The sequence below is a fragment of the Nocardia sp. NPDC050710 genome (assembly GCF_040654375.1).
Classification (GTDB): domain Bacteria; phylum Actinomycetota; class Actinomycetes; order Mycobacteriales; family Mycobacteriaceae; genus Nocardia.
Genome location: NZ_JBFAHV010000001.1, coordinates 857321 through 914712, shown reverse-complemented (window position 1 = coordinate 914712; position 57392 = coordinate 857321). Strand labels below are relative to the sequence as shown.

The window sequence follows — 57392 nt, the reverse complement described above, 5'->3', positions numbered from 1 at the left end:
ATCTTGCCCAGGAAGTCCTTCGCGCGCTCGGATTTCGGCGCGGTGAAGAAGGCTTCCGGCTCGGTGTCCTCGACGACTTGACCATCGGCCATGAACAGCACCCGGTTGCCCGCCCGCCGCGCGAATCCCATCTCGTGGGTGACCACCAGCATGGTCATCCCCTCCTTCGCCAGCGAGACCATCACCTCGAGTACCTCGTTGACCATCTCGGGGTCGAGCGCCGAGGTCGGCTCGTCGAACAGCATCACCTTCGGATTCATCGCCAGCGCGCGGGCGATCGCCACGCGCTGCTGCTGGCCGCCCGACAGTTGTGCCGGGTACTTGTCGGCCTGGTTGGCGATGCCGACCCGCTCCAACAGCTCCATGGCGCGCGTGCGGGCCGCTTCCTTCTTGGACTTGCGAACCTTCATCGGCGCCAACATCACGTTCTCGACGATGGTCTTGTGCGCGAACAGGTTGAACGACTGGAACACCATGCCGACATCGGCGCGCAGCGCGGCCAGCGCCTTGCCCTCGGCGGGCAGGGGCACGCCATCGATGGCGATATCGCCGGAGTCGATGGGCTCGAGCCGGTTGATGGTGCGGCACAGCGTCGACTTGCCCGAGCCGGACGGGCCGAGCACGATGACGACCTGGCCCTTGGGGACCTCGAGGTTGATATCGCGGAGCACATGGAGCTCACCGAAGTGCTTGTCCACCTTGCGCATCGAGATCATCGGCGGTCCGCTGGGGTCGGCGCTCGCGGTCTCGGTTGCGGCACCCTTGGTCAGCGTCGGCGGCGCGCTGGTGGTAGCGCCCTCATCCCCGGTCGTGGCGTCCCCGGTCGTGTCGGGCGCGGCATCGGCGTCGGTCATGGTCCTTGACCTTAAGCGGAAATCTCCGTTTTGCCCTGGTTTCCGTGACACGCCGTAACGCCACGCCGAAACGTCACGCACCCGTAACTTCGCGACCGGCGCGGCGCATTCTCGCGCCGAGGCCCGGGGCCTGCGTCGATGCGCTGGGAAGTTCGATTGCGGGCCCCCGTACCCTGGACGGGTGGATTCGATCGGACAGACCGCGCTGCATCCCACCCCGCTCGAGGCCGACGGTGATGCCCGCAGTTACGAGGTCCGCACCTTCGGTTGCCAGATGAACGTGCATGATTCCGAACGCTTGTCCGGGCTGCTCGAGGATGCGGGTTATGTGAAGGCCGCGCCGGGGGCGACGGCCGATCTCGTCGTCTTCAATACCTGCGCGGTACGCGAGAACGCCGATAACAAGCTCTACGGCACCCTCGGCCACCTCGCGCCCATCAAGGCGGGTCGTCCGGGCATGCAGATCGCCGTCGGCGGCTGCCTGGCGCAGAAGGACCGCGACGTCGTGGTGCGCAAGGCGCCCTGGGTGGATGTGGTGTTCGGCACCCACAACATCGGCTCGCTGCCGGTACTGCTCGAGCGTGCCCGTCACAATGCCGAAGCCCAGGTCGAGATCCTGGAATCGCTGGAGGCGTTTCCGTCCACGCTGCCCGCCAAGCGCGAGTCCGCCTATGCGGGCTGGGTCTCGATCTCGGTCGGCTGCAACAACACCTGCACCTTCTGCATCGTGCCCGCGCTGCGCGGCAAGGAGGTCGACCGCCGCCCCGGTGATGTGCTCGCCGAGGTGCAGGCGCTGGTCGAGCAGGGTGTACTGGAAGTGACGCTGCTCGGGCAGAACGTGAACTCCTACGGCGTCAACTTCGTCGACCCGACCGAGCCGCGCGATCGCAGCGCATTCGCGAAACTGCTGCGCGCCTGCGGCGACATCGACGGACTAGAACGGGTGCGCTTCACCTCCCCGCACCCGGCCGAGTTCACCGACGATGTGATCGAGGCGATGGCCGAGACCCCCAATATCTGCCCCCAGCTGCATATGCCGCTGCAATCCGGTTCGGACCGCGTGCTCAAGGCCATGCGTCGCTCCTATCGCAAGGCGCGCTACCTCGGCATCATCGACAAGGTCCGCGCGGCCATGCCGCACGCGGCGATCACCACCGACATCATCGTCGGCTTCCCCGGCGAGACCGAAGAGGATTTCCAGGAGACCCTGGATGTCGTCCGCCAGGCTCGTTTCACCAGCGCCTACACCTTCCAGTACTCCAAGCGCCCCGGTACCCCGGCCGCCGAGATGCCCGACCAACTGCCGAAGGCGGTGGTGCAGGAGCGCTATGACCGGCTCATCGCGCTCCAGGAAGAGATCTCGCTGGACGCGAACCGCGCGCTGATCGGCGCCGAGGTGGAACTGCTGGTCGCCGAGGGCGCGGGTAAGAAGAACGCCGCGACCGCGCGCATGAGCGGCCGGGCCCGCGACGGCAGGCTGGTGCATTTCCGTCCGGCCGACACCGCCGAACCGATCCGCCCCGGTGACATCATCACCGTCGACATCACCGAGGCGGCCCCACATCATCTGATCGCCGACGCCCCGATCAAATCGCACCGCCGCACCAAGGCGGGCGACGCGCACGAGCGCGGCATCACCCCGAAGACCGAACCGATCGGCGTCGGGCTCGGCCTGCCCCGCATCGGCGCCCCCGCCCCCGAACCGGCGGCGGCTTCGGGTTGTTCCACCGGCTGCGGCGCCTGACGCCACCCGAGCAGGTACACAGAGCGTCCGCACGCCCCACAGACATTGCCACCTCTGTGAACCGTAGAGAGCCTCTGTGGGACCTCGCCTCCTTGGCGTATACCGTCGAGTTGTCAGCGGGATGTGGGAGCACCAGCACAATGCGGGAGGTCGCGTGAACGGCGATGTCGGGGGCGTGGACCGGGGCTCGGATCGTGAGGAGTACGAGCCGCGCGAGGGCGCGGCCGATCATGCTGGGCCGGAGCCGGAGTCTGCTACTACCGGACGTAGTGGGTCGAGTGCGGCGGAGGGAGGCGGTGATGGCACAGTGGACATGTCCGGTGCGGTCGACGACGCAGGCGAAGGAGACGAGGGCGCAGTGAGCTCGGTCGAGAAGAGCAATGACTTCGAGCAGTTCCGCGACGAACTCGACGCCGTCGAGCGCCGCATCGCCGGTGAGATCGACCCGGGCATGCGGGCCATGGTGGTGGCGGGCACGGTCTTCGTACTGATGCTGTCGCTGGTGCTGTCGCACGCGGGTGGCGCGCGCGGCTTCGACGTGCTGCTCGGCACCCAGGTGAGCCAGACCGAGCACATCGGCCTGCCCTCGCGCATCTTCGTATGGTTCGTGGTGGTCTTCGGGATCGGCTTCTCGTTGCTCGCTCTGATGACCCGGCGCTGGGTGCTGGCTTGGATCGCGGTCGCCGGATCGGCCATTGCCAGCGTCTTCGGGGTTCTGTCCATCTGGCATCGCCAAACCCCGGGCCTCGGCAACTACTACGGCGCGGGCCCCGGCATCGGCCTCATCATCGGCACCCTCGCCGTCATGGTGCTGACCTTCCACTGGATCCGCGTCGTCTGGACCCGCACGGCCCTGCACCTCGAGGCCGAGGAACAGCGCCGCATCGCCGCCGCCGAGGCCGAAGAGCGCGACCGCAAACGGCTCACCGGCGAATAGAGTCACCCGCACCCGGCGTGTGTTGTCCAGCCTGAAGCAGCGGATTTCGCCGCGGTGTCAGCTGCTCCAGCCCAGGCGTAGCAGTACCCGGGAGCTATAGGAGCGCTCCGCCTCGCGCCGGGCGACGTGCACCCGGGCGAGGTAGGCCCCTATGCCCGCGCCCGCGGCGTTCATCAGCACATCGTCGATCGAGGAGTAGCGGCCCAGATCGAGCACGTACTGCGCGATTTCCAGTGCCGCCGACAGCGCGGCACCCACCGACATCATGCGGAGCACCCCCGCGAACCGTGGAAAGCGTAGCGGCAGAAAGAAACCCAGCGGCACGAACAGCACCAGGTTGGCGCCGACCTGCACGACCGTATTCGTCGACGCGTCGGCGAGCGTCTCGATCAGATCCTTCAGCGGCAGCAGGATCACGTGCCGCTCACCGTGCACGGGCGTGAGGATCATCCACACCCACGGCAGCGTGCCGAGCAGAATCCCGAGCTCTGCGATCGTCGACCGCAGCGCCTCGCCCCGCGGCTGTCCCCGGCCGATCCGCAGCCGCACCAGCCATCCCGCGGCGATCACCACCAACGGCACGGCCAGCGTCCATGCGACCAGCACGTCACCCCACGAATCCCACACCTGCCGCACCAGCACCACAGTAGCGCGGGCCCGCGGAACCCGGCCGCCCCCAAAGGGTTTCCGGGCACCCGTCACCGAACTCCGTCGGCATCGCCCCCCGATCAGAGGTTGCTGACGGCGCCTTCCGCGGCCTCGGCCCACTCACGCCACTGCTTGGCCTGTTCCAGCGCCTTCTCCGCATCGCGCTTATTGCCCGCGGCCTGCGCCTTCGCGGCCTGCTCCTCGAACTGTGCGACGCGTTCGCGGAACTGGGCCGCGCGCGCCATCGCCTCGGGGTCGGTGCGCCGCCACTGCGCGTCCGCCGCGTCCCGGACCCGCTTTTCGATGGCGCGCAGCTTGCCTTCCAGCTCCTGGATGCGTTCGCGCGGCACCTTGCCGATGGCGTCCCAGCGGTCCTGCAATTCGCGCAGCGAGTTGCGGGCGGCGTCCAGTCCGTTGGCCGGGTCGATGTGCTCGTAGGCGCGCAGCAACTCCTCCTTGGCGGTGGCGTTGTGCTCGAACTCGGCGTCGCGTTCGGAGACCGCGGCATTGCGGGCCGCGAAGAACACGTCCTGCGCGCTCTTGAACCGGCGCCACAGCGCCTCATCGGCCTCGCGCGGCGCACGACCCGCGGCCTTCCACTCGGTCAGCAGATCGCGGAAGACAGCGGCCGTACCCACCCAGTCGGTGGAGCCGGACAGTTCCTCGGCGCGCACGCACAGCTCTTCCTTGCGCGATTTCGCAGCCGCCCGTTCCCGGTCGAGCTCGGCGAAGTGCGCACCGCGCCGGCGGTTGAACGCCTCGCGGGCCTTGGAGTACCGCTTCCACAGCGCGTCGTCGACCTTGCGGTCCACCCCGCGGATGGACTTCCATTCGTCGAGGATCTCGCGCAGCCGGTCGCCGGCGGCCTTCCACTGGGTGGATTCGGAGGCGATCTTCTCGGCCTCTGCGCAGAGTGCTTCCTTGCGCTCGGTGTGCTCGTGCCGGGCGCGTTCCTTCTCCTCCTTGGCGTGCGCGGCCGCCTCTTCGGAATGTTCGGTGATGGCTTGCAGCCGGCGCGCGAGTCCGTCGATATCGCCGATCACGGCGGCGGTCGGCAACGATTCGGCCAGCGACAGGGCCGCGGCCTTGGTCTTGCGGGCGTCCGCGCCCGCGGCCAGCCGGGCCTCGAGCAGCGCCACCTCGGTGGCCAGATCGTCGAATCGGCGGCCGAAATGCGCCAGGCCCTCGGCCGCGTCACCGGCCTGCCACGAGCCGATGACGCGTTCGCCGTCGGAAGTCTTCACCCAGGCGGTACCGTCTTCATCGACGCGGCCCCAGGCGCTGGGATCGGTGACCGTCGGCACCACCACCGGATGCGGATGCTGCTGGGCCGGTCCGGGGGCCGGTTTGACCGCGTGCGGTTTCGGGTGGGGTGTCGGGCCGCCGGGCTTCGGGGCGCCGGACGGTCGCGGTGCATTGCCGCCGGGATTGGCAGCCGGCGGCGCCGGCGGGGTGGGTGAGCCCTGCGTGGTCTTCGCGGTTCCATTGCTGTCGGTCATTGCTCTCCGTCCCTGCCGCGCGTCACGGCTGCCTGGTTACGCTCTAGCTCATCCCATTCAACCCGGTTTGAGCCCTCGAGACCATCGATCCACGCCCTCCCACGGGTTTTTCCCAGGGATATCAACCCGTGATGACCTGGGTTGTAGCACCTCGACACTATCAATCTCGGCCCGAAATGACGCAGAGACACTCGAAGCCGGGTACCACGGCGGCCGGTACCGGCGGTGCGCACCGCACCGACGGGCAACGGCTACCGTTACGTGGTGTTCTCCATTGCGGCCCTGGTCCCGTCGCCGCCGATCCTGGTTCCCGAGCTCGGTGGCGGTGTCGCGCACTCGAGCGGAGCGGATCCGGCCGATCCGCCCGCTGTGCTGCGTGCGGCCGTCTTGTCGGCGGCAGGTGCGCTCGCCGGGGTGGCGCAACGTTGGACGGTGCTCGGTTCCGGTGCCGCTGACCAGGTCATCGAGCCGGAGACGGTCGGGACATTCCGTGGTTTCGGGGTGGACGTGCGGGTCGCGCTCGACGATGTGACGGTGGCGCCGCCGGATCCGCAGCTTCCCCTGCCGGTATTGATCGCTGGATGGTTGCGGGGACAGGTCGCGCCGCGCGCCCACGTCGAGGCGTGGCTCGTCGCCGCCGACAGCCCCGCCGACCATTGCGCCGAACTGGGCGCCAAGCTGCGCGCGGAACTGGACAGTGACGACGTGCCGCGCGGTGTACTGGTCGTCGCGGACGGCGCTGCCACCCTGTCGCTCAAGGCGCCGGGCTATCTCGACGAGCGTGCCGCGGAGGTTCAGGAGAACCTCGATCGCGCGCTGAGCGCGGGTGACCGTGCGGGTCTGCTCGCTCTGGACCCCTCGCTCTGCGCGGAGCTGTCCGTCTCGGGCCGCGCCGCCTACCAGGCCCTGGCCGGTCTGTTCGGGGCCGATCCGACCGACCCGACGGTGGTAACGCACTACCGGGACGCTCCCTTCGGCGTCGGCTATCACGTCAGCGTATGGCGCCCGGGCGGTGCGAAATGAGCCCGCACGTCCGGACCGCAGGGGTGGCGGCGTGACGGATTCGGGGATTACACCGATCGCGGTGGTCGGCCCGACGGCTACCGGGAAGTCCGATCTCGGGCTGGATCTGGCCGAACGGCTGGGCGGCGAGATCGTGAACATCGACGCCATGCAGCTGTACCGGGGGATGGATATCGGTACCGCGAAACTGCCGCCCGCCCAACGCCGCGGCATCGCGCACCATCAGCTCGATGTGCTCGACGTGACCGAATACGCCACCGTCGCCGCCTATCAGAGCGCGGCGTCCCGCGACGTCGAAGCGATTATGGCGCGCGGCCACACGCCGATCATCGTCGGCGGCTCGATGATGTATGTGCAAGCGCTACTGGACCAATGGGATTTCCCGGCCACCGATCCCGCCGTGCGTGCCCGCTGGGAGGAGTTGCTGGCCGAACGCGGTGTGGTCGCGGTGCACGAGGCACTGAAGCAGGCCGATCCCGCGGCCGCGGCGACGATCCTGCCCACCGACGGCCGTCGCATGGTGCGCGCGCTGGAGGTGGTCGAACTCACCGGACGCCCGTTCGCGGCGTCGGCCCCTACCATCGGCGAACCACGGTGGGGGACAATCATTATCGGTGTGGATCGGGATACCGCGGAACTGGACGCCCGCATCGAGCAGCGGACCGCGCTCATGTTCGACAGCGGACTCGTCGACGAGGTCCGCGGACTGATAGAGCTGGGCCTGCGTGAGGGCGTCACCGCGCGTCGCGCCATCGGCTATGCGCAAGTCCTCGCCTACTTCGACAACGAATACGACCTGAACCACGCGCGGGAACGCACCCTGATCGGCACCCGGCGCTATGTGCGACGACAGCGCTCGTGGTTCCGCCGTGACCCCCGCGTGCACTGGGTGAACGGCGCCGACCCCGACCTTGCCGCAACGGCGTTATCTCTGCTCGACTCGACGGAACGGACCAGCAGGTGATCGGACAGTACGGCCGGGGGCCGAATCCCCGGCAGGGAGGCGTGCGGCGATGAATCAGGAATCTCCCCGCTCCCGACCGGGCCGGGGTGGGACCGGCCGTCCCCCAGGCGATCACGCGGCCCGTCGGGTCAGCACCCGCAATGCGTCCGTCCAGGTCTGGCAGGCGTATCTGAACAACCGGGCCACTCGCAATCGGGATGGTCGCTTCCTGGTGCAGGGCGTGCGCCCTATCACCCAGGCCATGGATAACGACTGGCCGCTGGAGACCCTGCTCTACCGGCTCGGTACCCCCGATCTGTCCGGTTGGGCGCGCGAACTGCTCGATACCGCCGATGTGCCGTGCGTCGGGCTGGTGCCCGAGCTGATGGCCGAGCTCGGCGAAAAATCCACGGGCATACCGGAAGTCGTGGCGGTCGCGATCTCCCGATCGAATGAACTCGACACCTTCGAACCGGGGGAACCCGGGGAGGACGCGCCCGTCGTCGTGGTCTTCGACCGCCCCAATTCGCCCGGCAACCTCGGCACGCTGATTCGCTCGGCGGACGCGTTCGGCGCCTGCGCCGTGATCGTCACCGGCCACGGCGCCGACCAGTACGATCCGCAAGCGGTACGCGCCTCCACCGGATCGTTGTTCGCGGTGCCGGTCTTCCGTGCCGCGGGCGCCGCCCAGGTGCTGGCCTTCCGCGATCGCCAGATTCAGCGCGGCATCCCCACCCGCATCGTCGGCACCGACGAGAACGGGACCCATCCGATCTTCGACCACGACTTCACCGAGGCAACCATCCTCATCGTCGGCAATGAAACCAGCGGCATGAGTTCGGCCTGGCAGCAAGCCTGCGACGACCTGGTCTCCATTCCGATGGGCGGCACCGCGAGCTCACTGGGGGCGCCGTCGGCGGGGGCCGTGGCGTTGTACGAAATTTCCCGGCAGCGCCGGACGTTTGCCCGGTAAGCGATACTACCCGCACCGTGGACGCCCGAGGATCCGACAACCTGCTCCGGATCCGTGAGCTGCCGAGCGGACAACCGGCTACCGGAGGCCCCGCGCACCGGGCAGCCGAATACACCGATAATCGAGGATCCGGATAATCAAGACCGGACAGTCGACAAACCAGGGAGAACACAGACGTGGCGGACATCGAGTTCACCAAGGGGCACGGCACCCAGAACGATTTTGTGGTGCTGCCAGACCTCGACGTGCGCCTGGACCTGACCGCGGACCGCATCGCTGCCCTCTGTGACCGCCAGCGCGGCCTCGGCGCCGATGGCGTGCTGCGCGTGGCGCGCGCGGGCGCGCTGCGCGACGCGGGCGTCCTGGAGACGATCCCCGAGAATGTCGCCGTCGAGGACTGGTTCATGGACTACCGCAATGCCGATGGCTCCATCGCCGAGATGTGCGGCAATGGTGTGCGGGTCTTCGCCCATTACCTCGCGGCCGCGGGGCTGGAATCACGGGACAGCTATGTCGTCGGCAGCCGCGCGGGCGCCCGCCCCGTCACCGTGCACGCGGGCGGCCCGGTGCACGGCGAGGTCACCGTCGCGATGGGCCCGGTCCGCCAACTCGGCCCCTCGACCGCGACCATCACCGGCTGGGCTTACCCCGGCATCGGCATCGACGTCGGCAACCCGCACCTGGCCTGCGTCGACCCCAATCTGTCGGCCGAGGCCCTGGCCAAACTCGACCTCACCGTCCCGCCCGGTTTCGACCCCGACCTCTTCCCGCACGGCGTCAATATCGAAATCCTCACCCCGCTCGGCCCCGATCGCGCCGCCGACATGCGCGTCTACGAACGCGGCGTCGGCGAAACCCGTTCCTGCGGAACGGGAACCGTCGCCGCGGCAGCCGCGGCTCTGGCCACCGAGGGCTTCGACATCGCCGTCGGCACGGACGAGGTGACAATCCGCGTCCCCGGCGGCGCCGTTACCGTCGGCATCGACAGGGGCGAGGCCTGGCTGCGTGGTCCGTCGGAACTGGTCGCCACCGGCAGTATCGCCGAGCAGTGGTGGCAGCCCTCGTAATCGGGTCAGGCGGGCGTGCCCACTGGGTCGTCACCTTCGTCCAGCAGTTTGTCCCGGTTGGCTCGGATCTCGTCCTCGATACCGGATAGCGCTGCGGCGACGACTTCTCGGTAGTCGGGCCGGTTGATCTCCAGCCATTTGGTCGCGACGTATTCCCTGATGAGCGTCAGGTCGGACGGTGCACGGCCGGTGCGTGCGCACATGGTTTGAAAGAGTTTGTCGTTCTCGAATTGCGGCGTGTACGCCTCGAGCCAGCCGACGATCGTCGGCTCATCGCCATCGATGATCTTGGTGAATTCCTCGAGCTGCCGGTCGGACATTCCGCTCGAAAGGCTCGTGCCGACCCGTAGCTCGAGCTCCTCATAGATATGTGTGAGAAATGCCTTCTTATCTTCGTCGGCCATCTTATCGAGGCCGACTCTGCGGAGGAACTCATCATCGAGGTGGAACATCGACCCTTCCCTTTCTCGGTTCAATCGTGTCGAAGCCACGTCTCGGGCACGACCACATCTGGGCAAACATGATCCAATTCCATTACCTTGCAATCGATCCGATCGATCGCCTTTCGCGACCAGGGATGCAGGCCCCTGGTGCACCAGAGGAGCGGCACATCGGTCTGTTTGGCCACAAGGAGGCTCTCGGCCTCAGCTGCCGAGATCGAGTATCGGTGCTGGAAGTCGGGTAGCCAGCCGACGCGGTCGGGGTCGATCCGGGCCACCGTCAGGTCGATACCGTGCAGATAGGAGATCTGACTCGGTGCCAACAGGGTTGCGTACAACATCCCGGCCGGAATCGCATTGCCTGATTGCTTGCTCAGCGTGTCGAGCAGCCTGATCAAGAAGGGCGGATCCGGATCATTGGGAGCGTTTCCGACGGCGCGGACGAATCGCAGGAATTCGCGTTCGCAGACGACGAACCGTGCGAACTCCGACCCGTCCGTCGCCTTCGGGATGCGGCCTGTCAGCAGCATCGAGTAGCCCCACCGATCGATCAATGCGGTATCAGCCATAGTCGCGACGCCTGTTGATCTCACGTTGTAGGTCCTGCGCGAGAAGTACGTCGATCTGCCATGACAAGAGAATCTCGGACCAGGCGCCGCCCCGCACGGTGATGACATAGTCCTGGATATGTGCGCTGTGGACGGTGCCGCCGTCCTTCAACCCCCATTCATTGCGCGCAGTTGCCGGAAACGATGCCTGGCCGGATCCGGTCACCTGGCAGTTTCTGAAGGGCTGTGAATCGGTATACCGTGGCTTCGGCTGCTTGGCGGTCCTGGCACGGCGATCGATCGCACGCGCCTGGCGATTGAAGCGTTCTACGTCTTCGGACACGGGTCACTCCTGCGGTGCCAGGACCTGGTCGTAGATCTCCTGGTACTGCTGCGTAGGTGCTTCGGCGAACAGTGCCTGCAGCGGATCCTCGTACGCGGTGGCCGGGCGCGCGCAGACGACCACCATTTTTCCGCTATCCCTCATCTCCAACTGGGTCGCGAAGAAAAGTACGCTGAGTGCGAGAACCTGCTCGCGTGGCAGATGTACTCGTTCGGCGATCTCTTCGAGTCGGGTCTCGATTTCGTAATCAAGTAGCTCGAGTGCTTCGCGCAGGGCCGGATTGATACGCTCTCCGCCACTTTCGATATCGGGCATACTCATGCTGGGTCTCCTTTGGAATCGCTCTTGCTCGGGTCGAGGTCGGGCGGTCCGCTCGCCGCATTGGTCGCACGCTTCGCCTGCTCGCGTTTCTGTAGCCATTCATCCAACATCGACGATCCACCGGCTGGCGCGGATTTCGCCGGTCCCGGTCCCGCTACGGTGGCCGGTTTGGTGGTCGGTGGGGCAGGGGGTTTCTTCTTCACCGCTGCCTTCTTCCTGAGTTCCTCCAACCTGTCGTCCGCCCGGGCGAGCACCTCGTTACTCGACCAGAATCCGGCGTCGATCATGCGTTGCCGCACGCACGCTCGTGAGGTTTCGTCCGGACGCGATACGGCGGGCGGGATCCGCAATGTGAATACCGGTTGCTCGGTGCCGCCCAGTGAGCAACGGGCAATGGCCTCGTATTGTCCGACATTGCGGACGGCGCGCTCGGAAATGCTGAACTCCTGCGCGATCTTGCCGACGTCCGCGCCCGAAGTGCGCAATGCGATAATCGAGCCGACATTGGAGAAGATCGCTTCGGCGAGCCGGGCACTCGCCGAGCCCTCGTATTTCGAGAACGATTCGAGCTGCTTGAGATTCTGATGTGCGAAGGTCAGGCAGATTTTGAACTTGCGTGCTTCGGCGACGAGTTCCTCCAGTTCATCTCCGACGAAACGCTGGAACTCGTCGACGTGGATGTAGAACGGTCGCCGGCTATCCGGATCCCCCCTGCGCGCCGCACGGTAGAGCCGGGTGAAGATGATCGACCCCAGGAATTTCGTAGCCGATAGTCCGACCGTCGTCTCGGGCAGCTTGACCAGTAGAATTTTGCCCTGCTCGTACACCTCGTCGATGGACAGCTTCGATCCGGGCGTCGCGGTCAGCCGCTGCAATGCCGAGCCATTCGCGAAGTCGGCGAACTTCGCGTTCACCCACCGGGCATTCTCCGCGACCGACGTCGACAGCATGTTGTCGAATGTTTCCCACTGCTCGCACAGTTCGACGTCGACTTCGCGAAGCTGATCCTTGACCCAGCCGCGCAGGCGTCCCGTCCGCATCAACTCCACGGCGAGCGGGATCGTCGGATCGGCGTCGCCACGGATGTGCTGGTTGAACACGCTGTAGAACATCATCCGCGTGGTGTCTTCGAATACCGGCCCGGTGAACTCGTTGAACGACCTACGAACAATGACCTGCAACAGCTCCTCGACCGCGAGCTTGTAATCGTTCTCGCCCCGGACATCCATCGTGAGTGGATTGATGGTCGGCAAGTATTCACGCTCGCCGAAGTCCAACAGCACGATATCGTCGAGCCGGTCGCCCGCGTGCTCGATGATGTGATCGCAGAGCTCACCGTGCGGATCGATGATCGCTACCCCGTGTCCGGACTGAACATCCTGAAGCGCGATGTTCTTCAACAGGTTCGTCTTCCCGGACCCGGTCTTGCCGATGATGTACAGGTGCTTGGCCCGATCCGCCGCACCGATACGGATGTCGACCGTCGAGTCGAATCGCGGCCCGAGGCTGATGGCGGTGCCCACGGCGGAGCCCTCGCCGATGATCGATTTGCGGAATCGGATGGAGAGGCTGGTCGCCTTCTGCGCGCCGAGACCGCGCCCCTGGATATTGCCGTAGGGCGCGTGCCACGCGCGGAAGATCTCCTCCGGATAGCCGAACAGTCCGCCGCCCTTGATCGATGGAAAGTAGCTGAAGCGCTGTATCGGCCGCAGTTCGACCGGTGTCCCGAGGATGGTGCGCCCCAGCGCCCTGCCGAAGACCTGGTCGATTTCGTCCGGGGAATGGATCGTCGTCGTCATCATGATGCGCGAATCGATCTCGTGGACCACCCGCGCGGACGCCGAGAACATGTCGGTACCCGCATCCCGGCTGATGGCGTACGGTTCGCGGGTATCCGCGGGCAGTTTCTGCAGGTCGGTGACCACTGTGCACACCATTTCGATCGACAGCTCCTGGCCGCGCGAGCGCACCAGGTCGACGACTCCTGCCCAGTCCGACTTGATCGGCAAGCCGGTGCCGCCGGAACTCCGCGGCACGATTCGGAGATGCCGTAGTCCCGGCTTGTTCCCCGGTTGCACGGATCGGTGCAGGTTGTAGGCCTGCAAGAGCGCGACCTGCCCCAGCGTCCGCAGCGACTGGGACTGTGCCTCGTCCAGGTGGGCGTGTGACGCGGATACGCAGGACAGATCGAAAAGAACGACCAGTTCGTCGTCCTCATCCATTTCTGCGCGTAGCCGGTAGACAAGTGCGACGCCTGGATCACCGAGATCGTGGAGTGCGCGCAATAGATCGAGTTGGCCGGGCAGTGTGTGGACGGCGTCGTCGTCGTAGGCTCCGACACCTATTGTCCACCGTCGCGTTGTTGGCATTCGAACCTCCCGTGCGACCGAAGCTAGCGCCGCTCGGGCAACAACGTCAATGAAACTCATTGAGCCGTAACGGAGATTCAATGATCGCGCAACAGCGAATCAAATGCACTGTAGTACAGCATATTCAGAGACCGGTGTGATGACAGCGAGCTGTCGACCGCAGCGGGTTGCGGCGTATGGGGGGCATGACGGAAACATCGGGTACCACTCATTGAGTCGCGGTATGCGCGTCCATGAGAGTTTTTGACCGAGATCGGGTGGTGGACGGAATCTTGTTTTACCGCAAGAACCTCATCTGCACCCGAGGATGGTGAAGTCGAAGTGTCCATCACGCTCTTGATCGTCTGCGCAACCGCTGTCATATTGTCGGCCTTGGCGTTTCTGGCATACCGCGCCCATATTCGTTGGGGAGAAAAGGTTCTCGAGAAGCACGGTCCGACCGGGCTGACCAAGGCGACGGCGTATACGAAAGCGTATCCGAACCCGCTCGAGTTCGTCATCGATCTGGTGCGCGTCGTTCTCGCCCGCGGAACCGATACGACGCTGTCGGGATCCGGTGCGTCATCCGAGGGCGGGACGACCGACCCGGGTGCGGAGTCGTCGGACGACCAGGCGCAGCTGGACCAATCCGGTGGCCACGAGGCGCTCGATCCCGACCTCTCCGCATGAGGAATCGGGCGGCGGGCCGCCCGCAAGGGGTACGCCGGGGGATATCCGAATGCGCTCGACCCGGTAAACGTGGCAGCATAGATGGTGTATGAGGAATTCAGAGACTTTCGATATCAATCCGGCCGCCGACGACACCTTCGTCGACGCGGCCGATGACGCTGTGGACTCCGGCGACGTGGTGGCCGAACATGCCGCCCGTATGCGAGCCCGCGACGAGCAGTTGAAGGGCACCCGCCATTCCGGGTGGGCCGCTGAGCCGACCGCCGGTGAACTACAGCTCGAGGACCGTAGTTCGCTGCGTCGTGTCGCGGGCCTGTCCACCGAGCTCACCGACATCACCGAGGTCGAGTACCGGCAGCTGCGACTGGAGCGCGTCGTGCTGGTCGGGGTGTGGACCTCCGGCACCGCGGCCCAGGCCGAGGCGAGCATGGCCGAACTGGCGCTGCTGTCCGAGACCGCGGGTTCCGAGGTGCTCGAGGCGTTGATCCAGCGTCGCGACAAGCCGGACCCCGCCACCTACATCGGTTCGGGCAAGGCCGACGAACTGCGGGCGGTGGTCCTGGAGACCGGCGCCGACACGGTGATCTGCGACGGTGAACTGACCCCCGCGCAGCTGACCGCGCTGGAGAAGGTCGTCAAGGTCAAGGTGATCGACCGGACCGCGCTGATTCTGGACATCTTCGCCCAGCATGCCACCTCCAGCGAGGGCAAGGCGCAGGTCGCGCTCGCGCAGATGGAATATATGCTGCCGCGGCTGCGCGGCTGGGGTGAGTCCATGTCCCGGCAGGCCGGTGGTCGCGCGGGCAGCAATGGCGGCGTGGGCCTGCGTGGTCCCGGTGAGACCAAGATCGAGACCGACCGTCGGCGCATTCGTGAGCGAATGGCCAAGCTGCGTCGCGAGATTCGTGAGATGAAGACCGCGCGTGACACCAAGCGAGCGCGCCGCAATTCCAGCGGCGTTCCGTCGGTCGCCATCGTCGGTTACACCAATGCGGGCAAGTCGAGCCTGATGAACTCCCTGACCGGCGCCGGGTTGCTGGTGCAGGACGCGCTGTTCGCCACCCTCGACCCGACTACCCGTCGCGCCGCACTGGACGACGGCCGCGAGGTCGTCTTCACCGACACCGTCGGCTTCGTGCGGCATCTGCCGACCCAGCTGGTCGAGGCATTCCGCTCCACCCTGGAGGAGGTCACCGGCGCCGACCTGCTGCTGCATATCGTCGACGGCTCCGACCCGTTGCCGTTCGATCAGATCAAGGCGGTCCGCGAGGTGATCACCGATGTGATCAAGGAGCAGGGCGCCGCCGCGCCGCCGGAGCTGCTGGTGGTCAACAAGGTCGACGCCATCGACCCGAACGAGTTGACCCGCCTGCGCGGCATGCTCCCCGATTCGGAGTTCGTCTCCGCCCGCACCGGTGTCGGCATCGATGATCTCCGCGCCCGGCTGGCCGATGTACTCGGCGGCCTCGATGTCGAGATCAGCGTCCTGCTGCCCTACACCCGCGGGGATCTGCTGGCGCGCATCCACGCCGACGGCCGCATCGCCGACTCCACTCACGAGGAAGGCGGCACCCGGGTGCACGCCCGCGTCCCGCACTCCCTGGCCGCGGCGCTGTCGGAATACGCGCACGCCGGCGGCACCGATGGGGTAGCTCAGGCCTGATCGTTCGGCGAAGACCCGAATGGCGGTTCCCCTGCGGGAGCCGCCATTCGCCGACCGAGACGAACTGGTCCTCGCCGTGTTGAATCGCTGCCACGACGAATTGATGCGGGCGATGGCCGACGCGGAAGCGTCCGGCAGCGATCCGGTGGACCGGTTGCGTGCTCGCACACTGGTTCTCGGTGCATGGGCCCATCGGCATCCGGGCCTGTACAAGGTCCTGCACGAGAGCACGCTCAACCAGCGCACGGATATGGCGTTCAAACAGCAGTTGGCCGATGGAACTGTCGCGGCAGTGCAACGATGTATGGATGCCGGTTCGGTCCCGGTGGATGACGCCGCCGCCGTGGCGCTCGACCTGCGTGCCGCCGTTCACGGGGCGGTGTCGATGCGGCTGAATCAACCCGACCAGCCGTGGCCGCCGCTGCCTGATCAGGTCGAGCGATTCCTCGTCGAACTCGTGGGTGTCCGGCAGCCGACCTGACCTCGCGAACCGGGGTGCACCGACCCTTCGGCGCCGGATGTCGGATTCCCCACATTTCGACGGATCCCACGGTCGCGGGCGGTGGAGAGTTCGGTTTCGAGCCCGGCCGACATCGGGTGAATCGCTGGTTCGATGATCTCGGTCGGCGCTGTCGGCGATCGCAACCGTGCAGCGGATTCGGTTCGGTACCAACGAACTTCGGTGCGCCAGCGCCACGCTCCGTGGTTGCGTCGGCGACCGGGTCCTCCGTTCTGTCGCATTGCGCCTCCCGTCACCCGGTTCCCATTCGGTGCAACCTGTTTCAATCCGATGCGGTAACGTGTCCCTCGAGGCCGTATCTTTCTGCGGCGCAGGGGTTATTTCATTCCACTACGACGATGTGCTGGGATCCGACATTCGATGGGGACACCGATGCTTGAATCCTCGCCTGCCAAGGCAATTCTGTCCGACGGTGCACCGCTCGACATCTCGCTGGGCGATGCCGATATCCGACTGATCGAGACGCTGCTGTCGCCGTTGCGCGCATGGACGAGTCCGCGTTTCTACGGTCTGGAGAACATTCCGGCCGAGGGTCCGGTGCTATTGGTGGGCAACCACAATCTGATGGGCGGCATCGACGCACCGCTGCTATTTCCCGAGGTACTGCGCAAACGCGGCCGGGTGATCCGCGGACTCGCCGAGAATGTATTGATCGCCGTGCCCGGACTGCGGCATTTCCTGCACCGCTACGGTGCAGTCCGCGGCAATCGCCACAACTGCGCGGCGCTGCTGGCCCGTGGCGACGCGGTCATGGTCTTCCCCGGTGGCGGCCGCGAGGCAGTACGCCGCAAGGGCGAGAAGTACGTGCTGAAGTGGGAGGGCCGGACCGGGTTCGCGCGGATGGCGATCGAGGCGGGCGCTCCTATCGTGCCGGTCGGCATGATCGGCGTGGACGATGCCTATGACATCGTCGTCGATGGCGATCACCCGGCGCTGCGCCCACTGCGCTGGACCGTCGAGGCGCTCGGCCTCAAGCCGGATCTGACCCCGCCGCTGATCCGCGGCGTCGGCCCGACGCCCATTCCGCGCCCGGAACGCTTCTACTTCTCCGCGGGCGCCCCCATCGACCCGGCCCCGTGGCGCGACGCGGAAGACCTCGACGCGGCCGCCTCCGAACTGCGCGATGTGGTCCGTAAGGCACTCGAAGAGGAACTGACATTCCTCTTCACCGAACGCGAACGAGACTCCGGCCGTACCCTCGCCGGACGGCTGCGTGCCCTGCTGCCGGTCTGAACCACCGGACCTGCCGATCCGGTCGATTCGGACACATTCGTCTTCGGTCGTTATCGCCCGCCGAGTCCGATATCTCTGCGGCAGCGGGCTTTCGGATCCGATCCGATGAAGCACTCGCCTCGGGTTCGCCGCTCGCCACGCCGCGCTCATCCGACGGCTCCCGTGTCGACGATGATCGCACGCTGGGGCGCAACAGGTGGAAACCTTCCTCACCGGAGAACTCCCGCCGCTGATCGACGCGGGCCTCGGCACCAGCGCCACCAACGCGATCGCGGGCATCTCCACGATTTCACGCCCACCGGCACCCACTCCTGGGCTACTGGCAGGACGCGTGGAAACGGTCCTGGCCGGTGCTCGCGCGGGGGCTCGGCCTGCCCGTCCAACTGGTCGTCGTGTTTGTGATCAATTGCGGCGACAACGCGGGTCAGCACCAGGTGAGGCAATAATTTCGAGACCAGAAGTGAACTGCCGTTCTCGTTCCGGGTACCGTATGTGACAACGACGGGTCGGTGTGGACCGGCCGGTGTGGTCACTAGGAGGTTGGTGTGGAGCGCACACTGTTCGAACCCGAACACGATCTGTTTCGGGAGTCGTTCCGCAAGTTTCTCGATCAGCACGTCGCGCCGAACCACGCGCAGTGGGAAGAGGCGGGCATTGTCGACCGCGGTGTGTGGCTCGAGGCGGGCAAGCAGGGCTTCCTCGGCATGGCCGTGCCGGAGGAGTTCGGCGGCGGCGGGGTCGAGGACTTCCGCTATAACGCGGTGGTCACCGAGGAAGTCACCAAGGGCCAGTACTCGGGGCTCGGCTTCTCGCTGCACAACGACGTCATCGCGCCGTACCTGCTCGAGCTGTCCAATGACGAGCAGAAACAGCGCTGGCTGCCCGGCTTCTGCTCCGGCGAAATCATCACCGCCATCGCCATGACCGAACCCGGCACCGGCTCCGACCTCCAGGGCATCAAAACCCGCGCGGTCCGCGACGGCGACGACTGGATCCTCAACGGCGCCAAGACCTTCATCACCAATGGCATCAACGCCGACATCGTGATCGTGGTCGCCCAAACCGACCCCGACAAGGGCGCCATGGGCTTCAGCCTCTTCGTCGTCGAACGCGGCATGCCCGGCTTCGAGCGCGGCCGCAACCTCGACAAAATCGGCCTCAAGGCGCAGGACACCGCCGAACTCAGCTTCACCGACGTCCGCGTCCCCGGTAAGAATCTGCTCGGCACCGAAGGCATGGGCTTCATCCACCTCATGCAGAACCTGCCCCAGGAGCGCATGTCCATCGCCGTCATGGCCGCCGCCGCCATGGAAGCCTGCCTGGACATGACCATCCAGTACGTCCGCGACCGCAAGGCCTTCGGTAAGCCCATCGGCGCCCTCCAGAACACCCGCTTCGTCCTCGCCGAACTGGCCACCAAGACCACCGCCGTCCGTGTCCTCGTCGACCGCTTCATCGAAGACCTCAACGCGGGGAAGCTCTCCGTCGAAGACGCCGCCAAGGCGAAGTGGTGGAGCACCGAGGAACAGCTCGACCTCATCAACCGCTGCCTGCAGTTGCACGGCGGGTACGGATACATGAAGGAATACCCGATCGCCAAGGCGTACATGGATGCTCGCATCCAGACGATCTACGGCGGAACCACCGAGATCATGAAGGAGATCATCGGGCGGTCACTGAAACTGTCCTGATTGCTCGGGGTTTCGGACTCCGGTAGGCGGTGGGTGTACCACGGTCGACCGGAGTTCGCTTGTTTCCGGGTGCTTCCCGCGTATGCGGGGGACCTTCCGCCGCATACGACTCTGCCCTGGCTCGGACATCTCGATGTCCTGGGCGGGGCCAAAATGGGTTCGGCCGCTCGGCGCCGACCGCCGTCGGGCATTCCCATCGCTCCGGTACGCCGATACGATTCGTCGAGGACTCTTGTTACCGCGTTGAGCAGATCGGCAGCACGACAATGATTCTCGCCACCGCCTGTGATGTTCTGGCGCAAGTCGGTAACCCCACTCCCGAGCCGCCGCCGGCGTCGGACAGAGTCCTGCAACTCAGCCGGTATCTGGTCTGGCTCGCCGTCCTCGGGCTGATCGCGTTGGTGGCGATCGGTATTCCGCTGATCGTCGTGCTGCTGACCCGCCGGTCCAAGGGTCGCGTACCGGGCGGGCCGGGCGTAGCCCCGGGCTACGGCGGCCCGCACCAACCGGGGCCGGGTGGTCCTGGTCCCGGCGGCGGTGGTTCGGCGGGCGGCGAGCACGACGGCTACGGTGGCGGTGGCCCGGGCGTGTGAGCGCCGGTCCGGCGGGGTCGCCCTGCCATTCGTGTGTACCTCGCGCCTGCGGGGATGATCCCAGGTAACCGCCGATGTTCTCGCTGCGGCCAGGGTGCTCCCCGCGCATGCGGGGACGGTCCGGATCGCATCATCCACGAGACCGTCGTCGGGTCGTAGCTCCCCATGCGCGTGGATAATCCGGGTCGGGCTTCAGGTCGCCTCCGCGCCGGTCACCGCGCGGACGAGGAGTTCGAGCTTATCGACGGTCTGGTCGAGTGGGCGGGTGCTGCGTTCGACCCGGCACATCGCGACTGTGCCCTCGATCGCGGCGACGATCACCGTGGCCGTCTGCTCGGCGTCGATATCGCTTGCCCCGTGGGCGCGCAGCGAGTCGGCCAGCAGCGTCGTCCAGTTCCGGAACGCCGTGGCGGCGGCCCGCTGGGGTGCGTCGCCGTCGTCGGCGGGATCTTCGACGGCGACCGCGAGAACTGGGCATCCAGCCTGGAAATCGCTGTCCAGCACTACTTTTCGCCACATGTCAACGAAGGCTCGCAGGCCGTTGACCGGTCCCGCGGGTAGTTCCTTGGCGAGCTTACGGGCGGCCAACGCGTCGGCGAATTGCACGGCTTCGACCGCTAGTTGCGACTTTCCGCCGGGGAAGTAGTGATAGGTCGACCCCAGCGGTGTGTTGGAGTGCTTGGCCAACTCCCGCACGCTGGTCGCGTTCAGGCCGCGGCGACGGATCATATCGGCCGCACCGGCCACCATCCGCTCCCGTGCCTGCGGCGATTCCGCCACCGCCCACCTCCTTGCTCATAACGACTGTCATAGCGTACCGTCTCCACTGTTATAACAGTCGTTATAACGCTCGAAGGGAGTCCGAAATGCCGATGATCCAACTGACCCTGCCCACCGGGGTGCTCACCACCGAAAAGCGCCGCGACCTGCAACAGACGCTTGCCGCCACGCTGTTGAAATGGGAAGGCGCCCCGGATACCGCGTTCTTCCGCGCGCTGGCCTGGAGCCGGATCGACGAGGTACCTGAGGGCGCCTTCGTCAGCGCCGAGGATGATCTGCCGCGGTTCCGGGTCGATATCACCGTGCCCGAGGGCGCACTGTCGGACCGGCGCAAAGAAGGCATGATCAGCCAGGTCACCGCCGAAGTCCTCGCCGCGGCCGGGCTCGGTGACAGCGACGCATTGCGGGTGTGGGTTCTCATTCACGAGCAGCCCGAAGGCACCTGGGGTGCGGCAGGCAATGTCGTCCGATTCGCCGAACTCGCGGCCTTGGCGGCGGGCCAGCGCGGCTGATGCGAGAGCTGCAATTCATCCGCACCGGCCGACTCGAATGGCGCGAACGCCCCGACCCGGCACTACAGCACGCCGGGGATGCGATCGTGCGCCCCTTCGTGGCAGGCCGCTGCGACGGCGACACCATGCCCATCCATCGTCACGTCTCCCGTCCCATGCAGATCGGCATCCGCGCCGGGCTCATCGATCCGGTGGTCGCGACCATTTGCGGTCCGGTGCCGTTCCAGGGCCCGTTCGGTATCGGACACGAATGCATCGCCGAGGTCATCGACACCGGCGCGGACGTCACAAATGTGCGCAGGGGCGACTATGTGGTCGTGCCGTGGGCGGTGTCGTGCGGCAGCTGCCGCGAATGCGCCCGTGGGCTGACGGCCAAATGCGCCACCACCCGCACCAGCACCTTGGCCGCGTTCGGATTCGGACCCGCCAGCGGCCCCTGGGGCGGGATGGTCGCCGATCGGCTCCGCATCCCCTATGCCGACCACATGCTCGTCCGACTACCGGACGGGCTCGATCCGCTGCGCGTCGCCGCCGCCAGTGACAACCTCGCCGACGCCTGGCGCTGCATCGTTCCATCGCTGGCGCAACGTCCGGGTGGATCCGTGCTCATCCTCGGTGGCGCCGCCCAGAGCATCGGTCTCTACGCCGCCGGACTGGCGGTCGCGCACGGTGCCGAAACCGTCGACTATGTCGACCACCGCGTGGAACGCCTCGAAATCGCCGAAAAGCTGGGTGCCCGAGCGCATCCCGCGCGGAAGGGCAAGTTACGGCGGACCGACATACCGGATCGCCGCTACGACATCGTCGTCGAAGGAACCTCCACCGCCGCCGGTGTCGACGCAGGACTACGCGCCCTGGAACCGGGCGGGATCTGCACACCGGTCGGCTACTACCTGCCGCCTGGCACGAAAGTGCCGCTCATGCACATGTACGCGAGCGACGCGACCCTGAAAATCGGTGTCTCCCATACCCGCCCGGTCATACCCGACCTCCTCGACTTCGTCGCCCGCACGGGCTTCCCCGCCGAACAAGTCACCACCCTGCTCGCCGACTGGGACGAAGCCCCTACCGCCTACGTCGCCCACACCACCAAACTGGTTCTGCATCGACCGCCGCTCGCAACCCGGTAACACCCCGGAACCAGGACGTGAATCCGGCACGGGCGCTGAACAGTCACTCTGCCATCCGGCTAGCCGAGCGCTCGGTCCTGGCCTCGCCCGGTGAATTTCACCCCGCCGAACGGGCGGCTTTCACCGCCGGAGTTCAGGACGGCGGTTCGACCGCCCGTAGTCGCGAAAGTCCGACGGAAGGCGAACCAGGTCAGGGACCGAGACTTCGGCCGTCGTCCCCACACCGGTGCGCTCTTGCGCTTCCGACCGGTTACCAGTCGAGGACGGCGGCAACGGAATCGGGTGTCCACTTCAGGTCGGCACCGGGGCGGGTGGCCAGGTAGGTGGCGATTCGGTCGACGGGCCAGGCGTGGGATTCGGTGATACCGGCGGCCAGGTGGCGGAGGTAGATGGGGGCGGGGGGATTGCCGGGGAGGTCGGTGTGGTGCCAGGGGGCGGTGCAGGTCAGAATGGGGTGGCCGTCGAGAGTGCCTGCGCGGATGAGGGTTTCGTAGCGGCCGGGGCCGAGGGTGGTGCGGCCGTTGGTGACGGTCTCGGTGAGGTCGAGGTCGGTGCCGGGGGGCCGGTACATCTCTTGGGCGATGATGTCGGAGAACTGGGCGGTGGTCAGTAGGTAGGCGCGGGCGGCGGTTTCGCCGGGGGTGTCGGGGGCGTAGAAGGCGCGGCCGCCGGTCCAGGTCAGGGATTCGGTGGCGAAGTAGAGGAGGCCGGGGAGAAGGAGCGGGACGGATCGGAGCGGGTCCGAGTGGTCGCGGCAGCCGGGAAGGGTGATGGCGCCGCCTTCGGGGGTACCGCCTGCCAGATAGCACTGCATGCGGCTGCGGTGCATGTTGGAGCCGTATGAGGCGTACCAGACCAAGTCCGTCACGGCTCCATTGTCCTGCGAAGGGCAGTCGGGTGAGCTGCGGAAGTCGACGGGACTCCGCCACGGTGGGATTTCGGCGTGATCGCGATGGAGGATACCCAGGCGACCGGCGCGCCTTGCCGGGAAAACTCGACCCGAGCGATGCTCCGGCGGAGCGGCTCGTCGGTTGACCTGGTGTCCGGCCCCGAGGAGCATGGTCGGAATGGTGCTTCAGCTGGGGCAACTGTTTATGCGCTCGCTGGGGGAACTGCGGTACGAGCCGACCGCGAAGCGGGTGCGTGCGGTGGTGGACGGCACGGCTGTGGTGGATTCGCGGCGGGCGATCCTGGTGTGGGAACCGAGCCGGTTGGTGCCGTCGTACGCCGTTCCGGTCGACGATGTGCTGGTCGAAATGCTGCCTGCGCCCGAGTCGGCCGATGGCCCGACGAATCCGGTTCGAGTGGAGGCCGGTGGGCCGCCCGTCCTCGATCCGCGGACACCTTTCGCGGTCCATACATGTGCGGGTGAACCGCGGACATTGCGGACCCCGGGTGGTGATCGGGTCGGTGTCGGCTTCCAGCTCGCGGATCCCGGGGTGGCCGGGTACGTCGTACTGGATTTCGCCGGTTTCGACGGGTGGCTCGAGGAGGAAGAGCCGATCGTCGGGCATCCACGTGACCCGTTCAAGCGGATCGACGTGCGGCGGAGTTCGCAGCTCGTCCGGGTCGAATGCGGGGGATGGGTGCTCGGGGAGAGCGAACGACCACGCATGTTGTTCGAGACCTACCTGCCGGTGCGCTACTACTTGCCCAGGGACGATATTCGCACCGACCTGCTGATCGAATCCGAAACGACCTCGCTCTGCGCGTACAAGGGCGAGGCGACGTACTGGTCGGCTCGGATCGGTGACGAGACCGTCGCGGACGTCGCCTGGACCTACCGCTACCCCCTCACCGACGCGATCGAGGTCCGCGACATGGTGGCGTTCTTCACCGAGCGCCTGGACCTGTTCCTGGACGACGAGTTGCAGCCCCGGCCGACAACCCCTTGGTCTTGACCAGACGCTCGGGCTCCCGTCTGGTATCGGTGGTCGAAACCGGTTGGTACGGACCGAAAGGGCGAGCGCAACCTGTGCGCTCGCCCTCGATCAGCTACGTGTCCCAGTCGGTTGCCTGCTGAAAGTTGCAGGCCCTGTCAACAGCGCACGGGGACCGGGTCGTTGTGGAAGCGGGACTCGACGTAATTCCAGGCGTCGGCGAAGCCGGCGACCGCGGTGGTCATATGTTCAGCGATGTCGTACGGGACGAAGGTCAGTGGGGTTCCGGCGTGGCAGTAGCGGTCCGCGACTTCCTTGACGGAGTCGAAGGGGGTGAGGCTGTCGTAGATGCCCTGCCAGATATACATCGGAGCGGTAGGAGTACCGGAGAAACGGCGGAGGCTGTTCTCATACAGAACCTCTCGGGCTTCCCTGCTGTCCATCAGGCTCTTCGACGCGGCGAGCTGATCGGCGTTGCGCAGCGCGCCGTGGAACAGCAGGAAGCGGCGGCACTCGTCATGAGTGAAGTCGCGGAACCACAGGCCGGTGTTGTTGAGCTGCGCGGAGATCGGCAGCCGCTGCGGATACTCGCGCTCTAGCCCCATGGCGGCGGCGAAGGCAAGGCCGAAACCCGGATGCGGTTCGAAGCCGAGGCCCAGGGCCATCTGTTCGAGGTCGGCGGGGATGCCACCGGCCACCACCGCGGCCAGCTTCAATTCGGGCGCGTAGGTCGGCTGGAGTGCGGCGGCCCAGGCGGAAGCCATGCCGCCGCCGGAGTAGCCGGCAATGGCGACGGGGGAGTTGGTGAGACCGATCTCCTTGGCGCGCTGCACGGCTCGCACGCTGTCCAGGGTGACCATACCGCTGAGCTTCGCCGCACCGTAGGCGACATTCGGGCCGAGGTAGTCGGGCAGCGAGATCGCCCAGCCGCGGCCGATCGGGAGCATGGCGCCGACCCCGTCCTGCAGTTCGCCATTGAACAGCGACCGCGACGGATTGCATTTGGTACCCAGCGAATTGATCAGCGCCTGGTAGGAGACCAGCGGAGGGTTCTGCACGCCCACCGGCAGCAGCACGGTGGTGACGGCCAGGATGGGACGTCCGCCGGAGTTGGTGGAGCGGAACGCCACCTGCCAGCCTTCGGTGCCGACGTATGGGCCGGTGTCGATGCGACGAGTGCGCACCACATCGCCGGGCGCCTTCGTGGCCAGGTCGCTGGGCGGGGCGAAGAACGGGTCGGGGTCGGGGGACGGGTATAGCGGGTCGGCGGCTGCGGTCGTCATCAGCGAACCCGCTGAGAGCAGAGTGATCAGGACCGCCAAGATCCTGGTCAGCGTCCGAGGCAAGGGTATATTTCCTTTGCTGTCAAGAGGAACGCGGCAGCTGCGCACCACAGCGATGATGCCCCCGGCCCCGACGCCGGATGCCGCAGATTCGGCACCACGGGTCCAGAGATTAGCTGAATCACATTGGTACTGAGCATTTCCTGGGTGCGGTATAGATCACATGACCAGGATTGCTACTGGGGGTAACAAGATAGTGTTGCGCGGCGACATAGTATGAATCTGGGTGTCCGCCAGGGAGCTTCGACGTTCCTACCTCGGACGGTGTGCGACGAGGCTCGGGCTTCGGACATGCTCGACCGATGGTAGCTGAGACAGTGGGCCGCAGCGCCCCGTGACGGCCGCGGTGGCAGACGCGGGTGTGCCGGAGATTTTCCGATTCTGACATGTGTTCCCATCCTCGCTGTTCGTCGCGACGAATAGGCGATGAGAACCTGTCGAAGTTCTTGCCGGATCAAGATTTTCGGGCAGGGCCGTGTACCCATTCTGAGTCGGAAAGGAATGTCATGATCCCGCAGTTCGTGATCGAGCTCGTTGCCGCGCTCAACGGCTTCCTCGGAATGCTCCTCATTCCGTGACGTGGTTGCCCGGGTCGGCGACCACGGAACTCCGGCCCGAACGCTCGGACTCGGGTCGGAAGCGATGGTCGCGCTTCGGAATAGGGCGAGCGCACCATGTGCACTCGCCCTGTTCCGTGTCCATGTCCCAGTCGGTTGCCCATCGATTACCCGTCGGTTGATGCAGATCGGCCGGGCATGCGGCTGTCTCAGCAGTGGACAGGCACCGGCTCGTTACGGAAGCGGGACTCGATGTAGTTCCACGCGTCGGGGAAGCCGACGACCGCGGTCGTCATGTGCTCGGCGATGTCGTAGGAAACGAAGGTCAGCGGGGTACCGTCCTGGCAGTAGCGGTCCGCCACCTCCTTGACGGAGTCGAACGGCGTGAGGGTGTCGTAGACGCCATGCCAGAGATACATCGGGGCGGTGGGGGTTCCGGAGAAGCGACGGAGACTGTTCTCGTGCAGCACGTCCTTGGCTTCCGCGCTGTCCATCAAGCTCTTCGACGCGGCGAATTGCTCGGCGCTGCGGAGGGCGCCGTGGAAGAGTAGGAAGCGGCGACACTCGTTCTGGGTGAAATCGCGGAACCAGAGGCCGGTGTGGTTGAGCTGCGCGGAGACCGGAAGTCGGTCCGGGTACTCGCGTTCCAGGCCCATGGCGGCGGCGAAGGCGAGACCGAAACCCGGATGCGGTTCGAAGCCGAGGCCCCGGGCCATCTGCTCGAGGTCGGCGGGGATACCGCCCGCGACGACCGCGGCGAGATTCAGCTCCGGCGCGTAGGTCGGCTGCAATGCGGCTGCCCACGCCGCGGCCATACCGCCGCCGGAGTAACCGGCAATCGCGACCGGCGAGTCGGCGAGGCCGATCTCCTCGGCCCGCTGGACAGCCCGCACGCTGTCCAGGGTGACCATGCCGCTGAGCTTCGCCGCACCATAGGCCACGTTGGGACCCAGGTAGTCGGGCAGCGATACCGCCCAGCCGCGGATGATCGGGAGCATGGCTCCGGCCGAATCCTGCAGTTCGCCGTTGAACAGTGACCGCGACGGATTGCACTTGGTGCCCAATGAATTGATCAGCGCCTGATAAGAGACGAGCGGAGGATTCTTCGCGCCCATCGGGAGCAGTACCGTCGTCACGGCCAGAATGGGATTGCCGCCGGAGTTGGTGGAGCGGAACGCCACCTGCCAGCCCTCTGTACCGATGTAGGGACCGGTATTGATATGACGCGTGCGCACCACATCGCCGGGCGCCATCCCGTCCAGGTCGCTGGGTGGGGCGAAGAACGGGTCGGGGTCGGGGGTGGGATACAGCGGGTCGGCGGCTGCGGTCGTCATCAGCGAACCCGCTGAGAGCAGAGTGATCAGGACCGCCAAGATCCGGGTCAGCGTCCGAAGCAAGGGTGTGGTTCCTTTGTTTTGGGAAGTGTGGCGGCTGTACACGGCAGCGGTTGCGCCCCCGGCCCCCCAACGCCTGATGCCGCAGGTTCAGCACCATCCGGAGCCAGAGATTAGCTGAATCACAGTGGAGCTGAGCACTGCCTGGATGCGGCAAAGATCACATGAATCCGGTACTTGCTGGAGCGTAACAGGTTGTTGTCACGCGTCGACGTACGCAGAAATGTGCGTGTCTACCGGTCGGTTTTAGCTCTCTGGCTGAGACAGTATGGTGCCGATTCTGCTAGTGAGCCATGCGCGGTCGCGTGGTAGCTGAGACAGCGCCGACTGCACTCGGCCCGCGTGCCGAGCGCTGGTTGTCCCGTGCCGTTGAGTCTCGAACATTGCGTGCCCGGGGTTCGATCGGCCTTGCGGGCGATCACATCTGCTCGGGGAGCAAACGGTGAGCCGACGCCGGCCCTCGTGTTCCCCGCATATGCGGGGCCATTGAGCGGATCGGCGGAAATCGTTCAGGGTGCGCGGGATTCGAGGGATGCTTGCGTGGCATCCAGTGGTTCCCGGGCGGTGTGTGCGGCGTCGATGGTGTGGAGTGGTGGACTCCGCATCCGAGCGCTGGGTTCGGGTTTGCCGATGGTGGATCGGCGGGTATCAGTTTCGTCGTGCGACGGTCAGGATGTCGGGAATGAGGGCCGGGGGCAGGGGGCGGTGGACCGGGTGCTGGGCGGTGATGGTGAAGCCGGCTGCGGTGATCAGAGTGCGCATTTCGGCGGGGGTGGGGAAGTAGGCGAGACCGCGGACGGCTTGTGGCTGTAGGGCTTTGGCGAATTTGCCGGTGGGGTTGTTCAGGACTATGGCGAGGAGGCCGCCGGGGGTGAGGATGCGGTGGAATTCGGCCAAGGCGGGGGCGTGGTCGAAGAAGTGGAAGGCGTGGGTGGAGACGACGGCGTCTACGGAGTTGTCGGGTAGTCCCAGGTTCTCGGCGTGGCGGTTGATCCAATGCACGTGGGTCGAGCGGGATTTCGCCTGTTGCAGCATGCCGGGGGAGGCGTCGCAGCCGTAGACGACTTCGGGTCGGAGCTCGCGTTGGATGCGGGCGGCCATGATGCCGGTGCCGCAGCCGACGTCGGCGATTCGTTGCGCGCCGGACAGTTTCAGCCGGGCGATGATGTCGTCCTGTGGGGGCTGGTAGGCGAGGCGCTGCATTATCGGGAAGTTGTAGAGCCGGGCGAGGCGGCTCCAGCCCTCGGTGACCAGATCGTTGAGGGTGCGGGTGGTGGGTGCGGGCATGGTCGTCCTCCGGTGCGTCTCTATTCGCCGACTCTCGTGTCTGAGACAATTCTGCACCCTGGGTGGGTTACTCGCTCGATGGGTTGTCGGTGGAGGTATCCCGCGTACCGGGCCCCTCACTAGGTGACCAAATAACGGCCGCCCGGATTGCCGTGTGGCCGTTGCGGGTCCATTCGGGCGCGGGCCCGCAGCGCCCACCGCCCGGTGGCCCAATCGTTCGTGTTCGAGTGCGAACAGCGCGATGCCGGTCGCGAAGAATGTCGCGATGCCGATCACCAACCGGCCGGAGAATCCGCGGGCCGCCGCCGTCGGTGTCGAAGCCGGGCTGACAGTGTCTGCGAGGAACGGCATGAGGCCGGGGTGCTGTGGGTGCGGGCGAGGCTTACGCCAGTCCCGGCTTCGCGACGGAAATGAAGCGGGGCAGCGACTTTCCTGCCGCTGCCCCGTCGTCGCGTCTACGTTCAGACCTTGCGGATAACCGTGACGACCTTGCCCAGAATGCGCGCGTCATTACCGGGGATCGGCTCGAACAGCGGATTGTGCGGCATCAGCCACACATCCTGGCCGGTGCGCTTGAACGTCTTCACGGTGGCCTCGCCCTCGATCATGGCGGCCACGATCTCGCCGTTGTCCGCGACATTCTGCTGGCGGACCACCACCCAGTCGCCGTCGCAGATGGCGGCGTCCACCATCGACTGGCCGACGACCTTCAGCAGGAACAGCGAACCGTCGCCGACCAATTCGCGGGGCAGCGGGAAGACATCCTCCACCGCCTGCTCGGCCAGGATCGGACCACCGGCGGCAATGCGACCGAGCACCGGCACGTAGGTCGGGACCGGATGTCCGGAATCGGCTGCGGCGCCGGAGTCGTCGGCCGCGGCACTGGGCAGGCTGGTCACCGCGCGCACGGCCTCGTCGAGTCCGCGCACATCCACCGCGCGCGGCCGATTGGGGTCGCGCCGTAAATAGCCCTTACGTTCCAGGGCGCGGAGCTGATGGGCGACAGAGGAGGTCGAAGTGAGTCCGACGGCGTCGCCGATCTCCCGAATGCTCGGCGGGTAGCCGCGCTCGCTCACCGAGGTACGAATGACCTCCAGTACCTTGCGCTGACGCACGGTGAGATCCGCCCCGGTCAGGGACGGGTCGGTGCCGACTCCGCTCTCGTCACCCGTGTCGTCTGTGTGGCTCACCGGCAACCGCCTTCCTGTTGATGATGTCGCTCCCTGAATTTAGTCCGGTCACGCGAATGTTTCAAACATCTGTTCGACGCATGTCGGGCGTTTCTGCTGACTTTGTCGGGGCTCCGTGGTAGAAATCGAACACAAGTTCTTCGAACAAGTGATCGAACAGCGACTCCCTTCGAGCCACCATCCAGCACCTATTACGGAGGTTTGTCCGATGAGCACCGCGATCCGCGACATCACTACAGCGACCACCGCCCTGGCATCCGTCGACGTCGTCGACAATGACGTCGACTCGGCCTTCGACACCGTGCCGAAGGTGCGACGTCCGCGTCGGGTCGGGTTGCGCGCCATCGATGCGGCGCCGCGGTCGCTCGCGGATCGACGCCCGCGCGGTAGCAGGCCTGGCGATGCGGTCGAGCTGTATCGCCGGGGTCCGGTGCGCACCCCGGCGGTCAGGCATCCGCGTGGCGCGCACCCGATGGAGGATCGGGTCGAACAGGCGCAGCTGGGTTTCGCGGTATTGGCGGTGGCGGCGCTGCTGAGCGCGCTGGTGGTGACGGCGCTGATCGGGTTGGCGCATTGGCGGGCGGGCACATTCCATGATGAGGCGCCCGCGACGGTGCCGGGGGTTGTCGAGCGGCAGTCGATTCCGGCGGACGTGCTCCCGCGCTGATCGCGGTGGAGTCGAATTCCGCTGTGGCGGAGGGCTGAATCGGCCATGGAGGGTGGCCGAATTTCTCGATCGAGAACTAGAACGCGTTGCTACGGTGCTGAATACGTGACCCAGGCAACATCTGCCTCGATCGATTCGGGACTTCGCCGCAATGACGCATCACGCCGCTGGACGCACCGTCCGCGTTCTCGCCCGGACCGCCGGGTTGTTCACCTGCCTGTTGTTGGGGCTCAGTATGATTCCGGCCGCACAGGCCGCACCGGCCTATCACGGATTCCTCGACCTCGCGGCCGTCAACGGCGACGGCGCCGCGGGCGGCGGACTGAATCCGGCACTCCCACTGGATGAAACGGTGCTGCGCGAGGCTCTGGACCGAGCTCGCGCGGACGGCGTCGCGCCCCAGCGTTACGGCACCCTGCTGCACCAATATTGGCTCGTCGTCGCCACCCGTAATGCCCAGATCGACTTGGCCGCCTGGGATCCGCCGCGCGGCGTGCGCGCCAATGAGCGCACCTTCAACCAGGTGTACGTCAACTATCTGCGCCTGACCACCCAGCACCCCGAATTCTTCTGGGCGGGATTGGCGGGCATCGCGGGTGGTTCCTTCGCCTCCGGGTTCTTCGATATGAGCGATGTCGGCGTGATCGTCGATGTGCCCGGCATCCACCAACTCGGCAATGCCGTCGCCGATCTGCTACGCGGCACGCCGCAGGAGTTGGTGGCCGGGGTGCCCGCCGACATTCGGCTGCTCGCCACCGAGGGCCCACGGCTGTCCGTCGAGGATCTCGCCTGGTACCAGACCCGGCTGATGATCATGCAGAAGCACATCTTCACCGATCTGGTCCCGATGCACGAAGCCTATGTCGCACTGGGCATGCCGGGTATCGACGAGATGTACGCCGCGGGCGTGATCGATGCGGATATCCGCGCCGCGTGGCAGTCGATCACCGAGGGCACCCGGGCCGGATATATCGACGCGCTGATCCGGATGACCGATCGCGAACAGAACCATGTCATCGCCGACCAATGGGACGACACCTCCGCCGGTCGCGGCGCCATGGGCCGTGTTCTCACCTACGTCAGCACGGTGGCGGGCAAACCCGCCGTTCCCGGTGTCCTAGCGCCGGGGGTTTTCGCGCCGTCGATAGTCCGCGCCGATGTCGCGGGCCGAACCCTGTCGCTGCGCACCCCGCTGCCCGATTTCAACTGGGCCGACCGGGACACCCGCTGGACCTACATCATGGGCGATCTGGTGCCGCGCCATATCGATATGGAAACCGATCCGGTGCTCGCCGCGAATGTGCTCGGCGAACCGTTCTGGAATAAGCTCGCGCGCGGCCGGCTCGTCCCGCGGCTTCCGGAGTTGATCTCGGACCTGACCCAGCAGTGGCAGATCGGCGGGTGAGCCCCGCCGGGCGAAAGGCCCGGTGGCAGCCCGGGTATTCTCGAAGTGCTATGGAGGTATACCGCACGTCAACATGGGTACACCTGGTGCCGGGTATACACCCCTGTACACGTGCTCGCCGGACCGGTCACCCCGATCGGATGCCGGGCCGGACGCGAGCGCGCGCATCGACGAAGGATCTCCCGGATGCATTGCCCGTACTGCCGACACCCTGACTCGCGGGTGGTCGATTCGCGCGAGGCCGAGGAAGGCGCGGCCATCCGCCGTCGACGCTCCTGCCCGAACTGCGGGAGACGTTTCACCACGGTCGAGACCGCCATCCTGTCCGTGGTCAAGCGCAGCGGCGTCACCGAACCGTTCAGCCGCGAAAAGGTCATCCGTGGCGTGCGTCGCGCATGCCAAGGACGCGAAGTCGATGACGACGCCCTGAACCTGCTGGCTCAGCAGGTGGAGGACGCTGTGCGTGCCAAGGGGTCCCCCGAGGTCCCCAGCCACGAGGTCGGTCTGGCGATCCTCGGCCCGCTCCGCGACCTCGACGAGGTCGCCTACCTCCGCTTCGCCTCGGTCTACCGCTCCTTCACCTCGGCCGAGGATTTCGAACACGAGATCCAGGACATGCGCGCGGCGCGTGCCGCGGCGGTCGCCGCCGACTGACACACGGAGGGATTGCCGCCGAATCCGCTCGGCGGTAATCCACACCGCGCTACCGGCGGATCGCGGAGATCGCCTTATCGATGCGTTTGGCGGAGATCGGGTAGGGGGTCCCGAGCTTCTGGGCGAAGAGGCTGACGCGGAGTTCCTCGATCATCCACCAGATTTCGGTGACATCGGGGGCGTTCTTGCGGGTCTCGGGCAGGGTGGTGATCAGGCGGTCGTAGGCGGCCAGGACGCGGTCGACCTCGACCATGCCCTGGCGGTCGCGAACGGCGGAGGCGGGCAGGGCCTCCAAGCGGGCGACGGCGGCCTGGAGGTAGCGCGGGAGTTCGCGCAGGCGCGCGCCGCCCCATTCGGAGATGAAGCCTGGGAAGACGAGATCGTCGAGTTGATGACGGACGTCATCGGCGATATCGCGTTCGCTCGTGTCCGCCAAGGCCGACGAAACCCGATGGGCGCCGGCCAGCACCGGCACCACCAGTCGTACCAACCGCGCGACGGTCGAGGTGAAATCGGGGCGCAGCGCGGTGACCAGCGCATCGAACCTGTCCGGGCTGCGCACCGGGCCACCCGCGGCGGCGATGAGTTCGTCGGCCGCCGCGGCGCGGCAATCCTCGACCAGTGCGTCCAGTGAACCGTACGGATTCTGGCTCAGCGCAAGGCGATCCTGCGGTGGCAGGCTCGCGGTGACGGTGCGCGCCGAGGTGGGGAGGGCAGCCAGCACCAGTGCGCGGGTGCCGATCCGCATGGCGGCTGCCTGCTCGGCGGGGGAACTGAGGACGCGCACCGCGACCCCCTCGCCCTCGGGGACCAGCGCGGGGTACCCGGTGACGGTCTGACCGGCCACCTCGCGGCGCACGGTCGATTCGACGGTGCCCAGCGATTCCGAGGTCCAGACGGTGGCCGGGGCACGCTCGGCGCCCGCGGTGGCGCGGGCGACCGAGGCGGAAACCTGTTCGGCCAGCCGGGTTTTGAGAGTGGCCAAGCTCTTGCTCTTGGCCAACACCCGGCCCGCGGCATCGACGGCGGCGAAGGTCATTCGCAGGTGGTCGGGCAGCGCGGCGGGGTCCAGGTCGCCGGGTGCGATCGTGATCGAACCGAGGCGGGACAGTTCCCGGGCCAGCCCGGTGCGCAGGGGTTCCGCACGCGGGGTGAGTGCCGCGAGGGCGGCCGCGGCGAAGTCCGGTGCGGGCACGACGCTGCGACGCAGGGATTTGGGCAGGGTCTTGATGAATGCGGTCGCCAGCTCTTCGCGCATGCCGGGCACCAGCCAGTCGAAGCCGACGGCCCGCACGTGGGCGAGATGCTCGACCGGAATGCGCACGGTGACACCGTCATCGTCCTGACCCGGTTCGAATTGGTAGGTGAGCGGGAAGCTGAGCTCGCCCTGGCGCCAGGCGTCCGGGAAGTCGGTGGGATCGAGTTGTGCCGCACCATCGTTGACGACGGTCGACTTCGAGAAGTCCAGTAGCGCGGGATCTTTGCGCTTGGCGTTGCGCCACCAGCTGTCGAAGTGCCGCACCGAGACGATATCGGCGGGGATACGCCGGTCGTAGAACTCGAACAGCACCTCATCGTCGACCAGGATGTCGCGGCGGCGGGCCCGATGCTCCAGGTCGGCCACATCGTCGAGGAGTTCCCGATTGCGGTGGAAGAACTCGTGACGGGTCTGCCACTCACCCTGGACGAGGGCGTGCCGGATGAACAGCTCGCGCGACAGTTCCGGGTCGATGCGTCCGTAGTCGACCGGACGGCTGGTCACCAGCGGCACCCCGTACAGGGTTACCCGCTCGTAGGCCCGGGCCGCGCCGCGTTTGCTCGACCAATGTGGTTCGGAGTAGGTGCGTTTCACCAGATCACCGGCGAGGCGTTCGGCCCATTCCGGTTCCACCCTGGCCGCCATCCGGCCCCACAGACGTGAGGTTTCGACCAGTTCGGCGGCCATGACCCAGCGGGGCGGCTTCTTGGCCAGCGAAGAGCCGGGGAAGATCATAAACTTGGCGCCGCGGGCGCCGAGGAATTCGCGCGACTCCGCCTCGCGGACGCCGATATGGGAGAGCATGCCCGCCAGCAGCGCTTGGTGGATGGCGGCGGAATCCCACGGGGTGCCGTCATTGTCGAGTGCGGCGGTGGCGGCCTGGGAGGCGGACCGGCCGCCCCTGGCGCCCTGTGCCGATGCGTCGTCGGCCCGACCGGATCGGCCGCGTCCCCGGCGCGCACCATCGCCTTTGGACGCGGCGTCGGCGCGCGAGGGTCGGCCCGGTGCGGATTCGGTGGCGTCGCCACGGCCGGACCCGGAATCACCCTGGCGACCGCCGTCGGAGCGAACGGGGCCGCCGTCGGTCGACCACCCGAGTCCCCGGGTGATCGTGCGCAACTGTCCGTGCAGGTCCTGCCATTCCCTGATCCGCAGGTAATGCAGGAATTCATCGCGGCACATCCGCCGGAACTGGTTGGACGACAGTGATTTCCGCTGTTCCGTCAGATATTCCCAGAGTCGCAGGTAGGCGAGGAAATCCGAGCCCTCCACCACGAAACGTGCATGTTTGGCATCCGCGGCCTGCTGATGTTCTGCGGGACGTTCGCGTACATCCTGGATCGACAGTGCCGCCACGATGATCAGCACGTCGGCCAGGCAGCCGTCGCGGTGCGCCTGCACCAGCATTCTGGCCATGCGCGGGTCGACCGGGATCTGCGCCATCTCGCGGCCGATCGGGGTGAGGGTGAGCAGCGCGCTCGATTCACGCGACGAATCCCGCTCCGACGCAGCGGAATCGGGCGCCGAGGCGGCCGCATCGCGTATCCGGTCCCGCTGGTCGGCGCTCGGCGCCGGTGCGGTGGATTCCCGCTCCACAGCGGGTGCGCCGACGCCCTGACGTCGGGCCGCTTCGGCGCCGGACCGCCGCGCGAGCGCCCCGAGTTCCTCGAGCAGTGCGATACCGTCCCGGATCGCCCGCCTATCCGGCGCCTCCACGAACGGGAAGTTCTCGATATCCCCGAGCCCGAGCGCGGTCATTTGCAGGATGACGGCGGCCAGGTTGGTGCGCAGGATCTCCGGTTCGGTGAACGCGGACCGGGACTCGAAATCCTCCTCGGAGTACAGCCTGATCGCGATACCGTCGGCGACGCGGCCACACCGTCCGGAGCGCTGCCGCGCCGAGGCCTGCGAGACCTCCTCGATCGGCAGCCGCTGCACCTTGGTGCGCATCGAATAGCGGGAGATGCGCGCGGTTCCCGGGTCCACGACATAGCGAATGCCCGGCACCGTCAGCGAGGTCTCGGCGACATTGGTCGCCAACACCACGCGCCGCCCGGTGTGCGGCTGGAAGACCCGGTGCTGTTCGGCGGCGGAGAGCCTGGCATACAGCGGCACGATCTCGGTGCGCGCAATCTTCAGGTCGCGCAACGCATCCGCGGTATCGCGGATTTCCCGCTCACCCGACAGGAATACCAGCACATCGCCGTCGCCCTCGGCGAAGAGTTCCCGCACCGCATCACCGATGGCGTCCACCGGGTCGCGGTCGACGATTCGGGTGTCCTCGTCGTCCTCCTCGGTGGCGGAGGGCAGCTCCAGCGAGAGCGGGCGGTACCGGATCTCCACCGGATACGAGCGCCCCGACACCTCGACAATCGGTGCGGGCACACCCTTTTCGTCGGCGAAGTGCCGAGCGAACAGCTCCGGGTCGATGGTCGCCGAGGTGATGATCACCTTGAGATCCGGTCGGCGCGGTAGCAATTGCTTGAGGTAGCCCAGGAGGAAGTCGATATTGAGGCTGCGCTCGTGCGCCTCGTCGATGATGATCGTGTCGTAACGGCGCAGCAGACGATCGCGCTGGATCTCGGCGAGCAGGATGCCGTCGGTCATCAGCTTGATCAGCGTGCGGTCGGAGGCCTGATCGGTGAATCGGACGGTGTAGCCGACGACATCGCCGAGCTCGGTGTCCAACTCCTCGGCGATCCGCTCGGCGACGGTGCGGGCCGCCAGTCGGCGGGGCTGGGTATGCCCGATGGTGCCGCGGATGCCGCGACCGAGCTCCAGGCAGATCTTCGGGATCTGGGTGGTCTTGCCGGATCCGGTCTCGCCCGCGACGATCACCACCTGGTGCGCGGCGATCGCCTCGGCGATGTCCTCGCGACGCTGGGTGACCGGCAGCTGCTCGGGAAAACGGATCGACGGGACCGCCGTACGTCGCGCCTCGACGCGCAGCTCGGCGGCCGCGATCTCGGCGGTGATATCGGCGATCTCCTTGCCGCGCGCCCGGTCCAGCCGGCGCCGCAGCCGGTATTCGTCGCGGAGGGAAAGGTTCGCCAGGCGGGTGCGGAGCTCGCGGGTTCCGGTATCAGCTGTCCTGGTCATTGCGTCTACTAGCGTAATAGGAGCGTGCGGGTGGGGTCCGCGCGAGGGCGTGACACCGCTCACCGCGGTGATCGAGTCCCGGTGGTCGGGCGGGGTGGGGACCCGCCGATGTGGCATCCGACCGGATCGTTGCCAGAGGTGTGCTGGAGCGGCGATTCTGGGTTGTGGCCGGGTTCGGGTATGCGCCGATCCTGCCCATGAACGCGCGCTCGGGCCTGGCGTGGAGGATTCGTGGACCGCGGGTTGCCTTCGGTGTACTCGCCATCGCGGCGCTGGCGCGGATTCCGCTGGGCACCATGGATGTCGCCACCTTCTCGACGGCGAAATACTTCAGCTACTTCACTATTCGGTCCACTGTGCTCGGCGTCATCGTGCTGTTGATCGGCGGCCTGCGCGACCCGCAGGATCGGCACTGGCAGATGATCCGCGGGCCCCTCGTCGACTGGTACCCGTACCCCTTCCTCGACCCGCCAGGGGTACGTCTCGCTCGTCATCGGCCTGATCGTGCTCACCGGCGTCTTCGCCCTGCTGGCTCTGGCCGTGGTCTCCCTCGGTATCCCCGCCATCCGCTGCCTGCCCGCGCCGATCGACCGCGATGTTCGATACACAACGCGCGTGGCGCCGGTTGCGCATGATCTTTGTCCGAGATCGCGTAGCTGCCGCGCTCCGGCGTCGACCAGGCAATAGGGGAGCCGAGCGTCGAGGCTTTCGCTATCCGATGGCAACCGCTCGAACGCCCATCTACGCAGGTGCGGCTCCTCGGTGCCGAATCACCTGGTTGAACGACGTGTGGCCGCGGTTCCGGCCCGTCGTGAGGTGGCGGAGCGGGTCCTGGTGCCGTGCGCGCCGGATGCGGCTGGCAAGCTGGTTGCAAGCCAGGGCTATCTGTCGATGTCGAGCTCCTGTGGTGCTCGTCATGGTGGGTTGCGGCATCGAGTGATCCGATCGGCCGGTGGTGGTGCGCGGAGGTGACGAGGTAAAGGTGGTTGGCATGAACGCGTTGTGGCACGGATTCGCCGATATGGGCGCCGTCGAACGGGACGGCGCATTCGTGGTTGCGCGCGGCGAGGGCGCCTACATCTACGACGAAGCCGGTACCCGCTACCTGGACGCTACCGCCGGCCTCTGGTTCACCAATGTCGGTCACGGCCGCGCCGAGATCGCCGACGCGGTCGCCGCTCAGTTGCGGCAGATCGCGCACTACTCGAACTTCGGTGATCTGGCCGAACCGGCCACTCGGGAGTTGGCCGAGAAGCTGTCGACGATCGCCCCGGTGCCCGGCAGCAAGATCTTCTTCACCTCCGGCGGCTCGGATGCGGTGGATACCGCGGCGAAGCTGGCCAGACGCTACTGGCACGAGCTGGGTAGACCGGGCAAGAAGATCGTCGTCGGGCGTCAGCGCGCCTACCACGGTATGCACGTGGCGGGCACGGCGCTGGCGGGTATCCCGGTCAACCGCGAGGGGTACGGCGAGCTGATGGCCGACGCCCGCACCGTCGAATGGGATGAGGCCAAGGCGCTGCTGGCATTGATCGAGGAGGTCGGCGCCGAGCAGATCGCGGCGTTCTTCTGCGAACCGGTCATCGGCGCGGGCGGGGTGTACCTGCCGCCGGACGGGTATCTGGCCGAGGTGCGTCGCATCTGCCGCGACCACGACATCCTGTTCGTCGCCGACGAGGTGGTGACCGGATTCGGCCGGATCGGCGGATCCTGGTTCGCCTCCAGCCGATTCGGCCTCGAACCCGACATCATGACCACCGCCAAGGGTCTGACCTCCGGCTACGTCCCGATGGGCGCGGTCTTCATCGCCCCGCATATCGCGGAACCCTTCTTCGGTGGTGGCGTGTGGTGGCGGCACGGCTACACCTACGGTGGGCATGCCGGTGCGGCGGCCGCGGCGCTGGCCAATATCGCGATTCTGGAGCGGGAGAATCTGCTGGACGAGGCGAAGCGCATCGAATCCTCGCTGCACGAACAGCTCGCCCCCTTGGCCGAACATCCGCGGGTCGCGGAGGTCCGCAGCGGCATCGGCGCTGTCGCCGCGGTGCAGCTGGCCGATCCGTCCGAGGCCTTCCCGTTGGTGAAAACGCTTCGTGCGCACGGTATTTCGGGGCGCGCCGCCGGTCAGGGCGCGATGCAGATCTCGCCGTCGTTCGTGATGACCGACGACCAGATCGCGGATCTGGTCGAGGGTTTCACGCGGGCGCTCGGCTAGACCCGCCCCGGCTCAGTGCGGGAAGATCTCGGGTTCGCGCAACTCCGCGTCGACACGGAACCGACCGATGCGCAGGGCGATATCCTCCATGCTTTCGGTGTCCTCCAGGGTCGAGAGATAGCCGTTGTGGGCCGCCAGGCCAGGGAGATCGAATGTGAAGTACAGGGCCATCAGCGGATTGACGAACAGGTCGGTGGTGCGTACCCGGGTGCCGATCGGCACCCGGCCGTGCCGTCCGGCCAGCGCGGCGGCGATCTGCGTGTTCACAATGCTGGGGCGCTTGGGCGTGTGCTCGGAGGCGTGCTCTACCGCGTCGCGGTAGAGCCGGGCCTCGGTGGATTCCCCCGGGATCGAGAACGCGCCCAAATAGGCTCCGGCGGCCGATAATTCGGCGATATTCTCCAGCACGTGCACGTGGTTCACCCCGTGATACGCGTCGATTCCGAAGCCCAGGCTGACGACCAGGCGGACCGGAATCTCGGGGATCCCGTCGACCGCGGCCAGGCTCGCCGCATCCTCTTCCGGTGTGCCGAGCTGGTATTCGTCGCCGCGCAACAGGATGTCGGTGCCGCCGTCGACCAGCACGATCGCGTCGACGGCGTGCCGGTCGAGGAGGGTGCGATATCCGGCGCGCAGGTTCCGGACGCCGGTGCGGGGAAAGGCGTAGACCGTCGACGGCTGCTGCTGTCGCGCCAGCCATTGGGCGAGCGTGTGTTCCGGAAAATAGTGCTCGGGTCCTTCGGTGTTCGGATCCACCGCTGCGACATGGTCGTTCAGCCAGGCGGCGGGGTCGATGGTGTCGAGCCGGGTGAACGACAGGTTCGCCAGGTGCACCTCGGTGCCCGCCTCGCGCAGTGCGAAAGCCAGTGGTAGCCCGGCATAGATGTCGAATCCGCCGCCCGCACCGGCGATCAGGACCGATGAGCATCCCTCGAGCCGGGTGAAGATCTCGGGTGTTCGCATGAGGAGGATCCTTCGCTGCCGTATGTCTATTCGCCGTGCGCCGGGGGCCGGAGCGTCCTCGTCATGAATACGCTGTGCAGGTCCTCGGTGTAGTCGGCGAATGGTGGGCAGGTCCGGAATCCGTGCCGCGCATAGAGGCGGACGGCGGGGAGATAGAAATCGGAGGCGCCGGTTTCCAGGCTCAGCCGGTGGTAGCGCCGGGTCCGCGCCACCTCGATGACATGGGTGAGCAGGGTCGCGGCGATACCGCGGCCGGTGTGACCGGCGGCGGTACGCATGGACTTGATTTCACCGTGAGTGGGATCGAGTTCCTTCAATGCGCCGCAGCCGACCAGGTCCGGGCCGTCCCATACGCTCCAGAAGGTGATGTCCGGATGGCGTAGGGCATCGAGATCGAGGGCGTGCATGCTGCCCGTGGGGGAGTTGGCTCGCATTTCCTCGACGTGCTCGGCGAGCAGTGCGACGATGTCGGTGCCGGTCAGATCGTCGACGGTGATCCGCGGTGTGGCTGGCAATGGTCGGCGATCGGTGCGGCTCGGCATCCATCCATCATGACGGGGCCGTGGCGAGCGCGCATCCACGAGTGGCTCGACGAAGCCGTGCGTCACGATTTACTGTGAGGGCACTTGCCCTCACCTTAGGTGGACAACGATGTCTGTTTTCGAGACGGTCGCGCACCGTGCCAATAACGCGCTGATCCGGCCGCGCCGGGTGCCCCTGCCCTGGGTGCCGTCGCTGGCCGACCGGGTCGGCGGACGCACGGTGCTCATCACCGGGGCGTCGAGCGGAATCGGGCGCGCACTCGCGGTGCGGGTGGCGGCGGCCGGGGCGACGACGCTGGTGGTGGCGCGGCGTGCGGACGAATTGGATGTGCTGGTGCGGGAGATCCACGCCCGGGGTGGGGTAGCGCATGCGATTGTGGGGGATCTGTCCACCGACGACGGCATCGATGCGGTGGCCGATCGGGTCCTCGCGGCGTGGGGTCCGCCGGATGTCCTGGTCAACAATGCGGGCCGCTCGATCCGCCGTTCCCTCGCGAATTCCGAACGGCGCCTGCATGATTACGACCGGACCATGCGGGTGAACTATTTGGGGGCGGTGGGTTTGACGCTGCGACTGCTGCCCGGCATGCGGGACCGCCGCTCGGGATATGTGCTGGCGAGTTCGTCGATCGGGGTGCAGGCGCGGCTGCCGCGCTTCTCCGCCTATGTGGCGTCGAAGGCGGCGCTGGACGCGTTCATGGAGGTCGCCGCCGTCGAATGCCTCAGCGACGGAGTCCGATTCGGCACCGTGCATCTGCCCCTTGTCGACACCGATATGATCGGACCGACCGGCTGGGGCGGCTTCGCGCCACTGAGCGTCGACCAAGCCGTGGACCTCATGGTGGATGCACTGCGCCGTCAACCGGACCACATCGGCGTCCCGCTCGGCTCCTTGGCCGCCACCGGCAACCGCTGGATGCCCCGCACCGCCCGCCTGCTCCTGCACTACTTCCATCGCATGGTCCCGGAATCCTCCGCCTCCAAGGGACTCCCATCGGTCGACGGCATCCCCACCGACCCGGTGGCCGACACGCGTAAGGGGGCCGAGTTATGAGACTCGCCAACACCATCGGGGTTGCGGCAGGGGCGGTGCGACGCGCCGCCGACGAGATGTATTACGCGGCGTTGGCGGTGCGGGCCGGGCTCGCCACGCCCGAACGTCCCGATCGGCTCGCTCGGATGGGTGTGGCTGTGTTGCGATCCGGGATGCTCGGCGGGCTCACTACCGTTGCGGCCCTGCGTTATCGCGATCGGACCGCGATTATCGATGAGCTCGGCGCGGTCACCTTCCGGGAACTGGACGAGCGCAGCACCGCGCTCGCCAATGCCTGGCGGGCGCGCGGGTTGCGCGACGGTGAGGGTGTGGCGATTCTGGCGCGCAATCACCGCGGTTTCCACTACGCGGTTTTCGCCGCGGCCAAATGCGGCGCCCGGATCATCCTGCTGAATACCGATTTCGCGGGGCCACAGCTGCGCGAGGTGGTTGCCCGTGAGGGCACCGACCTGCTGGTCTACGACGACGAATACGCGGATATGCTGGCCGATCCGACCCCGCCGCGCGGCCGCTACCGAGCCTGGGCGGACACACCCGGTGCCGATACCCTCGACAGCCTGATCGCGGGCGGCGCGCGAACCGCGCCACGCAAACCCACCACGCATGCCCGCATCATCCTGCTCACCAGCGGGACCACCGGCACCCCGAAGGGCGCGACGCGTAGCGAACCCACCACCTCACTGGCCCCGTTGGGCGCGATCCTGGGCAAGGTCCCGTTCCGGGCCAGGGAGATCACCGAATGCCCGGCGCCGCTGTTCCATACGCTCGGTTTCGCGCACGCGATAATGGCCATCGGCTTCGGATCCACGCTGGTGATCCGCCGTCGTTTCGACCCGCGGGCTGTACTCGACAGTCTCGACAGGAACCGGGCCACCGCACTGATCGCGGTACCGGTGATGCTGCAGCGACTGATCGACGCGGGACCGCAAGCGCGTGCCGGACACGACTTCTCTCGTCTGCGCATTATCTTCGTCGCGGGTTCGCAACTCGGTGCCGACTTGTGTCTGCGGGTGACCGAGGCCTTCGGCCCGGTGGTCTACAACGTGTACGGCTCCACCGAGGTGGCCTACGCGACCATCGCCACCCCCGCGGATCTCGCCGTGGAACCCGGCTGCGTGGGCGCGCCGGTGCCGAGCACCACGGTGAAGATCTTCGGCGACAACGACATCGAGCTGCCGCCGGGGCGCACCGGCCGCATCTTCGTGGGCAACAACTACCAGTTCGAGGGCTATACCGGCGGCGGTGACAAGGCCCGCATAGGGACGCTGATGGCAACCGGCGATGTCGGGCACTTCGACAGCGCCGGAAGACTTTTCGTCGATGGTCGAGATGACGACATGATCGTCTCGGGCGGTGAGAACGTCTTCCCGGGTGAGGTGGAGGAGTTGCTCGCCGCGCATCCGGCGGTCGAGGAAGTCAGCGCGTTCGGCGTCGACGACGACCGCTACGGGCAGCGATTGCGCGCCGTGGTGGTCGTCCGCGACGGATATTCACTGACCGAGGACGAGGTGCGCGACCACGTCAAGACTCACCTGGCGCGCTTCAAGGTCCCACGCGATGTGCTGTTCATCGATGAGCTTCCACGCAACCCGACCGGCAAGGTACTCAAGCGGATCCTGCGCGAGCTGTGAAGCGCGCGCCGCGCGATCGCGTACGGCGCGAACATCTCACATGATCCCCAGCATCCGCCCGATCGCGAGCCGCAACCGCACGGGGTCCGGCATTCCGCTACGGAACCAGGCGTTGGGCGGTACTACCACCAGTCCGCCGCGCCGGTGCGCGACGCAGTCGACGATTGTGTCGGCCACCATGTCCGGATCGGGCGCGTAGCCGGGCGCGATGGTACTGACGGTGACGCCCTGTTCGGCCAGTCCGCGATGTAGTGCGGTGCCGAGGCCGACCACCGCGTGTTTGGTCGCCGAGTACACCGCCGCGCCCAATGCGGCCGTGACGCCGATGGCGGAGCCGATATTGACGATATGTCCGTGCCCCTGTTCGACGAATCGAATGCCCGCGATCCGGGATCCGGTGATGACGGCGCGCAGATTCGTGTCGATCTGCCGGTTGGAGTCCCACTCCGTCTCCATCAGAAATGATTCGGTCGGTTCGATGTCGGCGGCGTTCACCACCACATCCAGACCGCCCAGTCTGTATTCGGCGGCATCCAGGAATTCGGCGAATCGGGCGCAGTCGGTGACGTCGACCGGTAGCCCGACCATATTGCCGCGGTGAATCCGGTTCAGCTGCACCGTGATTGCGCGTACTTTGCCCGCATCCGCATCGCCGATCGCGACATCGGCCCCCGCGGCGAGGAAGGCCAACGCGGTCTCCTTGCCGATCCCGTAGGTGCCCCCGGTGATCGCGACGCGCGTGCCGACAAGCGTCTTTCTCGGCATTGTTTCGCCTACCTTGATCTTCGCCCCACGATAGCCATGACGATAGGCGCGGGCCGATGCCGGTGCCATGCGATATCGGGTCACGACCTTGCGCATATCGGTCAGTTCGGTTTGCTGGGAGCCGAACTCGGCTACCGCGTGCGATGCCGGCCGCAATCTTGCGAATATCGGCCAGCGGCGAGGACCGGGTACCCGTTGTACTCACGGGATCGGCGGCGTCCATCCGAATTCGGGCCAGAAACCTTGTGAACTTCGGTCACCACGGACGACCATGGACGGGTGTCCTCATGGGAGTGGCGGCGGGCGATGGTCAACGCGGCAATTCTCGTGGAAATCGCAGGTGAGCGCGGGCTGGCGACGCGGGAGTGCCTTCGCGGCACCGGCATTGATCCGCCGACGCTCGAGACACCCGGCGCGGAGATCACCGCCGGGCAGGAACTGACAGTCGCGCGCAATATCGTCACCGCATTGGGCGACCCGCCCGGATTCGCCACCGAGGCCGGAATCCGGACCCATGCAACGTCGCTCGGCGTATTCGGACTGGCCGTGATGAGCAGCCCCACCGTGCGGTCGGCGATCGATATCGCCATGCGGTATTTCAGCCTGATGACCTCGTTCGGGCGGGCCTGGCACGTCTACCGCGATGCGGAGTGGTGGCTGTACCTGGATGACCGCGCGGTGCCCGAGGATCTGCGCGGATTCCTACTGGAGCGGGATCTGTCCGCGCTGCTGTCGAATTGGATGCTGGTCTTCGGCGTCCCGCCGCCGATGCTCCGCGGCGAGATCGCCGGTGGGCTGCGCCCGCGGCTGCTGCCGATCCTGGAGGGGTACGGGGTGCCCAGTATCAACTGCGCGGGTCCGCACGTGGCGGTGTTCGACGCGACCGCCATCGATGCCCCGATGCCGCAGGCGAGCCCGTATACCGTCCAGGTCTTCGAGGAGCAGTGTGCCGAGCTGCTGCGGCAGCGCGGATTGGTGCGGGAGGGTGTCGCCGGTTCGGTACGCGAGATATTGCTGCGTCGGATGAACGGCCGTGTCACCCAGGAGGATGTGGCGGCCGGCCTGCATATGAGCCTGCGCACGATGCGCCGTCGCCTCGCCGAAGAGGGCACCTCGTACCGACAGCTCTGCACCGAAACCTATGGCAGCCTCGCCGAGGAACTGCTGGCCACCGGGCTGACCGTCGAGGATGTGGCCTATCGGATGGGATATTCGGGAGCGTCGAGCTTCTCCAACGCGTTCAAACAGTGGCGAGGTATGTCACCGGGGCGTTTCGCGCGCGCCGCCACGGAGAGACAACGGCGTTCCGCGCACCGCTGAGATCCGCGCACCGCGAAAAACCGCTGGCCGCACGGCCGTGTCCTCGGTACCTTTCCCGTGATGAGCGAACGGGGGAGGAGAAGGGTATGGAGGCAACGGTCACGGTAACCCCGGACCAGCTACCGGAGTTGCTGCTGCACGTTGCCGTGGTGCGCCCGGTATTCCTGTGGGGTGCGCCGGGAATCGGCAAGAGTTCGCTGGTGCGGACCTTCGCCGAATCACTCGGGCTGGACTGCGTCACCCTGCTGGGCACCCAGCTGGCGCCGGAGGATCTGATCGGGGTCCCGCAGATCGTCGGGGACCGCAGCCGCTTCGCCCCACCGGAGCTGATCGCGCGGCCCGAACCCTACTGCCTGTTCCTCGACGAGCTGAATGCCGCCGCACCCGAGGTGCAGAAATCGTTCTACTCGCTGATCCTGGACCGCCGGATCGGCACCTACGAATTGCCCGCCGGTTCGGTGGTGATCGGCGCGGGTAACCGGGCCACCGACAATGCGCTGGCCCGGCCGATGGCCTCGGCGCTGGTCAACCGCATGGTGCACCTCCATCTGCGCGCTGATGTCGACGACTGGCTGAAATGGGCCGCGCTCAACGATATTCACCCGTGGATCGTGCGCTACCTGACCCAGCGTCCGGACCACCTGTGGTCCGCGCCGCCGAAGACCGAAGCGCCGTTCTCCACCCCGCGCGGCTGGCATATGCTCTCCGATGCCCTGCACTCCTGCGGCGACGAGATCGATGACACCGTGCTGGAGGTAGTGGCCGCGGGTACGCTCACCGCCGGGCACGCGTCCGCCTTCCGCGCCTTCGTCAAGACCATTCGGCATGCCTACGATCTGGAGGCGGTGCTCAAGGGTGACGCGGGCTGGCCGCGCGAACCCGCCGATCGTGACCTGCTGTACTTCCTGTCCGAAACCTTCCGCGCCCGGCTGATCAAGGAATTGCCCGGTGCGCGCGAACACGTCTCGCCCGCTGTCGGCCGATTCGTGATCCGGGCCAAGGCGATGCTCATCGAATTGGCCGAAATCTCGGTCGAATGCGCGCAATTGGTGATCGCGTCGGACGAGAACGGCGCGCCGGTGCTACCCACCTGGTTCCTCATCGAGGTCAGTCGCGACCTGCCGCGCCTGGCCGCGCGGCGCTGATCATCGTGCGCCGCAATAGGATCGGGAACGGTGCCGAATGAGTGCCAAACGCGGGAAGGTCGACCCGTGGCTACAGGCGATGATGGACGGCTGGAAGTCGACGCGATCGCATCTCGCCTTCCGGCACCTGCCGCATGCGCTGTACAAGCTCGACGATCGAATGCCCCGCGACATCTGGGCCTACGTCTCCGGGAGCGGGGTGTACTACCACCCGAAACGCCGCGCTGACGCCGCGGAATGGGCATGGGTATTCGCGCATTGTCTACTGCACGCCGGGTTCGGTCATCTGGATCCGCGGACGACGCCGCCGGGCAACATCATCGCCGAAACCAGCTGGGACCACGATCACGCGGAACCGCACCCCGCCTACCGCGCCGCATGCTGCGCGGTCGTCGACCAATATTTGACCACCATGAAGATCGGCCGACGCCCGGACGAATTCGCGTTCCCCCCACACATTTCCGACGAACATGAGACCGGCGCGCGCTGGCGGGAGACGGCGGTGCCCGCGGCCTACGAGCGCACCGAATCGCCCGATTTCCTTATCGGTGATGCCGAGGTCGCGAAACGATCCGACTTTCCCGGCCTGTTCGCGGCCGGGCTCGCCGCCGCGGCACGCGATGCCCTCGCGACCGCGGGCGGCGAGCATACGAAGGACGGATTGCGGCCGAAGCGGGCATGGGACGCCGCGCTGGGCTGGTTCGTCTCCTCCTTCCCGCTGCTCGGTGCGCTCGCCGCCGGGATGACGGTGGTCGCCGACGCCGATCTCGCCCGCGACTGGGATATTTCGATCGCCGCCGTCAATGCCGAGGCGGCGGAGATCTACATCAACCCGCTCGCCGGACTGCGGGACGAGGAATGGCGGTTCGTGCTGGCTCACGAAATGCTGCACGCCGCGCTGCGCCACGGCGAACGCGCCGGATGGCGCGACCACTACCTGTTCAATATCGCCTGCGATTACGTGGTGAACGGGTGGCTGGTGGAGATGAATGTGGGCGAGATGCCCGACGGACTGCTCTACGACCCGGAGCTGAAAGGCTGTTCGGCCGAAGAGATTTACGATCGGATCGCGGTAGACCTGCGTCGGCTGCGCAAACTGGCGACACTGCGCGGACGCGGACGCGGCGATGTGCTCGGCGAGCCGATTCCGCACCCCGGAAATGCGGGCCGCTATGTCGATCTGGACGAGTACTACCGCAACGCGCTGGTCACCGGCCTGGCCTACCACCTGAACAGCGGGCGCGGCACCGTGCCCGCCGCGTTGGAACAGGCGATCCGGGCGCTGGACCAACCACCGTTGCCATGGGATGCCCAGCTCGCCCGCTGGTTCGACGAACACGTCCCGACCGTGGACAAGCGACGCAGTTACGCGCGCGCGTCCCGTCGGCAGGCCGCCACACCCGATATTCCGCGCCCGGCCTGGGTGCGGCCGGAGGAGAACGTGCGCCTGCCGACATTCGGGGTGGTGCTGGACACCTCGGGCTCCATGGACGTCACGCTGCTCGGAAAAGGGTTGGGCGCCATCGCCTCCTACGCCCTCGCGCGGGAGGTGCCGCGCGCCCGCGTCGTCTATTGCGATGCCGCGGCCTACGACGCCGGATATGTGCCGGTCGAGGAGATCGCCCGCGGCGTGCGGGTGCGCGGTCGCGGCGGCACCGTCCTGCAACCCGGCATCCGTCTGCTCGAACGTGCCGAGGACTTCCCGGCCGAGGGACCGATTCTGATCATCACCGACGGACAATGCGAGGTGCTGCGAGTGCGGCGGGAGCATGCGTTCCTCATTCCCGCGGGCGCGTCCCTGCCCTTTCATCCGCGCGGTCCGGTGTTCCGGATGCGGTGAGCGGGTCTCTCGGCGTGGCGGGTGCCGGATGGTGGCTGAAAAGGTATCCCGAGACCGGTTCGGGTGCGAGCATGGAGGGTGGAGACCCACGATCGCCGCGACGAGAGGTGGTGGGTGTGGTGGAGTTCGTGCAGGAGTACACCGCGTTGCGGTGGGCGGTGGTGGTGGCGTTCCTGGTCGCGGCCACGATGGTGATCGGGCGTTTGGCCGCGCCCGCCGTCGGAGTACGGGAATCGGCGGGGCAGCACCGCCTCCCGGGTGGCTGGCCGGATGATGCTACTAGCGTGGATTATGCTGGACCGCAACAGGATTCGCTTCCGATGTCGACCTCGCGGATCGCCTATCACGAATCCGATGCCGCGCACCTGATCATGTGCCTGGTGATGCTGGCCATGCTGGTATTCCCCGCGGGCGCGAACCCGCATGCGATGCGCGGCGTCCTGACCGCCATGACCGTGGTCTTCGCGGCCCTGCTGGTGAGCCGGATCGCGGAGTGGCGCACCGACGGCCGCGGCCTCACCACCGCCCGTATCGTTGCCATCGGCTATCACGTAATCGCCGCGGCCGCAATGCTGTACGCCATGTCGGGCCACTCCGGTACCGGCCACAGCGGCCCCGCTTCGGTCCCCGCGCTCGCCCTCGCCGGTCTCTTCGGCGCCGACGCCCTCGCTGTACTGGTAGCGTTGCGCGCCGGCCGCTGCCACCACTGGCTCGGCCACCCCCTGGACCCCGCCGACGCAGCACCCTCTTCGGCCGTGGTGCCGCATATCGTCATGGACCTCGGCACGGCGTACATGCTGGTAGCGGCGGTCCTGGGTTAGTCGCGCGGAGTGCGCCGGTTGTTCCCTCACGACGATGCCGCTCTTCACGACCGTCGGCCCGGCATTGGCGGTCCCTGGCGAGTTGCGCGGAGTGCGCTGGTTGTTCGATCGCGACGATGCCGCTTTCTCGACTGTCGGCCCGGCATTTGTGGAGCGCACAGGCACGGCGGTACTGGTGGTTACATGAGCGCGCCGCTTGTTCCATTGCGACGATGCCGCTTCTCTCGACCGTCCCGGCACGGTGGGACATACCGGCACGGCGTAGCCGGTATTACGGTCGGTGGTGGTATCCGCTGGTGAACGGCGCGCCCGAGCCGTGAGGGTGGAACACGTCGCGGCATAGCGCAGGGATGTCCGGGCGGGCTCGTTCGGAGGGCCGCGCCAGGTGCCCGGGTCAGCTACAGATCGATCACCGAGTCGGCGGCGACTCGGCCGCCGAGGTGGACCCAGCCGTCGGAGTCCCATTGGGTGAAGAGCTGGGAACCTCGGCCCTGGGTGATGACCAGGCTGCGGCGCAGCTGAGCGGTAAGGGCTACGGCGGCGGCGCCCGTCGCCTCGTCCTCGGCGATGCCCATGGTGGGCGCGAACATGCGGGACCGCATGGTGCCGCGGTGTTCGTCGGTCCACGTCCACACATAGTGTGGTCCGCCGGTGAAGTCGTCCGGGCGCAGCGCCGCGAGTTCCTCGGCATCCTCGAGCTGATGGAAGGTGAAGTCGGGGGCCCATTCGCCGCGTGCCTTGATCCAGGTGAGCCCATCGGTCAGTTCGACGGCCACGGGTCCGGCGGGGACGTCCAACACGCGCACCGGGATACCCTGCTCGGCAAACCACCACGCGGTGCCCACCGACGGGTGCCCGGCGAACGGCAGCTCGACGGCCGGGGTGTAGATGCGCACCCGCGCCACCTCGTCGACCGGATCCCCCACCACCACGGTTTCGCTGTACCCGATCCGGGCCGCCAGCGCCTGCGGGTCGGCGTCGGCGACATCGCTTGCCCGGGCGATTCCCAGCTCGTTCCCGAGCCGCCCGGCCGCATCCGTGAACACGCGCACTACCTCGACCCGTGTCCCCATGGCCTCCGGTTCACCCTGTGTGCCCATGGTCGCGAGCCTACCGCCCTCTCGGGATATGGAATCGGCGAAAGTGGCACCGCCGTCCCTGGTTTGCCGCAAATCCTGAGGTCACCCCGCCCGAGCCGCGATCCTGTGACCTTTCTGATAGCTGACTAATAGCTGAAGTGCGTGATCTGGCAACCGGACAATTGACCTGAACCGGACACCCGCGTCCCGGCGGGAGCTACTGGGTGATCGCCGTGTGCGTTGAGTAGTCCGGGAAAGCGAGCCTGCGGGTCGTCGCGCCGTAGCCGCCGACGCGGTGCGCCCCTCGATGGTGGTCGGGCACCCCTCGTGTAGCAGGTGGTCTCCCCGGTGGACGACGAGGCCACCGCCGTGCTCGAACCACGTTGCGTGGCCGGACGCCGACCGACAGCGGACCGGGGGCGCTGGTGCTGTACTCGGGCGTCGAGTCGGTGTACCAGACCCAGGAAGCAGTACTCGCGATGCCGGGTGGCCAGGCGGTGTACGCAGGTGAGGACGACGGCCGAGCCACCGGATACGACGCCGCGGTGTTGTCGTTGTTCCGGCTGTCGGCGGCGGGCCTCGCGCGGCTCTTCACCGCCCCGGGACGGTCGGACCTCCGAGCCAGGTCAGATCGCGCAGGATTTCGGACGTGGCGAGGGGGCTCAGGTCGGCGAAGGTGGGGGCCTTGGTGTGGACGGTGGTGCTATAGGACAGGCGCGCGTAGCGAATGGTGCGTTCCGGAGGGTCGGTGGGGGCGGCGGCGTGCATTGCCGGGTCTACCTCGAGGAGGAAGAAACGGTTGGGGGCAAGGGGTTTGGCGAATGGGTAGAGATACAGGCCGCCGTCGCCGGTTTCGGGGCGCAGCCAGCCGCGGCGGGGGAGTCCGAGCAGTCGGGCGCTGTCGACTGTCGTACCCGGCGCCGCGTCGATCGCGGATACGTCGGCCAGCGCGGGTTCACGGTAGACGGCGCGGTCGAGTTGTTCGAAGGGCTGGAGTAATGCGTACTCGGTGAAGGTGGTGCGCCAGGCGGCGGTGTCGTCAGGGCCGAGGTCGAGGGGATGGGGGACGCCGATCACGGCATCGGCGGGCAGGTCGATGACGGTGTCGTGAATATCGGCGAAGGTGTTGTCCGCCGCGATGCGGAACGCGCGGCGCAGGATGTGGCCGTCGTAGACGGCCCAGAGAATGCGGCGCGTGATGTGTTGGCGCAGAGGGTGATCGATGAACAGGCCGCGCAGCTCATCCAAGGTGAAGCGGCGGCCGCCGGTCATGGCGCGCTCCATGCGCAGGATCTGGTCGGCCCGGATCGCGATGGCGTTCTTCTTCACTCGGCGGAAGGTGGCGGTGGCCGCGGCCGCCAGTTCCGGATCGTCGTGGACACCCGGTTTCGGTAAAGCCTTGCGGCGGCGGCCATTCGGGTCGGAGATGGTTGGGCGCAGCTGTTCGTCGAAGCCGATGACGAACCGGCGCGAGCCGAAATCCAGGATGGCGGTACCGTCGGGACGTAGTCCGAGATCGGGGACCAGGCGGTCGGCGAGCTGATCGGCGGTGAGCCCGAGCGACGCCGCGACCGTGGCGATCCGGGCTCGGGCGCCCTCGCGGACGCGTTTCGTTTTCACCTTCTCGCTCAACGTCTTCAGCGCGAGTAGGGCCGCATCGGAGCCGATCGCGACGAGCGCGTCCAGCGCACTGACGGCGCGGGCATCGGAGGTGTCGGCGCGGATGGTGTCCAACAGTAGTTCGACGGTGCTGTCGTCGCCGAGGCCGCCGAGCGCCTCCCACACCCAGGTGTCGCGGGTGTGCGCACCGGCGCGGCGCCACTGTTCGTGCACCGTCCGGACGGCGGCCGCCAGCGAAGCCGGGTCGCAGGCGGCTTTGACGCGGGCGAGGCCGGGATAGGGCGCGCCGGGTTCGGACAACCGCATCATTGTCAACAGGTGTTCGACGGCGGGCAGCGGCAAGGTGTGTCCGCCGTCGGCGAGGGCTATCGGGGGTAGAGCGGTCGGGGCGAGCCAGCTCGGCGGGCTCGGCATGCGGTTGGGCAGGATGGTGATCGGATCGGTCACCAGCACCGCGAGCGTCGCCGCCAGCGCGGCGTCGCCGTATTCGATTGCGGCGGTAGATATTTCGTCGCGGAAGCCGAGTTCGTCGAGGGTTCGCAGGGCATTCTCGGCGGACCGGCGTTCCCGGCCCGGTGTGCCGACGGCCGTGGGAATCAAAGCCGTCGCGGCGTAGCCGGGGTGGCGGCGCAACCAGTCGAAGGCCGTGGCGCGCAGGGTCCTTCGCTCCAATGCTCGGACGACCAACGCGAGCATGCCGGGGCTCGCCACCGGCGCGAGCTCTGGTTCGAGGGTGCGGATGCAGTGATCGAGCGCGTCGCACACGATGGCGTGGGCGGCGGAGCCGTGCTGGGCCAGCAGCGGCATCAGATCCCACGGGTCCACCCGGCGGAAACTGCCTGCCCGCAGCCACGGTTGCGCCGCGGCGAGATCCAGGGATGCCAGCGCCCGCGCGGCGAAACCGGACATGGTGACCGGAGCGGCACCGGGAAGCGGAGGACGGTGCGGATAGCCGTACTCACCGAGCGCCCGGTGCAGCGCCTCGTCGCCGAACTTCGGGATCAGCCATCGCTCCCGCTCACCGGGCTTCCACGCCACCCGCACCTGCGACGGGTGCGCCAACCCGACCACCACCTGCGGCTCGGGGCGTGGGCGTGCCCACGGTGGGTTGCGCAGAATCTCCGGGACATGGTCCGGCGGTGCGGGATCGGTGGCGCCGAGAGCCGCGAGCTCCGCCCGCACGACCTCGCGCATACCCTGCGGCAGGGCACAGTCCAGCGCACTGCGGGCGACGTCGGGGTGGACGCGAAGGTGCGCGCGGAACAACTCAGCGGTCGCGGAATTCGGTGCGGTGGAGCCGAATAACCACAGGGCGCGGCGCGGCGCCCGGGCGGCGATATCGATCAGCGCGGGCTGGACGTAGGGCGCGTCGAGGAGGTTCAGCAGCGCCATGAGGGCCTCGTAGGTGTCCAGTTGCGTCAACATCGTGACAATCCGCCTGCGCGGTTTCGCTTCGGCGATCCGTCGATAGAGCCGGACCAGCACATCGGTGCACCCGAGACCCAATTGCACGCCGAGACTGTGGATCAACTCGGGCCACGAGCTCAGGGTGTGCGCCCGAACCCTACCGATGAGGGCCTGCGCGTGTCCGGGATCGCGCACACAGGCCAGCAGCCGGGCCGCGGCCACCTCGTCGGTCGCCTCGGTTCCGACAAACGCGAGATCGGCTGCCAGCCAATCCTGTTCGGTGGGCAGCAGGAAGGTGGTGGCCGGATTCGCCGGACCGCCGATGCGAACCGGCGCGAGCCGGTCGCGGGCCGCAGCGTACTCGGCCTCCGGCGCCGCGGCGAGCAGCGCCCGCATGCGCCGCATCGGCCGCTGCGTCAGGTAGGTCGTGCCCGGCGACGGCACTCGCCGCAGCATCGGCTCACCGAACGTCGACGACCACACGCTGTCGGGGAAGCGGGGATCGACGATCGACAATTCCGCCATCCGCGTCAGCGCCGTGGCCGCGAACGCGAGGCTGTGCGCGTGGCTCAGGTAGTCGGCCACCGCGGAGCGGTCCAGGTTCGGATCGGGTAGGCGTAGCACGATCAGCCCGATCACCGCCGCCGCTTCCGGATCGGCGGTGGCCGGAGAACGCAGATAGTCGCGACCCGGTTCGGCCAGGTGCGGGTCGGTGTGCGGATGTGTCAGTACCGCGTCGATGAGCGCCCTCGAACCGTCGATCAACGCGGAAGTCGCCGCCGCCGCGTCGGTATCGGGCGCACAGACCCGCACGGGTCCGAGCCCACGGAACGGCTCGGCCTTCCCCCACCACTGTCGCGGCACCTCGGTCGCGTCGGGCTCCAACTCGAAGTCGTTCAGGCTCAACGGAATTCCCCTCCCGGTTACTACCCGGCGCGGTCCCCCGAACCGGCGGCCGCGCTCCAGGCGTACACGCTAATCCACGGTCCCGACACATTCCGGACCGGCGCGGAGCTCGACGCGGCCGCTCACAACCGCACACTTCGTGCGTCGCCTACCGTCGCGGGTTCGACCCGGTTACCGTCGGACATTCCAGGCAGAACGCGAAAACTACTCCGGCCCCGTCCTTTTCGGACGGGGCCGGAGTGCGTGGAACCGGTGATCAGACCGTCGCGGCGGCGAGGGTCTCGGTGGACTGCACCGCTTGGCCGACGCCCGCGACAATGGCGGCCGCGCGCAGCGATTCGAAGATCACCTCGCGCGACACACCGGCCTCGCGCAGCGTCTTCTCGTGCGCCTCCAAGCAGTGGGCGCATCCGTTGATCGAAGAGACCGCGAACGACCACAGTTCGAAATCGGCCTTGTCCACGCCCGGGTTGCCGATGATGTTCATCCGCAGACCGGCGCGCAGATCGTCGTAGCGGCCGTCGAGAAACGCCTTGCCCCGGTAGAACACATTGTTCATGCCCATGATCGAGGCGGCGCCGAGGGCGGCGTTGTAAGCCTCCGCCGACAGCGTGTCGGCGGCCTCCTCGGCGATTTCACGCAGCGTGGTCGCCGACCGGGTCGCGGCCGCCGACGCGAGCAGGGTGCCCCACAGCTGCTGTTCGTTCAGCACGGTGGTGCGTGCGATCGATGACAGGTTGAGCTTGAGGTCCTTGGCGTACTCGGGGAGGGAGTTCTTCAGGTTCTCAATGCTCATGTGCTCGTTCCTCGTGTCTTTCTGTGGTTTTCGATGATTCGGGATTCGACTCAGACGCTGGCGGCGAGCAGCTCGCCCGCGTTGATGGTCGGGTCGCCCTTCTTCCAGTTGCAGGCGCACAGCTCGTCGGACTGCAGGGCGTCGAGCACGCGCAGCACCTCGTCGACATTGCGGCCCACGGAACCCGCGGTGACCGAGACGAACTGGATTTCGTTGTTCGGGTCGATGATGAAGGTGGCGCGGTCGGCGACACCGTCGGCGTTGAGCACGCCGGTGGCGGTGGCCAGTTCACGCTTGAGGTCCGAGAGCATCGGGAAGGGCAGGGTCTTCAGATCCTCGTGCTGGGCGCGCCACTGGAAGTGCACGAACTCGTTGTCCACCGAGGCGCCGAGGACCTGTGCGTCGCGGTCCTCGAACTCCTCGTTCAGCTTGCCGAACGCGGCGATCTCGGTCGGGCACACGAAGGTGAAGTCCTTGGGCCAGAAGAAGACGATGCGCCACTTGCCCGCGTGATCGTCGCTGGTGATCCGGGTGAAGTAGTCGTCGGGCTGCTGAGCGTCGACCTTCGACAGATCACCGCCGATTACCGCGGTGAGGTTGTATGCCGGGAATTGGTCGCCGATGGTCAGCAGGGCCATGCTTGTCTCCTCGTCCTTTGTGGGGTGGGGCGTGCGAAGCGTTCGATCGGGATCTTGCCTAAAGACCTGCGAAAGGTAAAGCTGATCAGTCGCACTACACTGATAGGCGTGACTGATCAGACTTATCAGCCGACACTCTCGCAGCTGCGTGCGTTCGTAGCGATCGCGGAGTACCGCCATTTCGGCACCGCGGCAGCCCGGCTGAGTGTGAGCCAACCCACGTTATCGCAGGCACTGGCCGCACTCGAAAACGGCCTGGGGCTGCAGCTGATCGAACGCAGTACGCGCCGGGTACTGGTCACCGCCGCCGGAATGCGCCTGCTGCCACAGGCAATGGCGACATTGGAGGCGGCCGACCGTTTCGTCGCGTCCGCGACCGGCGACGGGCTCGGCGGCACCCTGCGGATGGGCATCATCCCGACCGTCGCCCCGTACGTTCTGCCCTCGTTGCTGCCGGAATTGCGCAAGCGGCTGCCCGCACTGCACCCGCAGGTGGTCGAAGATCAGACCGCGCGGCTGCTGGACGGGTTGCGTACCGGCGTACTCGACGTCGCGTTGCTCGCGCTGCCGACCCAGACCCCCGGGGTGGTCGAGATTCCTTTGTACACCGAGGAATTCGTCCTGGTGACGCCGAGTGGCCATGAGCTGGCGGGGCGGACCGATATCGGGCCGGGCGCGCTGGATACGCTGCCGTTGCTGCTCCTCGACGAGGGGCACTGCCTGCGGGATCAGACCCTCGATCTGTGCCGCTCCGCGGATGTCCATCCCGGCGCCGTCGGCGACACCAGGGCCGCGTCGCTGTCCACCGTGGTGCAGTGTGTCGCAGGCGGACTCGGCGTCACGCTGATTCCGCAGATGGCGATCGCCGCCGAAACCGCGCGCGGCGCATTGGATATCGCGCATTTCGCCGCCCCCGCCCCTGGCCGCACCATCGGCCTGGCCTACCGTGCCTCCACCGCCCGCGCCGAGGACTACGAATACCTGGCCGCCATCATCCGCGCCAACCGCCCGCACTGAGCGGTCGGCACCGGAAATCCGCCCTGACCAGGGGAATTGCCGATCAACCGGATGCGGTTACTCGACTTCGCGGTGGTTCGACCCGGCAATTCGGGTATCGGGATCGGCGTGCCGAGGTCGATAATGAACGGGGTGCTCGGGACACTTCGGTAGCACATGGGAACACCCATGTGCGGGGAAGGATGTCTCATGACCCGAACCTCGGTCGACCTCGACGCCTTGCGGGCGCGGATGGACGGCGCACTCGTGGTGCCAGGCGACGACGGGTACGACGAAGCGCGAAAGGTGTGGAACGGTTCGATCGACCGGCGGCCGCTGGCGATCGCCCAGTGCGCCGGCCCCGACGATGTCAGCGCGGCCATCACCTTCGCCCGCGCCTCGGGGGTGGATCTGACCGTG

50 protein-coding genes and 1 pseudogene (2 of these 51 running past the window's edge) are annotated in these 57392 nt (G+C 67.1%); 29 read left to right on the top strand and 22 right to left on the bottom strand.

Annotated features, from left to right (window positions below):
- A protein-coding gene (locus tag AB0H61_RS04240; protein WP_357299870.1) for an amino acid ABC transporter ATP-binding protein crosses the window boundary here: on the bottom strand, positions 1-716 show its 5' portion. Its footprint begins 13 nt before the window's first position; the window shows 716 of its 729 coding nt (coding positions 1-716); it begins with the start codon at positions 714-716; its stop codon lies beyond the left edge, outside the window.
- 319 nt (positions 717-1035) lie between these two features.
- Between AB0H61_RS04240 and miaB the strand changes: the two genes are divergently transcribed.
- Both miaB and AB0H61_RS04230 read left to right on the top strand, forming a co-directional pair.
- Positions 1036-2598, top strand: a complete 1563-nt coding sequence (gene miaB / locus AB0H61_RS04235; protein WP_357298990.1) for a tRNA (N6-isopentenyl adenosine(37)-C2)-methylthiotransferase MiaB — start codon at positions 1036-1038, stop codon at positions 2596-2598.
- 313 nt (positions 2599-2911) lie between these two features.
- On the top strand, positions 2912-3535 hold the full coding sequence (locus tag AB0H61_RS04230) for a hypothetical protein (RefSeq protein WP_357299868.1): 624 nt from the start codon (positions 2912-2914) through the stop codon (positions 3533-3535).
- Between the two features lie 57 nt (positions 3536-3592).
- Here AB0H61_RS04230 and AB0H61_RS04225 read toward each other — a convergent pair whose 3' ends face one another.
- Both AB0H61_RS04225 and AB0H61_RS04220 read right to left on the bottom strand, forming a co-directional pair.
- A complete protein-coding gene (locus AB0H61_RS04225; protein WP_357298987.1) occupies positions 3593-4171 on the bottom strand; it encodes a VanZ family protein in 579 nt (192 codons plus the stop codon).
- Positions 4172-4263: 92 nt separating this feature from the next.
- Positions 4264-5682, bottom strand: coding sequence for a DUF349 domain-containing protein (locus tag AB0H61_RS04220; protein ID WP_357298985.1), 1419 nt, complete (start codon positions 5680-5682; stop codon positions 4264-4266).
- A 264-nt stretch (positions 5683-5946) separates the two neighbouring features.
- Between AB0H61_RS04220 and AB0H61_RS04215 the strand changes: the two genes are divergently transcribed.
- The 4 genes from AB0H61_RS04215 to dapF all read left to right on the top strand — a co-directional run bounded on the left by AB0H61_RS04215 (position 5947) and on the right by dapF (position 9688).
- The gene (locus AB0H61_RS04215; RefSeq protein ID WP_357299865.1) at positions 5947-6705 is read left to right on the top strand and encodes a hypothetical protein; all 759 of its coding nucleotides are present in this window, start codon (positions 5947-5949) and stop codon (positions 6703-6705) included.
- Positions 6706-6736: 31 nt separating this feature from the next.
- On the top strand, positions 6737-7669 hold the full coding sequence (miaA, locus tag AB0H61_RS04210) for a tRNA (adenosine(37)-N6)-dimethylallyltransferase MiaA (RefSeq protein ID WP_357298984.1): 933 nt from the start codon (positions 6737-6739) through the stop codon (positions 7667-7669).
- 49 nt (positions 7670-7718) lie between these two features.
- Entirely contained in the window at positions 7719-8621 is a 903-nt protein-coding gene (locus AB0H61_RS04205) for a TrmH family RNA methyltransferase (protein WP_357298981.1), read from the top strand.
- A gap of 185 nt (positions 8622-8806) precedes the next feature.
- A complete protein-coding gene (dapF, locus tag AB0H61_RS04200; protein WP_357299862.1) occupies positions 8807-9688 on the top strand; it encodes a diaminopimelate epimerase in 882 nt (293 codons plus the stop codon).
- Between the two features lie 5 nt (positions 9689-9693).
- On the opposite strand, the gene AB0H61_RS04195 is transcribed toward dapF, so the two are convergent.
- From AB0H61_RS04195 to AB0H61_RS04175, 5 genes are read right to left on the bottom strand one after another with little or no spacing between them, the layout of a single operon-like run.
- Complete coding sequence (locus tag AB0H61_RS04195) at positions 9694-10140, bottom strand: DUF5663 domain-containing protein (protein WP_357298979.1); 447 nt, start codon at positions 10138-10140, stop codon at positions 9694-9696.
- Between the two features lie 20 nt (positions 10141-10160).
- Positions 10161-10697, bottom strand: coding sequence for a hypothetical protein (locus tag AB0H61_RS04190; RefSeq protein WP_357298976.1), 537 nt, complete (start codon positions 10695-10697; stop codon positions 10161-10163).
- A complete protein-coding gene (locus tag AB0H61_RS04185) occupies positions 10690-11019 on the bottom strand; it encodes a hypothetical protein (protein ID WP_357298973.1) in 330 nt (109 codons plus the stop codon). Before AB0H61_RS04185 ends, AB0H61_RS04190 begins: the two co-directional genes overlap by 8 nt.
- Before the next feature lie 3 nt (positions 11020-11022).
- On the bottom strand, positions 11023-11340 hold the full coding sequence (locus AB0H61_RS04180) for a hypothetical protein (protein WP_357298971.1): 318 nt from the start codon (positions 11338-11340) through the stop codon (positions 11023-11025).
- Positions 11337-13709, bottom strand: a complete 2373-nt coding sequence (locus tag AB0H61_RS04175) for a type IV secretion system DNA-binding domain-containing protein (protein WP_357298968.1) — start codon at positions 13707-13709, stop codon at positions 11337-11339. The genes AB0H61_RS04180 and AB0H61_RS04175 overlap by 4 nt, the downstream gene beginning before the upstream one ends.
- A 243-nt stretch (positions 13710-13952) precedes the next feature.
- Here AB0H61_RS04175 and AB0H61_RS04170 point away from each other — a divergent pair, with 243 nt between their 5' ends.
- The 7 genes and pseudogenes from AB0H61_RS04170 to AB0H61_RS04140 all read left to right on the top strand — a co-directional run bounded on the left by AB0H61_RS04170 (position 13953) and on the right by AB0H61_RS04140 (position 20078).
- Positions 13953-14378 carry a hypothetical protein gene (locus tag AB0H61_RS04170; RefSeq protein ID WP_357298965.1) on the top strand — a complete coding sequence of 142 codons (426 nt, stop codon included), beginning with the start codon at positions 13953-13955 and terminating at the stop codon, positions 14376-14378.
- A gap of 199 nt (positions 14379-14577) precedes the next feature.
- Positions 14578-16041, top strand: a complete 1464-nt coding sequence (gene hflX / locus AB0H61_RS04165; RefSeq protein ID WP_357299861.1) for a GTPase HflX — start codon at positions 14578-14580, stop codon at positions 16039-16041.
- A 19-nt stretch (positions 16042-16060) separates the two neighbouring features.
- Positions 16061-16522: a TetR-like C-terminal domain-containing protein gene (locus AB0H61_RS04160; RefSeq protein WP_357298964.1), complete on the top strand. Its 462-nt coding sequence runs from the start codon at positions 16061-16063 to the stop codon at positions 16520-16522.
- A gap of 411 nt (positions 16523-16933) precedes the next feature.
- The gene (locus tag AB0H61_RS04155) at positions 16934-17794 is read left to right on the top strand and encodes a lysophospholipid acyltransferase family protein (protein ID WP_357298961.1); all 861 of its coding nucleotides are present in this window, start codon (positions 16934-16936) and stop codon (positions 17792-17794) included.
- 170 nt (positions 17795-17964) lie between these two features.
- Positions 17965-18077: pseudogene (locus AB0H61_RS04150) on the top strand (alpha/beta hydrolase-fold protein); the annotation flags it as partial.
- A gap of 262 nt (positions 18078-18339) precedes the next feature.
- Positions 18340-19485, top strand: coding sequence for an acyl-CoA dehydrogenase family protein (locus tag AB0H61_RS04145; RefSeq protein WP_357298959.1), 1146 nt, complete (start codon positions 18340-18342; stop codon positions 19483-19485).
- 266 nt (positions 19486-19751) lie between these two features.
- Complete coding sequence (locus AB0H61_RS04140) at positions 19752-20078, top strand: hypothetical protein (protein ID WP_357298957.1); 327 nt, start codon at positions 19752-19754, stop codon at positions 20076-20078.
- 192 nt (positions 20079-20270) lie between these two features.
- Here the strand turns inward: AB0H61_RS04140 and AB0H61_RS04135 are convergent, their stop codons facing one another.
- Positions 20271-20858 carry a TetR/AcrR family transcriptional regulator gene (locus tag AB0H61_RS04135; protein ID WP_357298955.1) on the bottom strand — a complete coding sequence of 196 codons (588 nt, stop codon included), beginning with the start codon at positions 20856-20858 and terminating at the stop codon, positions 20271-20273.
- Positions 20859-20944: 86 nt separating this feature from the next.
- Between AB0H61_RS04135 and AB0H61_RS04130 the strand changes: the two genes are divergently transcribed.
- Together AB0H61_RS04130 and AB0H61_RS04125 are read left to right on the top strand one after the other, a co-directional pair.
- Complete coding sequence (locus tag AB0H61_RS04130; protein ID WP_357298952.1) at positions 20945-21370, top strand: tautomerase family protein; 426 nt, start codon at positions 20945-20947, stop codon at positions 21368-21370.
- A complete protein-coding gene (locus AB0H61_RS04125) occupies positions 21370-22500 on the top strand; it encodes an alcohol dehydrogenase catalytic domain-containing protein (protein ID WP_357298951.1) in 1131 nt (376 codons plus the stop codon). Before AB0H61_RS04130 ends, AB0H61_RS04125 begins: the two co-directional genes overlap by 1 nt.
- Before the next feature lie 250 nt (positions 22501-22750).
- Here the strand turns inward: AB0H61_RS04125 and AB0H61_RS04120 are convergent, their stop codons facing one another.
- Positions 22751-23368: a histone deacetylase gene (locus AB0H61_RS04120; RefSeq protein WP_357298949.1), complete on the bottom strand. Its 618-nt coding sequence runs from the start codon at positions 23366-23368 to the stop codon at positions 22751-22753.
- A gap of 199 nt (positions 23369-23567) precedes the next feature.
- On the opposite strand from AB0H61_RS04120, the gene AB0H61_RS04115 reads away from it, so the two are divergent.
- A complete protein-coding gene (locus AB0H61_RS04115) occupies positions 23568-24401 on the top strand; it encodes a DUF427 domain-containing protein (protein ID WP_357298946.1) in 834 nt (277 codons plus the stop codon).
- 137 nt (positions 24402-24538) lie between these two features.
- Here AB0H61_RS04115 and AB0H61_RS04110 read toward each other — a convergent pair whose 3' ends face one another.
- The 4 genes from AB0H61_RS04110 to lexA form a co-directional block, all read right to left on the bottom strand.
- Positions 24539-25663 (bottom strand): lipase family protein, encoded by a 1125-nt coding sequence (locus AB0H61_RS04110; RefSeq protein ID WP_357299858.1) that lies wholly within the window; start codon positions 25661-25663, stop codon positions 24539-24541.
- 826 nt (positions 25664-26489) lie between these two features.
- Positions 26490-27614: a lipase family protein gene (locus tag AB0H61_RS04105; RefSeq protein ID WP_357299856.1), complete on the bottom strand. Its 1125-nt coding sequence runs from the start codon at positions 27612-27614 to the stop codon at positions 26490-26492.
- A 708-nt stretch (positions 27615-28322) separates the two neighbouring features.
- The gene (locus tag AB0H61_RS04100) at positions 28323-28961 is read right to left on the bottom strand and encodes a methyltransferase domain-containing protein (RefSeq protein WP_357298943.1); all 639 of its coding nucleotides are present in this window, start codon (positions 28959-28961) and stop codon (positions 28323-28325) included.
- A 461-nt stretch (positions 28962-29422) separates the two neighbouring features.
- On the bottom strand, positions 29423-30097 hold the full coding sequence (lexA, locus tag AB0H61_RS04095; RefSeq protein ID WP_357299853.1) for a transcriptional repressor LexA: 675 nt from the start codon (positions 30095-30097) through the stop codon (positions 29423-29425).
- Positions 30098-30359: 262 nt separating this feature from the next.
- On the opposite strand from lexA, the gene AB0H61_RS04090 reads away from it, so the two are divergent.
- From AB0H61_RS04090 to nrdR, 3 genes are all read left to right on the top strand, one after another.
- A complete protein-coding gene (locus AB0H61_RS04090; protein ID WP_357298941.1) occupies positions 30360-30818 on the top strand; it encodes a hypothetical protein in 459 nt (152 codons plus the stop codon).
- Positions 30819-30969: 151 nt separating this feature from the next.
- On the top strand, positions 30970-32223 hold the full coding sequence (locus AB0H61_RS04085; RefSeq protein WP_357298938.1) for a hypothetical protein: 1254 nt from the start codon (positions 30970-30972) through the stop codon (positions 32221-32223).
- 186 nt (positions 32224-32409) lie between these two features.
- Entirely contained in the window at positions 32410-32877 is a 468-nt protein-coding gene (gene nrdR, locus AB0H61_RS04080) for a transcriptional regulator NrdR (protein ID WP_357298936.1), read from the top strand.
- Between the two features lie 49 nt (positions 32878-32926).
- Here nrdR and hrpA read toward each other — a convergent pair whose 3' ends face one another.
- On the bottom strand, positions 32927-37234 hold the full coding sequence (gene hrpA / locus AB0H61_RS04075; protein ID WP_357298932.1) for an ATP-dependent RNA helicase HrpA: 4308 nt from the start codon (positions 37232-37234) through the stop codon (positions 32927-32929).
- A gap of 110 nt (positions 37235-37344) precedes the next feature.
- Between hrpA and AB0H61_RS04070 the strand changes: the two genes are divergently transcribed.
- Both AB0H61_RS04070 and AB0H61_RS04065 read left to right on the top strand, forming a co-directional pair.
- Positions 37345-37869 carry a hypothetical protein gene (locus AB0H61_RS04070; RefSeq protein WP_357298930.1) on the top strand — a complete coding sequence of 175 codons (525 nt, stop codon included), beginning with the start codon at positions 37345-37347 and terminating at the stop codon, positions 37867-37869.
- A gap of 356 nt (positions 37870-38225) precedes the next feature.
- Positions 38226-39449, top strand: coding sequence for an aminotransferase class III-fold pyridoxal phosphate-dependent enzyme (locus AB0H61_RS04065; RefSeq protein ID WP_357298928.1), 1224 nt, complete (start codon positions 38226-38228; stop codon positions 39447-39449).
- Positions 39450-39461: 12 nt separating this feature from the next.
- On the opposite strand, the gene AB0H61_RS04060 is transcribed toward AB0H61_RS04065, so the two are convergent.
- Positions 39462-40412: a DUF1152 domain-containing protein gene (locus AB0H61_RS04060; protein ID WP_357298925.1), complete on the bottom strand. Its 951-nt coding sequence runs from the start codon at positions 40410-40412 to the stop codon at positions 39462-39464.
- A 26-nt stretch (positions 40413-40438) separates the two neighbouring features.
- The gene (locus AB0H61_RS04055; RefSeq protein ID WP_357298923.1) at positions 40439-40954 is read right to left on the bottom strand and encodes a GNAT family N-acetyltransferase; all 516 of its coding nucleotides are present in this window, start codon (positions 40952-40954) and stop codon (positions 40439-40441) included.
- Between the two features lie 109 nt (positions 40955-41063).
- On the opposite strand from AB0H61_RS04055, the gene AB0H61_RS04050 reads away from it, so the two are divergent.
- Positions 41064-42008: an SDR family NAD(P)-dependent oxidoreductase gene (locus tag AB0H61_RS04050; RefSeq protein ID WP_357298920.1), complete on the top strand. Its 945-nt coding sequence runs from the start codon at positions 41064-41066 to the stop codon at positions 42006-42008.
- On the top strand, positions 42005-43639 hold the full coding sequence (locus tag AB0H61_RS04045) for an acyl-CoA synthetase (RefSeq protein ID WP_357298918.1): 1635 nt from the start codon (positions 42005-42007) through the stop codon (positions 43637-43639). Before AB0H61_RS04050 ends, AB0H61_RS04045 begins: the two co-directional genes overlap by 4 nt.
- A gap of 36 nt (positions 43640-43675) precedes the next feature.
- On the opposite strand, the gene AB0H61_RS04040 is transcribed toward AB0H61_RS04045, so the two are convergent.
- Positions 43676-44404, bottom strand: coding sequence for an SDR family NAD(P)-dependent oxidoreductase (locus tag AB0H61_RS04040; protein WP_357298915.1), 729 nt, complete (start codon positions 44402-44404; stop codon positions 43676-43678).
- 279 nt (positions 44405-44683) lie between these two features.
- Between AB0H61_RS04040 and AB0H61_RS04035 the strand changes: the two genes are divergently transcribed.
- The 4 genes from AB0H61_RS04035 to AB0H61_RS04020 all read left to right on the top strand — a co-directional run bounded on the left by AB0H61_RS04035 (position 44684) and on the right by AB0H61_RS04020 (position 49530).
- On the top strand, positions 44684-45724 hold the full coding sequence (locus AB0H61_RS04035; protein WP_357298912.1) for an AraC family transcriptional regulator ligand-binding domain-containing protein: 1041 nt from the start codon (positions 44684-44686) through the stop codon (positions 45722-45724).
- Positions 45725-45810: 86 nt separating this feature from the next.
- The gene (locus AB0H61_RS04030; protein WP_357298910.1) at positions 45811-46869 is read left to right on the top strand and encodes a MoxR family ATPase; all 1059 of its coding nucleotides are present in this window, start codon (positions 45811-45813) and stop codon (positions 46867-46869) included.
- A 37-nt stretch (positions 46870-46906) separates the two neighbouring features.
- Positions 46907-48709 carry a hypothetical protein gene (locus AB0H61_RS04025; protein WP_357298908.1) on the top strand — a complete coding sequence of 601 codons (1803 nt, stop codon included), beginning with the start codon at positions 46907-46909 and terminating at the stop codon, positions 48707-48709.
- 116 nt (positions 48710-48825) lie between these two features.
- Positions 48826-49530 (top strand): DUF5134 domain-containing protein, encoded by a 705-nt coding sequence (locus AB0H61_RS04020; RefSeq protein ID WP_357298905.1) that lies wholly within the window; start codon positions 48826-48828, stop codon positions 49528-49530.
- 398 nt (positions 49531-49928) lie between these two features.
- Here the strand turns inward: AB0H61_RS04020 and AB0H61_RS04015 are convergent, their stop codons facing one another.
- The 4 genes from AB0H61_RS04015 to AB0H61_RS04000 form a co-directional block, all read right to left on the bottom strand.
- Positions 49929-50603 carry a PhzF family phenazine biosynthesis protein gene (locus tag AB0H61_RS04015; protein WP_357299851.1) on the bottom strand — a complete coding sequence of 225 codons (675 nt, stop codon included), beginning with the start codon at positions 50601-50603 and terminating at the stop codon, positions 49929-49931.
- 597 nt (positions 50604-51200) lie between these two features.
- Positions 51201-54542: a DUF4132 domain-containing protein gene (locus tag AB0H61_RS04010; protein WP_357298903.1), complete on the bottom strand. Its 3342-nt coding sequence runs from the start codon at positions 54540-54542 to the stop codon at positions 51201-51203.
- A gap of 256 nt (positions 54543-54798) precedes the next feature.
- Entirely contained in the window at positions 54799-55338 is a 540-nt protein-coding gene (locus tag AB0H61_RS04005) for a carboxymuconolactone decarboxylase family protein (protein WP_357298901.1), read from the bottom strand.
- Positions 55339-55388: 50 nt separating this feature from the next.
- A complete protein-coding gene (locus AB0H61_RS04000; RefSeq protein WP_062989062.1) occupies positions 55389-55976 on the bottom strand; it encodes a peroxiredoxin in 588 nt (195 codons plus the stop codon).
- 108 nt (positions 55977-56084) lie between these two features.
- Here AB0H61_RS04000 and AB0H61_RS03995 point away from each other — a divergent pair, with 108 nt between their 5' ends.
- Entirely contained in the window at positions 56085-56993 is a 909-nt protein-coding gene (locus tag AB0H61_RS03995) for a hydrogen peroxide-inducible genes activator (protein WP_357298898.1), read from the top strand.
- A 189-nt stretch (positions 56994-57182) separates the two neighbouring features.
- Positions 57183-57392: the 5' end (the start) of an FAD-binding oxidoreductase gene (locus AB0H61_RS03990; RefSeq protein ID WP_357298895.1), read on the top strand. Its footprint extends 1182 nt past the window's final position; 210 of the gene's 1392 nt are visible here — the first part of the coding sequence; the start codon lies at positions 57183-57185; the stop codon falls past the right edge of the window.

Excerpts from the sequence above, each read along its gene's own strand:
- AB0H61_RS04100 (WP_357298943.1), bottom strand. The coding sequence starts at position 28,961 with ATGCCCGCACCCACCACCCGCACCCTCAACGATCTGGTCACCGAGGGC.
- AB0H61_RS04160 (WP_357298964.1), top strand. The coding sequence starts at position 16,061 with ATGGCGGTTCCCCTGCGGGAGCCGCCATTCGCCGACCGAGACGAACTG.
- AB0H61_RS04140 (WP_357298957.1), top strand. The coding sequence starts at position 19,752 with ATGATTCTCGCCACCGCCTGTGATGTTCTGGCGCAAGTCGGTAACCCC.
- AB0H61_RS04045 (WP_357298918.1), top strand. The coding sequence starts at position 42,005 with ATGAGACTCGCCAACACCATCGGGGTTGCGGCAGGGGCGGTGCGACGC.
- AB0H61_RS04230 (WP_357299868.1), top strand. The coding sequence starts at position 2,912 with ATGTCCGGTGCGGTCGACGACGCAGGCGAAGGAGACGAGGGCGCAGTG.
- AB0H61_RS04030 (WP_357298910.1), top strand. The coding sequence starts at position 45,811 with ATGGAGGCAACGGTCACGGTAACCCCGGACCAGCTACCGGAGTTGCTG.
- AB0H61_RS04125 (WP_357298951.1), top strand. The coding sequence starts at position 21,370 with ATGCGAGAGCTGCAATTCATCCGCACCGGCCGACTCGAATGGCGCGAA.
- AB0H61_RS04195 (WP_357298979.1), bottom strand. The coding sequence starts at position 10,140 with ATGTTCCACCTCGATGATGAGTTCCTCCGCAGAGTCGGCCTCGATAAG.
- AB0H61_RS04105 (WP_357299856.1), bottom strand. The coding sequence starts at position 27,614 with ATGACGACCGCAGCCGCCGACCCGCTGTATCCCACCCCCGACCCCGAC.
- nrdR (WP_357298936.1), top strand. The coding sequence starts at position 32,410 with ATGCATTGCCCGTACTGCCGACACCCTGACTCGCGGGTGGTCGATTCG.
- AB0H61_RS04060 (WP_357298925.1), bottom strand. The coding sequence starts at position 40,412 with ATGCGAACACCCGAGATCTTCACCCGGCTCGAGGGATGCTCATCGGTC.
- AB0H61_RS04190 (WP_357298976.1), bottom strand. The coding sequence starts at position 10,697 with ATGGCTGATACCGCATTGATCGATCGGTGGGGCTACTCGATGCTGCTG.
- AB0H61_RS04155 (WP_357298961.1), top strand. The coding sequence starts at position 16,934 with ATGCTTGAATCCTCGCCTGCCAAGGCAATTCTGTCCGACGGTGCACCG.
- AB0H61_RS04025 (WP_357298908.1), top strand. The coding sequence starts at position 46,907 with ATGAGTGCCAAACGCGGGAAGGTCGACCCGTGGCTACAGGCGATGATG.
- hrpA (WP_357298932.1), bottom strand. The coding sequence starts at position 37,234 with ATGACCAGGACAGCTGATACCGGAACCCGCGAGCTCCGCACCCGCCTG.
- AB0H61_RS04220 (WP_357298985.1), bottom strand. The coding sequence starts at position 5,682 with ATGACCGACAGCAATGGAACCGCGAAGACCACGCAGGGCTCACCCACC.
- AB0H61_RS04115 (WP_357298946.1), top strand. The coding sequence starts at position 23,568 with ATGGTGCTTCAGCTGGGGCAACTGTTTATGCGCTCGCTGGGGGAACTG.
- AB0H61_RS04065 (WP_357298928.1), top strand. The coding sequence starts at position 38,226 with ATGAACGCGTTGTGGCACGGATTCGCCGATATGGGCGCCGTCGAACGG.
- AB0H61_RS04050 (WP_357298920.1), top strand. The coding sequence starts at position 41,064 with ATGTCTGTTTTCGAGACGGTCGCGCACCGTGCCAATAACGCGCTGATC.
- AB0H61_RS04090 (WP_357298941.1), top strand. The coding sequence starts at position 30,360 with ATGAGCACCGCGATCCGCGACATCACTACAGCGACCACCGCCCTGGCA.
- AB0H61_RS04040 (WP_357298915.1), bottom strand. The coding sequence starts at position 44,404 with ATGCCGAGAAAGACGCTTGTCGGCACGCGCGTCGCGATCACCGGGGGC.
- AB0H61_RS04015 (WP_357299851.1), bottom strand. The coding sequence starts at position 50,603 with ATGGGGACACGGGTCGAGGTAGTGCGCGTGTTCACGGATGCGGCCGGG.
- AB0H61_RS04110 (WP_357299858.1), bottom strand. The coding sequence starts at position 25,663 with ATGACGACCGCAGCCGCCGACCCGCTATACCCGTCCCCCGACCCCGAC.
- AB0H61_RS04000 (WP_062989062.1), bottom strand. The coding sequence starts at position 55,976 with ATGGCCCTGCTGACCATCGGCGACCAATTCCCGGCATACAACCTCACC.
- AB0H61_RS04175 (WP_357298968.1), bottom strand. The coding sequence starts at position 13,709 with ATGCCAACAACGCGACGGTGGACAATAGGTGTCGGAGCCTACGACGAC.
- AB0H61_RS04180 (WP_357298971.1), bottom strand. The coding sequence starts at position 11,340 with ATGAGTATGCCCGATATCGAAAGTGGCGGAGAGCGTATCAATCCGGCC.
- AB0H61_RS04085 (WP_357298938.1), top strand. The coding sequence starts at position 30,970 with ATGACGCATCACGCCGCTGGACGCACCGTCCGCGTTCTCGCCCGGACC.
- AB0H61_RS04205 (WP_357298981.1), top strand. The coding sequence starts at position 7,719 with ATGAATCAGGAATCTCCCCGCTCCCGACCGGGCCGGGGTGGGACCGGC.
- hflX (WP_357299861.1), top strand. The coding sequence starts at position 14,578 with ATGCGAGCCCGCGACGAGCAGTTGAAGGGCACCCGCCATTCCGGGTGG.
- AB0H61_RS04005 (WP_357298901.1), bottom strand. The coding sequence starts at position 55,338 with ATGAGCATTGAGAACCTGAAGAACTCCCTCCCCGAGTACGCCAAGGAC.
- AB0H61_RS04130 (WP_357298952.1), top strand. The coding sequence starts at position 20,945 with ATGCCGATGATCCAACTGACCCTGCCCACCGGGGTGCTCACCACCGAA.
- AB0H61_RS04055 (WP_357298923.1), bottom strand. The coding sequence starts at position 40,954 with ATGCCGAGCCGCACCGATCGCCGACCATTGCCAGCCACACCGCGGATC.